The sequence below is a fragment of the Methylobacterium sp. J-059 genome (genome assembly GCF_022829485.1).
Classification (GTDB): Bacteria; Pseudomonadota; Alphaproteobacteria; order Rhizobiales; family Beijerinckiaceae; genus Methylobacterium.
This window is the reverse complement of record NZ_JAKSYA010000034.1, coordinates 1-55,506: the sequence shown is the minus strand read 5'-3', so window position 1 is coordinate 55,506 and position 55,506 is coordinate 1. Positions and strand designations below refer to the sequence as shown.

At 71.2% G+C, this 55,506-nt stretch carries 54 protein-coding genes (1 of these 54 only partly in view); 31 read left to right on the top strand and 23 right to left on the bottom strand.

Translation table 11 applies throughout. The features are described 5' to 3' along the window. From tkt to MKK55_RS02725, 3 genes are all read right to left on the bottom strand, one after another. Positions 1 to 1,053: the 5' portion of a transketolase gene (gene tkt / locus MKK55_RS02735; protein ID WP_147841741.1), read on the bottom strand. Its footprint begins 1,035 nt before the window's first position; only the first 1,053 of its 2,088 coding nucleotides appear in the window; its start codon is at positions 1,051 to 1,053; the stop codon falls past the left edge of the window. 22 nt (positions 1,054 to 1,075) lie between these two features. Continuing rightward, positions 1,076 to 2,968, bottom strand: coding sequence for a glycoside hydrolase family 15 protein (locus tag MKK55_RS02730; protein ID WP_147841742.1), 1,893 nt, complete (start codon positions 2,966 to 2,968; stop codon positions 1,076 to 1,078). A gap of 174 nt (positions 2,969 to 3,142) precedes the next feature. Beyond that, a complete protein-coding gene (locus MKK55_RS02725) occupies positions 3,143 to 3,712 on the bottom strand; it encodes a hypothetical protein (protein WP_243933163.1) in 570 nt (189 codons plus the stop codon). 241 nt (positions 3,713 to 3,953) lie between these two features. Here MKK55_RS02725 and MKK55_RS02720 point away from each other — a divergent pair, with 241 nt between their 5' ends. The 8 genes from MKK55_RS02720 to MKK55_RS02685 all read left to right on the top strand — a co-directional run bounded on the left by MKK55_RS02720 (position 3,954) and on the right by MKK55_RS02685 (position 16,049). Then, positions 3,954 to 4,541 (top strand): ANTAR domain-containing response regulator, encoded by a 588-nt coding sequence (locus tag MKK55_RS02720; RefSeq protein WP_147729847.1) that lies wholly within the window; start codon positions 3,954 to 3,956, stop codon positions 4,539 to 4,541. Positions 4,542 to 4,562: 21 nt separating this feature from the next. Continuing rightward, the gene (locus MKK55_RS02715; RefSeq protein WP_243933161.1) at positions 4,563 to 5,579 is read left to right on the top strand and encodes a CmpA/NrtA family ABC transporter substrate-binding protein; all 1,017 of its coding nucleotides are present in this window, start codon (positions 4,563 to 4,565) and stop codon (positions 5,577 to 5,579) included. A 700-nt stretch (positions 5,580 to 6,279) separates the two neighbouring features. Then, positions 6,280 to 7,557: an NAD(P)/FAD-dependent oxidoreductase gene (locus tag MKK55_RS02710; protein WP_243933159.1), complete on the top strand. Its 1,278-nt coding sequence runs from the start codon at positions 6,280 to 6,282 to the stop codon at positions 7,555 to 7,557. Between the two features lie 12 nt (positions 7,558 to 7,569). Further along, positions 7,570 to 9,354, top strand: a complete 1,785-nt coding sequence (locus MKK55_RS02705) for a NirA family protein (RefSeq protein WP_243933157.1) — start codon at positions 7,570 to 7,572, stop codon at positions 9,352 to 9,354. Continuing rightward, positions 9,351 to 10,943: a sulfite reductase subunit alpha gene (locus tag MKK55_RS02700; RefSeq protein ID WP_243933155.1), complete on the top strand. Its 1,593-nt coding sequence runs from the start codon at positions 9,351 to 9,353 to the stop codon at positions 10,941 to 10,943. The genes MKK55_RS02705 and MKK55_RS02700 overlap by 4 nt, the downstream gene beginning before the upstream one ends. Before the next feature lie 113 nt (positions 10,944 to 11,056). Beyond that, the gene (locus MKK55_RS02695) at positions 11,057 to 13,759 is read left to right on the top strand and encodes a nitrate reductase (protein ID WP_243933153.1); all 2,703 of its coding nucleotides are present in this window, start codon (positions 11,057 to 11,059) and stop codon (positions 13,757 to 13,759) included. Between the two features lie 44 nt (positions 13,760 to 13,803). Then, positions 13,804 to 15,252: a siroheme synthase CysG gene (cysG, locus tag MKK55_RS02690; RefSeq protein ID WP_243933151.1), complete on the top strand. Its 1,449-nt coding sequence runs from the start codon at positions 13,804 to 13,806 to the stop codon at positions 15,250 to 15,252. 215 nt (positions 15,253 to 15,467) lie between these two features. Then, positions 15,468 to 16,049: an SCO family protein gene (locus MKK55_RS02685; RefSeq protein WP_147843809.1), complete on the top strand. Its 582-nt coding sequence runs from the start codon at positions 15,468 to 15,470 to the stop codon at positions 16,047 to 16,049. A gap of 16 nt (positions 16,050 to 16,065) precedes the next feature. Here MKK55_RS02685 and MKK55_RS02680 read toward each other — a convergent pair whose 3' ends face one another. Further along, a complete protein-coding gene (locus MKK55_RS02680) occupies positions 16,066 to 16,716 on the bottom strand; it encodes a glycosyltransferase family 2 protein (RefSeq protein WP_243933149.1) in 651 nt (216 codons plus the stop codon). Positions 16,717 to 16,789: 73 nt separating this feature from the next. Between MKK55_RS02680 and MKK55_RS02675 the strand changes: the two genes are divergently transcribed. Continuing rightward, positions 16,790 to 17,218 (top strand): hypothetical protein, encoded by a 429-nt coding sequence (locus tag MKK55_RS02675; protein WP_243933147.1) that lies wholly within the window; start codon positions 16,790 to 16,792, stop codon positions 17,216 to 17,218. A 108-nt stretch (positions 17,219 to 17,326) separates the two neighbouring features. Here the strand turns inward: MKK55_RS02675 and MKK55_RS02670 are convergent, their stop codons facing one another. Together MKK55_RS02670 and MKK55_RS02665 are read right to left on the bottom strand one after the other, a co-directional pair. Continuing rightward, the gene (locus tag MKK55_RS02670; protein ID WP_243933145.1) at positions 17,327 to 18,097 is read right to left on the bottom strand and encodes a phosphoribosyltransferase; all 771 of its coding nucleotides are present in this window, start codon (positions 18,095 to 18,097) and stop codon (positions 17,327 to 17,329) included. A gap of 95 nt (positions 18,098 to 18,192) precedes the next feature. Further along, complete coding sequence (locus MKK55_RS02665; RefSeq protein WP_243933143.1) at positions 18,193 to 19,161, bottom strand: IS1595 family transposase; 969 nt, start codon at positions 19,159 to 19,161, stop codon at positions 18,193 to 18,195. Between the two features lie 125 nt (positions 19,162 to 19,286). Between MKK55_RS02665 and MKK55_RS02660 the strand changes: the two genes are divergently transcribed. Continuing rightward, a complete protein-coding gene (locus tag MKK55_RS02660; RefSeq protein ID WP_243933141.1) occupies positions 19,287 to 19,508 on the top strand; it encodes a DUF6471 domain-containing protein in 222 nt (73 codons plus the stop codon). A 2-nt stretch (positions 19,509 to 19,510) separates the two neighbouring features. Here the strand turns inward: MKK55_RS02660 and MKK55_RS02655 are convergent, their stop codons facing one another. Together MKK55_RS02655 and MKK55_RS29195 are read right to left on the bottom strand one after the other, a co-directional pair. Beyond that, positions 19,511 to 20,353, bottom strand: coding sequence for a hypothetical protein (locus MKK55_RS02655; protein ID WP_243933139.1), 843 nt, complete (start codon positions 20,351 to 20,353; stop codon positions 19,511 to 19,513). A 93-nt stretch (positions 20,354 to 20,446) separates the two neighbouring features. Beyond that, positions 20,447 to 21,748: a glycosyltransferase gene (locus MKK55_RS29195; protein ID WP_243933137.1), complete on the bottom strand. Its 1,302-nt coding sequence runs from the start codon at positions 21,746 to 21,748 to the stop codon at positions 20,447 to 20,449. A gap of 169 nt (positions 21,749 to 21,917) precedes the next feature. Here MKK55_RS29195 and MKK55_RS02645 point away from each other — a divergent pair, with 169 nt between their 5' ends. From MKK55_RS02645 to MKK55_RS02625, 5 genes are all read left to right on the top strand, one after another. Continuing rightward, positions 21,918 to 22,763, top strand: a complete 846-nt coding sequence (locus tag MKK55_RS02645; RefSeq protein ID WP_409566007.1) for a transporter substrate-binding domain-containing protein — start codon at positions 21,918 to 21,920, stop codon at positions 22,761 to 22,763. Positions 22,764 to 23,036: 273 nt separating this feature from the next. Then, a complete protein-coding gene (locus MKK55_RS02640) occupies positions 23,037 to 23,249 on the top strand; it encodes a nucleotidyltransferase domain-containing protein (protein ID WP_313898951.1) in 213 nt (70 codons plus the stop codon). Further along, positions 23,246 to 23,758: a hypothetical protein gene (locus MKK55_RS02635; protein ID WP_243933134.1), complete on the top strand. Its 513-nt coding sequence runs from the start codon at positions 23,246 to 23,248 to the stop codon at positions 23,756 to 23,758. Before MKK55_RS02640 ends, MKK55_RS02635 begins: the two co-directional genes overlap by 4 nt. A gap of 81 nt (positions 23,759 to 23,839) precedes the next feature. After that, positions 23,840 to 25,558: a lysine--tRNA ligase gene (locus tag MKK55_RS02630; RefSeq protein ID WP_243933131.1), complete on the top strand. Its 1,719-nt coding sequence runs from the start codon at positions 23,840 to 23,842 to the stop codon at positions 25,556 to 25,558. A gap of 72 nt (positions 25,559 to 25,630) precedes the next feature. Continuing rightward, positions 25,631 to 26,242, top strand: a complete 612-nt coding sequence (locus MKK55_RS02625; RefSeq protein ID WP_147726591.1) for a pyridoxamine 5'-phosphate oxidase family protein — start codon at positions 25,631 to 25,633, stop codon at positions 26,240 to 26,242. A 15-nt stretch (positions 26,243 to 26,257) separates the two neighbouring features. Here the strand turns inward: MKK55_RS02625 and MKK55_RS02620 are convergent, their stop codons facing one another. After that, positions 26,258 to 27,445 (bottom strand): putative zinc-binding metallopeptidase, encoded by a 1,188-nt coding sequence (locus MKK55_RS02620; RefSeq protein ID WP_147726589.1) that lies wholly within the window; start codon positions 27,443 to 27,445, stop codon positions 26,258 to 26,260. Positions 27,446 to 27,724: 279 nt separating this feature from the next. On the opposite strand from MKK55_RS02620, the gene MKK55_RS02615 reads away from it, so the two are divergent. From MKK55_RS02615 to MKK55_RS02605, 3 genes are read left to right on the top strand one after another with little or no spacing between them, the layout of a single operon-like run. After that, a complete protein-coding gene (locus MKK55_RS02615; protein ID WP_243933129.1) occupies positions 27,725 to 31,030 on the top strand; it encodes a DUF2126 domain-containing protein in 3,306 nt (1,101 codons plus the stop codon). Further along, positions 31,027 to 33,585 (top strand): circularly permuted type 2 ATP-grasp protein, encoded by a 2,559-nt coding sequence (locus tag MKK55_RS02610; protein WP_243933127.1) that lies wholly within the window; start codon positions 31,027 to 31,029, stop codon positions 33,583 to 33,585. Before MKK55_RS02615 ends, MKK55_RS02610 begins: the two co-directional genes overlap by 4 nt. Further along, on the top strand, positions 33,582 to 34,490 hold the full coding sequence (locus MKK55_RS02605; protein WP_243933126.1) for a transglutaminase family protein: 909 nt from the start codon (positions 33,582 to 33,584) through the stop codon (positions 34,488 to 34,490). Before MKK55_RS02610 ends, MKK55_RS02605 begins: the two co-directional genes overlap by 4 nt. A gap of 12 nt (positions 34,491 to 34,502) precedes the next feature. Here the strand turns inward: MKK55_RS02605 and MKK55_RS02600 are convergent, their stop codons facing one another. The 5 genes from MKK55_RS02600 to MKK55_RS02580 form a co-directional block, all read right to left on the bottom strand. Then, on the bottom strand, positions 34,503 to 34,997 hold the full coding sequence (locus MKK55_RS02600; RefSeq protein WP_243933125.1) for a DUF6894 family protein: 495 nt from the start codon (positions 34,995 to 34,997) through the stop codon (positions 34,503 to 34,505). A 52-nt stretch (positions 34,998 to 35,049) separates the two neighbouring features. After that, on the bottom strand, positions 35,050 to 35,262 hold the full coding sequence (locus MKK55_RS02595; protein WP_147728746.1) for a hypothetical protein: 213 nt from the start codon (positions 35,260 to 35,262) through the stop codon (positions 35,050 to 35,052). Positions 35,263 to 35,461: 199 nt separating this feature from the next. Continuing rightward, the gene (locus MKK55_RS02590) at positions 35,462 to 35,656 is read right to left on the bottom strand and encodes a hypothetical protein (protein WP_147728747.1); all 195 of its coding nucleotides are present in this window, start codon (positions 35,654 to 35,656) and stop codon (positions 35,462 to 35,464) included. A gap of 61 nt (positions 35,657 to 35,717) precedes the next feature. Further along, positions 35,718 to 36,350: an acyl-homoserine-lactone synthase gene (locus tag MKK55_RS02585; protein WP_147841676.1), complete on the bottom strand. Its 633-nt coding sequence runs from the start codon at positions 36,348 to 36,350 to the stop codon at positions 35,718 to 35,720. A 199-nt stretch (positions 36,351 to 36,549) separates the two neighbouring features. Further along, a complete protein-coding gene (locus tag MKK55_RS02580) occupies positions 36,550 to 37,281 on the bottom strand; it encodes a LuxR family transcriptional regulator (RefSeq protein WP_147728749.1) in 732 nt (243 codons plus the stop codon). Positions 37,282 to 37,456: 175 nt separating this feature from the next. On the opposite strand from MKK55_RS02580, the gene MKK55_RS02575 reads away from it, so the two are divergent. The 5 genes from MKK55_RS02575 (at position 37,457) to MKK55_RS02555 (ending at position 40,305) form a co-directional block, all read left to right on the top strand. Beyond that, positions 37,457 to 37,708, top strand: a complete 252-nt coding sequence (locus MKK55_RS02575; RefSeq protein ID WP_147728750.1) for a hypothetical protein — start codon at positions 37,457 to 37,459, stop codon at positions 37,706 to 37,708. A 79-nt stretch (positions 37,709 to 37,787) separates the two neighbouring features. Then, on the top strand, positions 37,788 to 38,606 hold the full coding sequence (locus MKK55_RS02570; RefSeq protein ID WP_243933124.1) for a trypsin-like serine protease: 819 nt from the start codon (positions 37,788 to 37,790) through the stop codon (positions 38,604 to 38,606). Between the two features lie 127 nt (positions 38,607 to 38,733). After that, positions 38,734 to 38,985, top strand: coding sequence for a hypothetical protein (locus tag MKK55_RS02565; RefSeq protein WP_147728751.1), 252 nt, complete (start codon positions 38,734 to 38,736; stop codon positions 38,983 to 38,985). 105 nt (positions 38,986 to 39,090) lie between these two features. Continuing rightward, complete coding sequence (locus MKK55_RS02560) at positions 39,091 to 39,468, top strand: phage holin family protein (RefSeq protein WP_243933123.1); 378 nt, start codon at positions 39,091 to 39,093, stop codon at positions 39,466 to 39,468. A 108-nt stretch (positions 39,469 to 39,576) separates the two neighbouring features. Continuing rightward, positions 39,577 to 40,305: a spermidine synthase gene (locus MKK55_RS02555; RefSeq protein ID WP_243933121.1), complete on the top strand. Its 729-nt coding sequence runs from the start codon at positions 39,577 to 39,579 to the stop codon at positions 40,303 to 40,305. Between the two features lie 29 nt (positions 40,306 to 40,334). Here MKK55_RS02555 and MKK55_RS02550 read toward each other — a convergent pair whose 3' ends face one another. From MKK55_RS02550 to MKK55_RS02525, 6 genes are all read right to left on the bottom strand, one after another. Further along, positions 40,335 to 41,399: a sensor histidine kinase gene (locus MKK55_RS02550; RefSeq protein ID WP_147728928.1), complete on the bottom strand. Its 1,065-nt coding sequence runs from the start codon at positions 41,397 to 41,399 to the stop codon at positions 40,335 to 40,337. After that, positions 41,396 to 41,830: a response regulator gene (locus MKK55_RS02545; protein ID WP_147728927.1), complete on the bottom strand. Its 435-nt coding sequence runs from the start codon at positions 41,828 to 41,830 to the stop codon at positions 41,396 to 41,398. Before MKK55_RS02545 ends, MKK55_RS02550 begins: the two co-directional genes overlap by 4 nt. 14 nt (positions 41,831 to 41,844) lie before the next feature. Next, on the bottom strand, positions 41,845 to 43,728 hold the full coding sequence (locus MKK55_RS02540; RefSeq protein ID WP_243933119.1) for an MHYT domain-containing protein: 1,884 nt from the start codon (positions 43,726 to 43,728) through the stop codon (positions 41,845 to 41,847). Between the two features lie 220 nt (positions 43,729 to 43,948). Next, on the bottom strand, positions 43,949 to 44,101 hold the full coding sequence (locus MKK55_RS02535; protein ID WP_187274723.1) for a hypothetical protein: 153 nt from the start codon (positions 44,099 to 44,101) through the stop codon (positions 43,949 to 43,951). Beyond that, positions 44,095 to 44,337 (bottom strand): hypothetical protein, encoded by a 243-nt coding sequence (locus MKK55_RS02530; protein WP_243933118.1) that lies wholly within the window; start codon positions 44,335 to 44,337, stop codon positions 44,095 to 44,097. Before MKK55_RS02530 ends, MKK55_RS02535 begins: the two co-directional genes overlap by 7 nt. 171 nt (positions 44,338 to 44,508) lie before the next feature. Further along, entirely contained in the window at positions 44,509 to 44,754 is a 246-nt protein-coding gene (locus MKK55_RS02525; RefSeq protein ID WP_147729921.1) for a 3',5'-cyclic-nucleotide phosphodiesterase, read from the bottom strand. 184 nt (positions 44,755 to 44,938) lie between these two features. Here MKK55_RS02525 and MKK55_RS02520 point away from each other — a divergent pair, with 184 nt between their 5' ends. After that, positions 44,939 to 46,009, top strand: a complete 1,071-nt coding sequence (locus tag MKK55_RS02520) for a UV damage endonuclease UvsE (protein ID WP_243933116.1) — start codon at positions 44,939 to 44,941, stop codon at positions 46,007 to 46,009. A 171-nt stretch (positions 46,010 to 46,180) separates the two neighbouring features. Then, a complete protein-coding gene (locus MKK55_RS02515) occupies positions 46,181 to 46,492 on the top strand; it encodes a hypothetical protein (protein WP_243933115.1) in 312 nt (103 codons plus the stop codon). Between the two features lie 484 nt (positions 46,493 to 46,976). On the opposite strand, the gene MKK55_RS02510 is transcribed toward MKK55_RS02515, so the two are convergent. Continuing rightward, positions 46,977 to 47,681 carry a hypothetical protein gene (locus MKK55_RS02510; protein ID WP_187274722.1) on the bottom strand — a complete coding sequence of 235 codons (705 nt, stop codon included), beginning with the start codon at positions 47,679 to 47,681 and terminating at the stop codon, positions 46,977 to 46,979. Between the two features lie 356 nt (positions 47,682 to 48,037). Between MKK55_RS02510 and MKK55_RS02505 the strand changes: the two genes are divergently transcribed. After that, a complete protein-coding gene (locus MKK55_RS02505; protein ID WP_147727297.1) occupies positions 48,038 to 48,316 on the top strand; it encodes a hypothetical protein in 279 nt (92 codons plus the stop codon). Between the two features lie 84 nt (positions 48,317 to 48,400). Here the strand turns inward: MKK55_RS02505 and MKK55_RS02500 are convergent, their stop codons facing one another. Further along, complete coding sequence (locus tag MKK55_RS02500) at positions 48,401 to 48,631, bottom strand: hypothetical protein (RefSeq protein WP_147727289.1); 231 nt, start codon at positions 48,629 to 48,631, stop codon at positions 48,401 to 48,403. A 217-nt stretch (positions 48,632 to 48,848) separates the two neighbouring features. On the opposite strand from MKK55_RS02500, the gene MKK55_RS02495 reads away from it, so the two are divergent. Both MKK55_RS02495 and MKK55_RS02490 read left to right on the top strand, forming a co-directional pair. Beyond that, complete coding sequence (locus MKK55_RS02495) at positions 48,849 to 49,088, top strand: hypothetical protein (protein WP_147727290.1); 240 nt, start codon at positions 48,849 to 48,851, stop codon at positions 49,086 to 49,088. A gap of 1,368 nt (positions 49,089 to 50,456) precedes the next feature. Beyond that, entirely contained in the window at positions 50,457 to 50,645 is a 189-nt protein-coding gene (locus tag MKK55_RS02490) for a hypothetical protein (protein ID WP_243933114.1), read from the top strand. On the opposite strand, the gene MKK55_RS02485 is transcribed toward MKK55_RS02490, so the two are convergent. Then, positions 50,642 to 51,634, bottom strand: coding sequence for an AraC family transcriptional regulator (locus MKK55_RS02485; RefSeq protein WP_243933113.1), 993 nt, complete (start codon positions 51,632 to 51,634; stop codon positions 50,642 to 50,644). The two genes, MKK55_RS02490 and MKK55_RS02485, sit on opposite strands and share 4 nt — an antisense overlap. A gap of 318 nt (positions 51,635 to 51,952) precedes the next feature. On the opposite strand from MKK55_RS02485, the gene MKK55_RS02480 reads away from it, so the two are divergent. The 3 genes from MKK55_RS02480 to MKK55_RS02470 all read left to right on the top strand — a co-directional run bounded on the left by MKK55_RS02480 (position 51,953) and on the right by MKK55_RS02470 (position 55,397). After that, positions 51,953 to 52,150, top strand: coding sequence for a hypothetical protein (locus MKK55_RS02480; protein ID WP_147727292.1), 198 nt, complete (start codon positions 51,953 to 51,955; stop codon positions 52,148 to 52,150). A 584-nt stretch (positions 52,151 to 52,734) separates the two neighbouring features. Then, positions 52,735 to 54,699, top strand: a complete 1,965-nt coding sequence (locus MKK55_RS02475) for an alpha/beta hydrolase domain-containing protein (protein WP_243933112.1) — start codon at positions 52,735 to 52,737, stop codon at positions 54,697 to 54,699. 446 nt (positions 54,700 to 55,145) lie between these two features. Then, a complete protein-coding gene (locus tag MKK55_RS02470) occupies positions 55,146 to 55,397 on the top strand; it encodes a hypothetical protein (RefSeq protein ID WP_147727295.1) in 252 nt (83 codons plus the stop codon). Positions 55,398 to 55,506 lie beyond the last annotated feature (109 nt).

Genomic DNA, 55,506 nt, shown 5'->3' with positions numbered 1-55,506 from the left:
GGCGTCGAGCGATTCCGCGTGCTCGGCGTCGGCGTCCTTGGCCGCCGTCAGGAAGCCCTGCCACTGGTCGTAGAGCTCGGCCCCGCGCTTGCCGATGTTGTCGGCGAAGTTCTGCTGCACCCCGTCGGGCACCAGGAACTGCGCGTCCTCCGGCCAGCCGTAGGCGCGCTTGGCGCCCTTGACCTCGTCCTCGCCGAGCGCGTCCGAGTGGGCCTTCGCGGTGTTCTGCTTCTTGGGCGCTCCGAAGCCGATGATCGAGTTGACGACGATGATGGTCGGCCGGTCGCTCGACTGCAGGAAGGTCTCGATCGCGGCCGAGATCGCGTACACGTCGTTGGCGTCGGCGACCCGCAGCACCTGCCAGCCGTAGGCAAGGAACCGGGTGGCGACCTCCTCGCCGAAGGCCAGCTCGGTGTGGCCCTCGATGGTGATGGTGTTGTTGTCGTAGATCCAGCACAGGTTCGACAGGCGCAGGTGCCCGGCGATCGAGGCGGCCTCGGAGGCGACGCCCTCCATCAGGTCCCCGTCCGAGCAGATCGCGTAGACGTTGTAGTCGAACAGCGGCAGGTCGGGCTTGTTCAGGTGCTCGCCGAGGTAGCGGCCGCCCATCGCCATGCCGACGGAGTTCGCCACGCCCTGGCCGAGCGGCCCGGTGGTGGTCTCGACGCCGGTGGTGAAGTGGTATTCCGGGTGGCCGGGGGTGCGGCTGTCGAGCTGGCGGAAGGACTTGATGTCGTCGAGCGTCACGGCCGGCGCGTTGCCGCCGTCGGTCTCGGCCACGTTGGCGAGGTGCAGCAGCGAATAGAGCAGCATCGAGGCGTGTCCGCAGGACAGCACGAAGCGGTCGCGGTTCGGCCAGTGCGGATGCGCCGGATCGTAGCGCAGGTAGCGGTTCCACAGGGTGTAGGCGACCGGCGCCAGCGCCATCGGCGCGCCGGCGTGTCCCGAATTCGCCTTCTGCACCGCATCGATCGCCAGCGTGCGGATCGTGTCGATCGAGAGCTTGTCGATCTCGGAAAGCGCCGTCTTGGGCGCGGTGTCTGCTCCGCTCATGGTGTCGTCTTTCCCGTTGTCGTCACTGCGGCGCGAGACTGCTCGCGACCGCGCGCGGATCGTGCTCACGCGAAACTTGCGCGCCCGGCCCGCGGCCGGCGGGCGCATCCGAATCGTCGGCGCCGCCCCGCTCCTTCGCAGGCCCTTCGGCCCGGCTGTAATTGAGGATGGTGTTCACGAGCGCAACATGCGTGAACGCCTGGGGGAAGTTGCCCACCAGCCGCTGGGCCTTCCCGTCGTACTCCTCGGACACGAGCCCGAGGTCGTTGCAGATGCCGATCAGACGCTCGATCAGCGCGCGGGCTTCCGCGCGGCGGCCGAGGCCGATCAGGTTGTCGGCGTACCAGAATGTGCAGGGCAGGAACGCGCCCTCGTTGCCGGGCAGCCCGTCCGTGGTCTGCCCTTGCGTGTCGTAGCGCAGGATGAAGCCGTCGCGCATCAGGTCCCGGCCGATCGCCTCGACGGTGCCGACCACGCGCGGGTCGTCCTGGGGCAGGAAGCCCATATGGGCGATCAGCAGCAGGCTCGCATCGAGCTGCTTCGAGCCGTAATATTGCACGAAGCTGTTGAGCTCCGGGTCGAACCCCTTCTCGCACACCTCCGCGTGGATCCGGTCGCGGATCGCCTTCCAGCGCGCGACCGGTGCGTCGGGGGCGCCGGGCTGGCCGGCGTGGCTGCGGATCGCGCGGTCGAAGGCGACCCAGGCCATGACCTTCGAATGGACGAAGTGCTTGCGGCCGCCGCGCACCTCCCAGATGCCCTCGTCCGGCTCGCTCCAGACCTTCTCCAGATGCGCGATGATCGCCAGGCCCACGCGCCAGCCGTCCTTGTCGGTCGGCATGCCGCGCATCCGCGCCTGATAGAGCGCGTCGAACAGCTCGCCGTAGACGTCGAGCTGGAACTGCGACACCGCGGCGTTGCCGACCCGGACAGGCTTCGAGCCCTCGTAGCCGGGCAGCCAATCGAGCTCGATCTCGGGCAGCAGCCGCTCGCCGGCGATGCCGTAGAGGATGTGCGCCTGCTCCGGATTCCCGGCCACCGCGCGCTGCAGCCAGTCGCGCCACGCCCGCGCCTCCTCGAGGAAGCCGCCATCCATCAGCGCCATCAGGGTGAAGGTCGAGTCGCGCAGCCAGCAGAACCGGTAGTCCCAGTTGCGGACGCCGCCGAGCGACTCCGGCAGAGAGGTCGTGGGCGCGGCCACGATGCCGCCGGTCGGCATGTAGATCAGCGCCTTCAGCGTCAGGAGCGAGCGCTTCAGCATCGCGTCCCAGGGCGTGCCCTTCGCGCAGCGGTCGGACCAGTCCCGCCAGAACTGGTCGGTGGCGGCCAGCACCTTGCGCGGCTCGATCGGGGGCGGGTCGTCCTCGTGGCTGGCGCCGTAGCTCAGGGTGAAGGCGACCGACTCGCCGGCATGGACCGTGAACTCCGAGACCGTGGTCTGCCCATGGCCCCTGAGATGCGCCTTGGTGCGCAGGACCGCCTTGTGCGGGCCCGAGATCGCTCGGAGGTCGCCGAGCTCGTTGTGCGACACCCACGGCACGGCCGAGCCGTAATCGAAGCGCATCGCGAGATCCATGCGCATCGCGACGCGTCCGTGCAGCCCCTCGACGAGGCGGATCAGGTGCGATCCGTCGCCGGCGGGCATGTAGTCGATGACCCGGACCTCGCCCTCGCGGGTCTTGTGGTGGGTCTCCAGCACGAGGCTGCCTTCGCGGTAGGCCCAGGTGGTCTCGACATGCCCGGCCTGCGGCGCGAGGCGCCAGAATCCGTGCTCCTCTGTGCCGAGGAGGGAGGCGAACAGGGCGGAGGCATCGAAGCGCGGCCAGCACAGCCAGTCGACGCTGCCCTGCCGGCTGATCAGCGCGGCGGTGCGGCCGTCGCCGATGAGCGCGTAATCCTCGATGCGTGCGGCCATGAAGCGGATCCGTCGCGGCCGGCGACAGCAGCCGTCCGATGCACTGCACCTAGGTCGGCGACGCGATGCGGTCCAGGCCGCGCCCGGGAAATCCGATGGCGGCGGCAGTGCGGGTCGGATCGCGGCCCCGGTCGGGCGGCCGCACTGCAGCATCGCGCGGGATTCCGGGCCGCCTCAGTTCAGGCGGTCGACCAGGAGCGCGACCGAGCTGCCGAGCGACGAGGCCCCGCTGCGCAGGTAGGCGGCGGCATCCCCGACGACGCGCGCGGCCGGGGCGAAGGGGAGGGCGAGGTCCGGCAGCAGGCCGTCGCGGGCCTGCGCCTGCGCCTCGACGGGCGCGGGCCGGACGATCTCGGAGAACGGGTCGGGCCGGCGCGGCGGCCCCTCCGCGCAGCGCGGGGCGGTGCAGGCGCGCCGGAGCGGCGCGGCGGTCGCCACCCGGGCGACCGGATGCGGCGCGGCCGCGGTGCGGATCTCCGGCAGGACGAAGCTCGGCGGCACCTGCGCGAAGGCGATGGCGGCCGGCAACCGGGGCAGGGCGGCCTCGACCGGAGCCGCCGCATGGAAGGCGTAGGGCGCGACCGAGGCCGCCGGAACCGGAGCGGGCGGCGTCGGAGCCGGCTCGCGGCAGATCAGCGAGCCCGCGCCGAGGACGAGCGCCGTCACCAGGGTCGGGAGGAAGGGGAGGGAGAGGCGGCCGGAACCGCCACCGTCGAGGGCCGCGAAGGGGTCTGGCTTCGACATCCGATCCTTCGAACCTCCGCACCGTCGCGACGGCCACAGAGGTGCCCTGCATTTGCGGCGGAAGCTGGACCGTTTCCTTTCCGCTCGGTTGCGCGGCGCGATCAGGGCCGCGGGGCGAGCGCCTCGGCGCGGCGCTTCCGCCGGAACGGGGCACGCCGCTTGCCTTGCGACACGGCCGGCGGCATGCGTCGCGGCCACGCTCCGACTTGCTGCCCCGTTTGCCGCCCAACGCCGGGCCCCGATGACCGAAACCAGCCTCACCGTCGCCGTGATCGATCCGAGCCGGGCGCGTGCCGCGATCCTGGAGGAGGGCCTGCGCGCCGCCGGGATCGGCCGCGTCGTGGTGATGGCCGACACCGCCGACCTGATGGAGCGCGTCGCCGCGCTCGCCCCCGACGTGGTGGTGATCCACCTGGAGAGCCCGAGCCGCGACATCCTGGAGCAGATGTCGGGGGTCGCGCGCCACGTCGAGCGGCCGGTGGCGATGTTCGTCGACCGCTCGGACGCCACGATGATGCAGGCGGCGGTCGATGCCGGGATCTCGGCCTACGTCGTCGACGGCCTGCGGCCCGAGCGGATCAAGCCGATCCTCGACATCGCGATCCTGCGCTTCAACGCGTTCTCGCGGCTGCAGCGGGAGCTGTCGGAGGCGCGGGGCGAGCTCGCCGACCGCAAGCTGATCGAGCGCGCCAAGGGCATCCTCATGAGCATGAAGGGCCTGTCCGAGGACGAGGCCTACAAGCAGCTGCGCAAGAAGGCGATGAACGAGAAGCGGAAGATCGCCGACATCGCGCGGGCGATCGTCACCGCGGCCGACCTGCTCGGATGAGGGCGCGATGAGACTTCGCAGATGAGACTTCACCTGGGCTACGTGCCCCTCTGCGACGCGGCCCCCGTGATCGCCGCCCACGAGATGGGCTTCGCCCGCGCCGAAGGGCTCGATCTCGACCTCACCGCCGAGCCGTCCTGGGCGACGCTGCGCGACCGGCTGGCGCTCGGCTACCTCGACGCCGCGCACATCCTGGCGCCGCTGGCGCTGGCGAGCGCGCTCGGGCTGTCGGGGCCGCCCTCCGACCTGATCGTGCCGCTGTCGCTCAGCCTGAACGGCAACGCGATCACCCTGTCCGGCAGCCTCTGGGCGGCGATGGCGCCCGAGAGCGAGCGCCTCGCCGATGTCGCCCGCGCCTTCGCCCGGGTCGCGCGCGCGCGGAGGCAGGCCGGCAAGCCGCTGACGCTCGGCACCGTCCACCCGTTCTCCTCGCACACCTATCAGCTCCGGCTGTTCGCCGAGGCCGGCGGCCTCGACCCGGCCGCCGTCCGGCTGGTGGCGGTGCCGCCCCAGCACAGCGTCGAGGCGCTGGCGCGCGGGATCGTCGACGGCTTCTGCGCCGGCGCGCCCTGGAACGCGGTCGCGGTCGCGGCCGGCCTCGGGCGCATCGCCGCGCTCGGCTGCGAGGTGGCGCCGGACGCGCCCGAGAAGGTCCTCGCGGTCGCGCCGCGGCTCGACGGCGCGATCCCCGCCCTGGTGCGGGCCGTCGCCAGGGCAGGGCGCTGGTGCGCGGACCCGGCGAACCGCTCCGAGCTCGCCCACCGGCTCGCGCGGCGAGCCTATCTCAACCTCGATCCCGCCCTGATCGCCCGCACCCTCGAGGGCACGATCGTCCTCGACGGGACGGGTCTGCAGCGCGAGGCCCCCGACTACCTGCGCCTCGACGCGGCGGCGCAGGAGCCGCGCGCCGCGCATGCCGGCTGGGTGCTGGCGCAGATGAAGGCGGCCGGGCAGGGGCCGCTCGACGACCTCCTGCCCGCCGCGGAGGCGGTCTACCGCCCGGATCTCTACGCGGCGGCCGGACTATCCCCCGCCTGAGACCTGCGGGACGCCCGCATCCGACGGAATCGCCTGCGAGGAAACGGAACGCGGAGGCCGCGACGTCGTTATCATCATGCCATGCCAGGTTGCCGCAAGCTCGACACCGCCTCGTCCATTCCCGCCTCGCGCGGACGCGTGGACCTCTCGGCATATGTCCGGCACCGGGGCCGCGCGCCCCGGGCGATGAACGACAACCGGCGGGCGCGGGCAGCGCACCCCTGGCGGTGGGCCCTCCTCATCGGCGCCGTCCCCGTCGTCGGCCTGATGGCAGCCCTCTCGACCCTCATCTAGCCGACCCGCCGGGCACAAGCCTCCTGGACGCTCGCGCACCCCCGCCGAGCGTCCTTTCCGCGTTCGACGGGCCCGCGACGCTGCGCGGTCGAGTCGAGGGTGCATCGTGGGCCCCTGCCCGATCGGGCTTCATTCGCCTCATCTTTGTGCAGCGCACACCCTCCGCGCGAAACCGGGCACCGACCGCTCGGCCGTGCCCGGCAGAGCGCGCGAGCCTCGTCCCGCCGAACTGGCACGGAACCTGCTGAGGTCATCCGACCCGTCAACGACGACGGGCAGCACCGTCAGCGAGGCCGCTGAACCGATGTCTCCTCGCGGGCGGCGACGCTTGCCGGGAGGTCGATCGGCGGCGGCTTTTTTCGTGGCGGACGTGCCCGGCGCAATCGAGGACGAGACCCTTCCACCGATGCTCACAGCCCAGACGGATCAGGTTCCAGCCGCGGAGATCCCGCGCGAGAGGCTCGTCGTGGTCGGCAACGGCATGGCCTCGCTGCGGTTTCTCGAGCGGCTGACCGAAGGGTCGCCCGGCCGCTACGACGTCACCGTGGTCGGCGCCGAGCCGGTGGCCGCCTACAACCGGGTGCTGCTGTCCTCGCTCCTCGGCGGCGAGGTCGACGAGGCGGCCTGCGCCTTCCGCGGGCTCGACTGGTACGAGAGCCACGGCATCCGCCTGATCACCGGCGCCCCCGCCACGCAGGTCGACCGAGAGAACGCGCTGGTCGTGGTCGGCGAGACCCACGTCCTGCCGTTCGACAAGCTGGTGCTCGCGGTCGGCTCCGTGCCGATCCGCCTGCCCAAGCCCGGGATGGACCTGCCCGGCATCATCACGTTCCGCGACCTGGCGGACGTGTCGGCGATCCGGAAGGCGGCGGTCCAGCACGCCAAGGCCATCGTCATCGGCGGCGGCCTGCTCGGGCTCGAGGCGGCGGTCGGGCTGGCGCGGCTCGGCGTCGACACCACCCTGCTCCACGTCATGGACCGGCTGATGGAGCGGCAGCTCGATCATTCCGCGGCCGCCCTGGTCCGCCGGGCGATGGAGGCGCGCGGCGTCAAGGTCCTGCTCAACGCCGACACCGACCGCGTCGAGGGCGACGGCCGCGTCGAGCGCCTGATCCTGGCCGACGGCACGGTGCTGCCGGCCGATCTCGTCGTCATGTCGGTGGGCGTGCGCCCGAACCTCGCCCTGGCGCAGGGCGCGGGGATCGAGACCGGGCGCGGCATCAAGGTCGACGACCGGATGACCACCTCGGACCCGCGGATCTTCGCGCTCGGCGAATGTGCCGAGCATCGCGGCATGGTCTACGGCCTCGTCGAGCCGGCCTACGAGCATGCCGAGACCCTGAGCCGCCACCTCTCCGGGCTCGAGGCCCAGTATTCCGGCACGGCGCTCTCGACGAGCCTCAAGGTCTCGGGGCTGCCGGTGTTCTCCGCGGGCGTGGTCGACACGCCCGACACCGCGGAGGCGATCGTGATGAGCGATCCGGGCGCCGGCCTCTACCGCAAGCTCCTGGTCGAGCGCGACCGCCTGATCGGCGCAGTCTTCGTCGGCGACATCGGCGAGCAGGGCCTGTGCAAGACCCTGATCCGCACCGGCGCGTCGGTCGGGGACCAGATCGACGACCTGATGTTCGGGCGCCCCGCGGCGCCCCCGGCCGAACCCCTCGCCAAGAATCTGGCAGCGTGAAGGAGGCAGACCATGGCTGAAGACTTCAACGCCGAACAGCAACGCTACCTCGAAGGCTTCGCCTCGGGCGTCGCCGCCGCCCGTCTCACCGGCGGCCTCGCCCTCGGCCAGGGCGGTCCGCCGCCCGAGCCGTCCGGGCCGGACGCGATCCACATCAAGGCGCAGGACCGCACGGTGAAGGCCGGCGGCAAGCTCTGCGAGCAGGAGAAGTGGAAGCGCGCGGAGAACCCGTTCGAGGGCCACAACCGGCTGAAGGTGGAGGCCGCCACCGGCAAGGCTCCGAAGCCGGAGGACAACTTCCGCTGGCGCTACCACGGCCTGTTCTGGGTCGCCCCGAACCAGACCTCGTTCATGGCGCGCCTGCGCATCCCCAACGGCATCCTGCACCATTGGCAGTTTTCCGGCGTCGCCGACCTCGCCGACGCGCATGGCGGCGGCTACGTCCACGTCACCACGCGGGCGAACCTCCAGGTGCGCCACATCGCGCCCGAGCACGCCCAGCCCTTCCTCGACGGGCTCGTCGACATCGGGCTGACGGCGCGCGGCGCGGGCGCCGACAACATCCGCAACGTCACCGGCTCGCCCACCGCCGGGATCGACGCCCAGGAGCTCCTCGACACGCGTCCGCTCGCCAAGTCCTGGAACAACTGGATCATCAACGACCAGTCGCTCTACGGCCTGCCGCGCAAGTTCAACGTCGCCTTCGACGGCGGCGGCATCGTCGCGGTGCTGGAGGAGACCAACGACATCGGCTTCCAGGCGATCGAGGTGCTGGAGGGCGCGAGCGTCGCGCCGGGCGTGTGGATGCGCCTGGTGCTCGGCGGCATCTCCGGCCATCGGGACCTCGCCCGCGACACCGGCATCGTGCTGAGGCCGGAGGATTGCAACGCGGTCTCGGATGCGATCATCCGGGTGTTCATCGAGAACGGCGACCGGACCAACCGCAACAAGGCGCGGATGAAGTACGTCCTCGACGCCTGGGGCTTCGACAAGTACCTCGCCGCCGTCGAGGAGAAGCTCGGGCGCAAGCTCGACCGGGTCGACCCCGCCCACGTCGCGCCGCGCCGCACCACCGACCGGTTCGCCCATGTCGGCGTGCATGCGCAGGTCCAGCCCGGGCTGAACTGGGTCGGCGTGATCCTGCCGGTCGGCAAGATCATGAGCGACCAGGTCCGCGCGCTCGCGCGGATCGCGCAGGAATGCGGCGACGGGCAGATCCGCATGACGGTCTGGCAGAACTTCCTGTTCTCCGGCGTGCCCGACGCCAAGGTCGCCGAGGTGGAGGCGCGGGTGCAGGCGCTCGGGCTCACCACGAAGGCCGCCGGCATCCGTGCGGGGCTCGTCGCCTGCACCGGCTCGAACGGCTGCAAGTTCGCCGCCGCCGACACCAAGGGCGACGCGATGATCATCGCCGACCACGTCGAGGCCGCGCTGCCGGAGCTCGACGTGCCGGTGAACGTGCACGTCACCGGCTGCCATCACAGCTGCGCCCAGCACTACATCGGCGACATCGGCCTGATCGGCGCCAAGGTGGTGGTCTCGGAGGAGGGCGACACCGTTCCGGGCTACGACGTCGTGGTCGGCGGCGGCTTCGCCGAGAACCCGAAGATCGGCACCGAGATCTGGACCGCGATCAAGGCGGAGGACGCGCCGTCCCGCGTCGAGGCGCTGCTGCGCACCTACCTCGCCCGCCGCACCGGGCCGGACGAGAGCTTCCAGACCTTCACGGCGCGCACCGGGCCGGAAGCCCTGCGCGACCTTGCCGAAGACCAGCCAGCCCTCAAGGCAGCCGCATGAGCGAGCACGTCTCTCCCCCCCTCGTCCTCGTCCCCGAGAACGCCCCGTTCTCCGCCGACCAGCGCTCGTGGCTGTCGGGCTACTTCGCCGCCCTCCTCGGCCCGGCGGTCGAGGGCGCCACCGCCCTGGCCCCCGGCGACATGGCCGGCGGCCCCAAGCTCGCCGACAACGACGACGCGCCCTGGCACGACCCGTCGCTGCCGATCACCGAGCGCATGGAGATGGCCAAGGCCCGGCCCGAGCCGCAGAAGCTCATGGCGGCGATGGCGCAGCAGGATTGCGGCCAGTGCGGCTACAATTGCGCCGACTACGCCAACGCCATCTTCCTCAAGAGCGAGGCGCGTCTGAACCTCTGCCAGCCCGGCGGCAAGGAGACGCTCCGGATGCTGAAGAAGCTCGACGAGGAGTTCGGCACGGGCGACGCCGCCGCGCCGGCCGCGGCCGCGGCCGCGGACAAGGCCGCCGACCTCGGCCCCCTCGGCTTCTGCCGCGAGAACCCGGTGGAGGCGATCTTCCTCGGCCGTCGCCGGCTCAACGAGCCGGGCGGCGAGAAGGAGACGTGGCACGTCGAGTTCGACCTCAGGGACACGCCGATCAGCTACGAGGCCGGCGATTCGCTCGGCCTGTTCCCGGCCAACGCGCCGGCGCTCGCCGACGCGGTGATCGCCGAGCTCGGCGCCCGCCCCGAGCGGGTGATCGGCGGCAAGACCCTGCGCGACCGGCTGATCGCCGACTACTCGCTCGGCGCCGCCCCCGACGGGCTCTACCAGCTGCTCTCGCTGCTGACCTCCGGCGAGGCCCGGCGGAAGGCCAAGGCGCTCTCGGCCGGCGAGGACCCGGACGGCGACGCCGCCTATCTCGACGTGCTCGGCGCCCTGCACAAGTTTCCCGGCGCGCGCCCGGACGCCGAGGTCTTCCTCGAATCCCTCGACGAGCTGCAGCCGCGGCTCTACTCGATCTCGTCCTCGCCGAAGATGGATGCGGGCAAGGTCTCGCTGACGGTGGACGCGGTGCGCTACAACCACCGCTCGCGCCTCCGGCTCGGCGTCGCCTCGACGCATCTCGGCGAGCGCATGCCCGAGCAGACCCGGGCGAAGATCTACCTGCAGAAGGCGCACGGCTTCGGGCTGCCGAAGGACCTCGCCACCGACGTGATCATGTGCGGCCCCGGCACCGGCATCGCGCCGTTCCGGGCCTTTCTGCGCGAGCGCGCCGCGACGCAGGCGCCTGGGCGCAACTGGCTGTTCTACGGCCACCAGCGCCAGGCGAGCGACTTCTTCTACAAGGACGAGCTCACCCGGATGCGCGACGACAAGGTGCTGACGCGCCTGTCGCTGGCCTGGTCGCGCGACGGCACCGAGAAGACCTACGTCCAGGACCGCATGCGCGAGAACGGCGCCGACCTGTGGAAGTGGCTGGAGGGCGGCGCCCACTTCTACGTCTGCGGCGACGCCAAGCGCATGGCCAAGGACGTGGAGCGCGCGATCATCGACGTCGCCGCCCAGCACGGCGGCAAATCCCCCGACGAGGCGGTGGCCTATCTCGGCGCGCTGAAGAAGGCCGGGCGCTACCAGGCCGACGTGTACTGAGCCGACAGGGCCGCCCTCCCGCTCGCGCGGGAAGGGCGGCCCTGGGGAAGCCCGGCCCGACTCTTGCTGCCTCCGCCGGCGCCGGCCGACGTCGTGAATACGAGGACCCTGCCATGACCGTGCACGTGCCGGAGCCCCAGGTCTCGAACCAGCAGGGCGCGAACCAGGCTGCGGCGGTTCGGACCACCTGCCCCTATTGCGGCGTCGGGTGCGGGGTGATCGCGACGCCGGACGGCAAGGGCGGCGCCGGGATCGCCGGGGACACCGCGCACCCGGCCAATTTCGGCCGCCTGTGCTCGAAGGGCTCGGCGCTCGGCGAGACGCTGGGCCTGGAGAACCGCCTGCTGCACCCGCACGTCGACGGCGCGCGGGTGTCGTGGGAATCGGCGCTCGGCACCGTCGCCGGCGCCTTCCGCCGCACGGCCGAGACCCACGGGCCGGACGCGATCGCGTTCTACCTGTCCGGGCAGCTGCTCACCGAGGATTACTACGTCGCCAACAAGCTCGCGAAGGGCTTCCTCGGCACGCCGCACGTCGACACCAACTCGCGCCTGTGCATGTCGAGCGCGGTCGCCGCCCACCGCCGGGCCTTCGGCTCCGACACCGTGCCAGGCTGCTACGAGGACCTCGACGAGGCCGACGTCATCGTGCTCGTCGGCTCGAACACCGCCTGGTGCCACCCGATCCTGTTCCGCCGGATGGTGGACGCGCGCACGACGCGCGGCACCAAGCTCGTGGTGGTCGACCCGCGCCGGACCGAGACCGCGGAGGAGGCCGACCTGTTCCTCGGCCTCAGGCCCGGGACCGACAGCGCGCTGTTCTCGGGCCTGCTGGTGCATCTCGACCGCATCGGCGCGTGCGACGCCCGCTTCGTGACCGACCACACCTCCGGCTACGAGGGCGCGCTCGAGCGGGCGCAGTCGATCGCGCCGACGCTGGCCGCCACCGCGGCGGCGACCGGCCTGTCGGAGGCGGACGTCTCCGCCTTCTTCGACCTGTTCGCCGCCACGCAGCGCGTCGTCACCGCCTTCTCGCAGGGCGCGAACCAGTCGGCGCAGGGGACCGACAAGGGCAACGCGATCATCAACTGCCACCTCGCCACCGGGCGCATCGGGCAGCCGGGCGCGGGGCCGTTCTCGCTGACCGGCCAGCCCAACGCCATGGGCGGGCGCGAGGTCGGGGGGCTGGCCAACATGCTGGCCGCCCACATGCACTTCGCGCCGGAGGAGGTCGACAAGGTCCGCCGCTTCTGGAACGCGCCGAACCTCATCACCGGCGAGGGGATGAAGGCGGTGGCGCTGTTCGACGCGGTCGCCCGCGGCAAGATCAAGGCGCTCTGGGTGATGGGGACCAACCCGCTGGTTTCGATGCCGCAGGCCGACATGATCAAGGAGGCCCTGAAGGGCCTCGACCTGCTCGTCGTCTCCGAGGTGATGGCCGATTCCGACACCGCCCGCGCCACGGCCCGGAAGACCGTGCTGCTGCCGGCCCTGGCCTGGGGCGAGAAGGACGGCACGGTCACCAATTCCGAGCGCCGGATCACGCGCCAGCGCCGCTTCCTCAAGGCGCCGGGCGAGGCGCGGCCGGACTGGGCGGTGCTCGCCGACGTCGGGCGCCGCCTCGGCCACGGCGCCGCCTTCGGCTTCACCTCGGCGGCGGCGGTGTTCCGCCAGCACGCCGCGCTGTCGGCGTTCGAGAACAACGGCACCCGCGACTTCGACATCGGCGCGCTCGCCGACATCGGGGACGCCGCCTACGAGACGAACCTGCCGGTGCAGTGGCCGCTGACGAAGCGCGGCGGCACGAAGGCGCGGCTTTTCGCCGACGGCCGCTTCTTCACCTTCGACAAGCGCGCCCGCTTCGTCGCGGTGCAGGCGCCGGCCCTGGCGCAGGCGACGAGCGCGGCGATGCCCTTCGTGCTCAACACCGGCCGGGTGCGCGACCACTGGCACACGATGACGCGGACGGGGAAGAGCCAGCGGCTCTCGGCCCATCGCCCGGTGCCCTTCGTCCAGGTGCATCCGCGCGACGCCGCCGCCGCGGGCCTGACCGAGGGCGGCCTCGCCCGGGTCTCGACCGCGCACGGGGCCGCCGAGCTGGAGGTGATCGTCACCGAGGCGGTGGCGCCCGGCAACCTGTTCATGCCGATGCACTGGAACGATTCGAACGCCTCGATGGCCCGCGTCGGGGCGCTGGTCCGCGGCGTGCCCGACCCGCTTTCGGGCCAGCCCGAGCTGAAGGCGACGCCGGCGGCGATCCAGGCTGCCGCCTACCGCTCGCGGGGCTTCCTGCTCAGCCGCGACCCGGTCGCGGCGCCCGCCGGATGGTGGTGGGCGCGCGCCACGATCGCCGGCGGCGCGGGCCTGCAATTCGCCACGCAGGACGGGTCGCGCGAGGCCATGCTGCTGATGCGCGGCTTGTTCCAGGGGCTGGAGCTCGCCGAGTACGCCGACCACGCCCGCGGCCGCTACCGCTGCGCGGTCTACGACGACGAGCGCCTCCTCGCCTGCCTCGCGTTCGGTCCCGACGCGGGCCGGCCCGACTGGGAGGCGGCCAAGGCCCTGTTCGCGGAGGCGGTGCCCGGCGCGGCCGAGCGCCGCGCCCTGCTCTCGGGCCGCGCCGCCACCGCCGGGGCGGGGCCGGTGGTCTGCGCCTGCCACGGGGTCGGGCTCGACGTCATCACGGCGACCATCGCGGGCGGTGCGGGCTCCGTCGAGGCGGTGGGCGCGGCCTGCAAGGCCGGCACGAATTGCGGCTCGTGCATCCCTGAGATCCGCAAGCTGCTGCCGGAGGCGCTTGCGCGCGACGCCGCGTAGCATCAGGTTCGTCCGTGACCCTGCCGAGATCCAAGCCGACCCTCATGAGCACGCCCCGCCAGCCGCGCGAGACCCGCGCCGGCCTCGAGCCCCTCGCCGTCCTACCCGTCTTCGTGCCGCTGCAGGGGAAGCGCGCGGTGCTGGCCGGCTCGAACGGCGGCGCGCCGTGGAAGGTGAAGCTGCTCGCCGCCGCCGGCGCCCACGTCGACGTCTACGCCGCCGAGCCGAGCGAGGAGATGCGCAACGTTCCGGGCGAGATCGTCGCCGGCAGCGTGACCCTGCACGAGCGGGCCTGGACGCCGGACGACCTGTGGGGCTCGGCCTTCTGCATCGGCGCAATGGAGGACGAGGCCGAGTGCGTCGCCTTCGTCGCGGCCGCGCGCGGCACCGGCGCCATCGTCAACGCCGTCGACCGGCCGCATCTCTGCGACGTGAAGTTCGGCGCCATCGTCAACCGCTCGCCGCTGGTGGTGGGCATCTCGACGGAAGGCGCGGTGCCGGTCTTCGGGCAGACCGTGCGGGCGCGCATCGAGGCGATGCTGCCGCGCGGGTTTTCGCGTTGGGTCGCGGCGGCGCGGGACTGGCGCGAGGGCGTCACCGCCCGCTTCCACGGGTTCAGCGAGCGCCGCGGGTTCTGGGAGCGCTTCTCGGACCTGGCCTTCGCCGAGCCCGACCGGGCCCCGACGCAGGCCGACCTCGACAGGCTGCTCGCGCAGACCGAGGCCGCGCCGAAGGGCGGGGCGGTGACGCTGGTCGGCGCCGGGCCGGGCGATGCCGAGCTGCTGACGCTGAAGGCGCTGCGGGCCCTGCGCAACGCCGACGTCATCCTCTACGACGACCTCGTCGCCCCCGAGATCCTGGACTACGCCCGCCGCGAGGCGCGCACGATGCTGGTCGGCAAGACCGGCCACGGCCCTTCCTGCCGCCAGGACGACATCAACGCGCTGATGGTCTCGCTCGCCAAGTCCGGCAAGCAGGTGGTGCGCCTCAAGTCCGGCGACCCGCTGATCTTCGGCCGCGCCGGCGAGGAGATCGAGGCCTGCCGGCAGGCCGGCATCCCCGTCGCCGTGGTGCCCGGGATCAGCGCGGCGCAGGGCGCGGCCGCCTCCCTCGGCGTCTCGCTCACCCACCGCGACGCGGCGCGCCGCCTGCAATACGTCACCGGCCACGACCGCCGCGGCGCGCTGCCGGACGACCTGAACTGGGGCGCGCTCGCCGACCCTTCGGTCACCACCGTGGTCTACATGCCCAAGCGCACCCTGCGGGTGCTGCTGGAACGCGCGGTGGCCGAAGGCTTGGCACCGGCGACGCCCGCTCTGGTGGTGTTCAACGCGACGCGGCCCAACCAGGCGGCGCTGCGGGGCACGGCGGCCGATCTCGCGGAGCGGGTCGAGGCTTCGCTGCTCGAAGGACCGGCGATCCTGATGGTGGGCGACGCGCTCAAGGAACAGAGTGTCGCGGACTGCGTCGAGCAGGCGCAGATCGCGATCTAGACCCGGCCGCTTCCCGTCTGCGGCCAGCCCGATCGTGACGCCGGACGCATCGTGAGGGCGTCGCGCGGGCACCTGCCGAACCGGGTTCCAGGCCAGGGAGGCGCACGACGGAACGCGGGCCTGAGGCAAAGCGCCGGGGGCCTCCGAGGTGCCCCGACCTTGCCTCCCGCGGCCGCCCATGCTGTTCCAGCGGCCGTCGCGAGAAGGTCACCTCCATGCGCCGCGCCCTCCTGCCCATCATCGCCTTCGTGCTCGGCTTCGTCGGGCTCACGGCGGCGGCCGTGTTCACGCTGATGCCGGAGCGGACGGAGGTGGCGGCCTCGAGCGTCGGCGGGCCGTTCGCGCTGGTCGACCAGGACGGCAAGGCCGTCACCGAGGCCGACTTCGCGGGCGCCACGCACCTCGTGTTCTTCGGCTTCACCCACTGCCCCGACATCTGCCCGACCACGCTGCAGCAGATCTCGGACGTGCTGGCGGCGTTGGGGCCGAAAGCCAAGGCGATGAAGGTCGCCTTCATCACCGTCGATCCCGAGCGGGACACGCCGGCGAGCCTCAAGGCCTACCTGTCGAGCTTCGATCCGCGGATCGCCGGGCTCACCGGCAGCCCGGCGCAGGTGGCGGCGGCCGTGAAGGCCTATCGTGCCTACAGCCGCAAGGTGCCGGGCAAGGACGGCGACTACACGATGGAGCACACCGCGCTGGTCTACGTGATGGACGGCAGGAACCGCTTCCTCGGCGCGCTCAACCTGATGCGCCCGGCCGACGAGACCGCGGCGGAGCTCGCGCGGCGGATCTGAGCATCCGGCGCGGGCCTCACGCCGCCGGGCGCCGCGGACGCAGCAGGCCGCTGCGCGAGGTGCGCGACAGCCCGTGCTCGGTCTTGTTCCAGCGCGAGGGCGCGCGGACGAACTCGATCACCGCGAGCCACGCGGCGACGCTGACCAGGGCGAAGTAGAGCAGCATCCCGGGCACGAACCACAGCAGGTCCCACCAGCCCCGGCGGATGCAGCCGAGCGCCGCCGGCAGGACCAGGGCCGCGGATCCCGCCAGGAACAGGGTGATCGCGACGGCGAGCGGCAGGTTCGGCCAGGGCTCGGGCGCGGCCGGGATCTCCTGGAGCAAGAAGTCGGCGCCCGCCCAGACGAGGAAGATCGGATAGACCAGGGCCGAGGCGACGGCGCCGGGCAGCAGCGTCACGGCGCAGAGCGCGTCGAGGCGCCCGAGCTGCCGGCAGGTCTCGGCGGGGCGGCGGCCGTAGGTGACGGTGGTCTGCAGGAACCCCTTCATCCAGCGGACGCGCTGGTGCAGCCAGGCCGGCAGGTTGTTCGGCGCCTCCTCGATCGTCGCGCTCGGCAGGTCGCCGACCTCGTAGCCGGCGCAGGCCAGCCGCATCCCGAGATCGGCATCCTCCGTGACGTTGCGCGCGTCCCAGCCGTGCAGCTTGCGCAGCACCTCGGTGCGCACGTGCGGCCTTATGGAGCAAATGCACCAAATAGCGGCCTAGGTCAATGCGTATGCCATCGCCTATGATGGCAAAATGCAGGATCAGACGCTCATCAATGGGTTGCTTGCCAAACGCGAGGAACTGGCCCGAGAGAACGCCGAACTACGCGAGCGAATGGCGATCCTCGCCAACGACATCGAAGCCGTAGACAGGGTGCTAGAGTCGTGCGGCTTCAAGGGCGAGCTAGAGGGCTCCACGCCCCGTGCGGCCCGCATCGTCCTGTTTTACCGCAACGAGCTTCGGGACTACCTCTTGGCCGAGCTACGCAAGGCAGGGGAGCCTTTGACGGCCCGCCAGCTTGCGCTTCTTGTCTGCCAGACAGAGGGGAAGGACGGGCGGGACCGGCGCCTGCTGGCCGATGTCACGCGTCGCGTTGGCTGCGCACTCAGGAAGATGCGCGCGAGCCGGATTGTGGAGGGAGAACGGACGCAGGCGGGGCAGGTGTGGAAGACACAGGGCTAAAATGAAAATGGCCCGCGTAGCGGGCCATTCTTTCAAGAAGCTGCACGGATTTTAGGCTCGTAAACTCGCGGCCTATTTTTGAGGGCAGCGCGCAGTTCTGCCTGAATTTCAAGCGTCACGCGCTCCATGGACTCTCGCTCTGAGCTCGTCAGCAGACGAGCATTCTGAGAGGAGGAACCGTCCCTCGTGCTCCGTAAGGCAGGAAAGCTCATAGCCCATCTCCGTGCCAAAAATTGCGGGTAGCGATCCATTATCAACGTTAGTAAGCCCATCCAAGGTCCCGGCCGCAAGAGAAATCTGCGCATGGCTCCCATCGCGAGCGGCGAGCGTGGTCATGCAGATAACGGTTCCCCCTTGCGACTCTATGAACCCTCTGAGGCTTGTGATCGTCCCGCCGAGAGAACACACATCGTCCGCGATGACGTACCTCCGCCCAGCAATGACCTGCCCGTAAAATTCCGGCTCGTTCGCTAGTCTGAACCAGTTGTCCTTGATAAAATCCCGACTGGTCGTCTTTCTCTGGTAGATCCCAGATCCAGGTTCCCATCGCATCTGGTCCGCCAGCCATTCGGCATAGCCTAGGGCAAGCGCATTCTGGGTCTCACCGATTGTGGGAGCTGGAGAGATCACGATCGGAGGGGTGGTGCCTCCAGGCTGATGGCAAGCATCATGGATTTTATCGAGTGTGGCTTCTACGCACAGGTCGTCGCAAATTTTGAGAGCGGCGATCGCATTCCTGCGCCTCTTTGCCGCCATGTAGAGCGGGTGGTCTCCAAGCGTGACTATGTCGGGGTCATCTGACTTCCATGGGCGATGGCATAAGAGAGGAGGAAACGCGTTTGGCCACGGCGCGCGCAACGACTTCTCCTCAGGGCTCATGATTTAGGGATTGGGTCGCCGGCATACAGTCTTGCCCCAGCCGGGGCAACGACGTTCCAATTAGTGCGACGGGGTGCATACGTTTTCTCTGAAGTTCAAGCTGCCTCGTGCCGCTGCCAGTACCCCTTCCACGTCCGACTGACGCCTGATGCCATCGCCAAGCCGATGACGTTGGCATAGGCGATCCCATTCGGGAGGCGGCGATTGTCCTCCTTCCAAGCGGCCTCAGCGGCGTACTGGTAGAGGTAGCGGGCCGTGACGAAGTGGTGCTGACCCGAGACCATGCGGCGAAGGCGGGCGAAGTAGCTCTCGGCTTGGTTCGTGTTGGCGCCATCGGCCGAGTAGGCTTCGGTATGATTGATCCGGCCGGCATCGGGGAACGACGCCTCAAGCGCATCCCAGTGGTTCGCCTCATCAGCAAACACCTTCGTGCCCTTGGCAACGTAAGCCTCAGCGAGAGCCACGCCCTCGGCCTCGCGCTTGGCGACGAACGTCAGGGTGCGGCCCTTGCGCTGGCGCATGACGATGACGACCCGGCGACCGTCCGACAGGTGCGCCTTGAGGCGGCGGTCCTTGCGGTCGTCCTTCCGGTTCTCAGGGCGAACCGAGCCGCCGAAGTAGGCGCCGTCGATCTCGACTTCGCCCGCCAGGGTGGCGCCACGGGTCTCAAGCGACAGGGCCTCGCGCAGCTTGTGCGCCAGGACGAAGGCGGTCTTGTAGGACACGTCGAGATCGCGCCCGAGCTGCAAGGCCGAGAGGCCCTTCACCGCGTTCACGAAGATGGCGATGCCGGCGCACAGGTCGGTGAAGGCCAGCTTGCGCGAGGCAAAGATCGTCCCGCTAGTCACGCTGAACTGCGTGCCACAGCCGGCGCACTTGAAGCGGCGACGGGTCGAGATGTTGTAGTGGTCGAGGCATCCGCACTTCGGGCAAACGGGCTCGCCATCCGTCTCGGGCCAGCGAAGGCGCCGGAAGGTGTCGTAAGCCGCGTCCTCGCCAGCCTTGTAGATCGCCTTGATCGACAGGGTGCGGGCGGCTGCGGAGAGGAGGAAGTGGGAAGACATTGCCATCGCTTCCAGTGCTTATGCATCGCATATGATGGCATAATCGCACCGTAGTCAAGGGCAAAAGCATCGCCTATGATGGCATGAGCCATTGTGAGGGATGCATGATAACGGACAGAACAAACGTGGCGCCCGACGAGGAGTGGGACGCCAAGGTGAAGGCGATCCTCAAGGCCGAGTTGAAGCGGAAGGGCGTTACCTACGGGCAGCTAGTCGACAAGCTGGCGGCTGTCGGCGTTAAGGAAACGGAGCCGAACATCCGCAACAAGCTTGCGCGTGGGAAGTTCACGGCCGTATTTATGGTTCAAGTTCTAACGGCCATCGATGCAAAAGAAATACGCATTTAGGATTAGTCGGCCGTCTGTATACGGTCCAATTCTTTGGCGTTCAGAACTACAGAAGGCTTTATTCCGGTTCTATCGTCTGTGACTATTACCAAAAAATCGCAGTACTGCTCGCTTCCGTCAGGAAGTACGAATACTATTCTGGCTTTGTTGGGCCCCGCAAGCATCGACATATTCTCATTGGGACGGCCAATTGAGTATTTTACGGAGCCAAATATATCCCGATGCGTAGCTTCGGACTTTATGGCAATGTCTTCTGATATGTATTGACCTTTATAAATGCTATGCAAATCTAATAACGGAACTCTCATTACTTTTGACCAGCTCTCCGCTCCTAGAAGTTCTCGCCATGAAAAATCCAGAAGAACCCTTACCTTTTCCAGGTGCAATCTGGAGATGGCAGAAAAGCTAATCTTATCACCAGTGCTATAGACTGAAATTTTATCGAAAGCTGAATTGCTGCTATTTTGTTGTGATGCAACCAAAACATGTTTATCATCCGCCGCCGTAGCAGGAGCCGCCGCCCAATCACGGGCGATCATTACCGCGGCGACCAAACAGCCAAATATGCAGATGGAAAGCAGTATGTAAGCCAAGCGGCATCTGCCTGTCTTAGCTCTCCCTGTGAGCGCCGCGCCCACAAGTAAGAGGCTCAAGGTGACCGCCAATGAGGCGCACCCGATGCCCGCAATGCCGAACTTATCAGCAAAGCTCAACAGGTCTGTCGCGAGCCCGGCAGTTACGGCAGCTCCCGTGACGCCAGTCATCGCGAGGGCACCCAGAATGTATGGCCCTGCTGCCGAGCAAAATTCGAGGAATTTGGTAACTGGCTCCAAACGCTTGAGCAAGTGAAAGCCCCTCGTAGGCAGATTGGCTGTCGCGCCAGATAGGGCCTAGCTCGACATTGTGCCCCGAGATTGACGCCGTATGAGGCCCACTGTCTATGGCTCAGATGATTGCATGCTGCATCGCTCATAATGATACCCGCCATCGCCTTGGTGCATTTGCTCCATAAGGCCGCGCACGTGCATCGAGGTCCCGCCGAGCGGCATCGGCAGGCGCCACTGCGCCAGCGCCGGATTGAGCACGTCGAACAGGCCCGCATACTCGATGGCGAAGCACCGGGCGATCCAGGAATCCTCCGCGTTGTCGATCACCAGCCGGCCCTGGAGGCAGGCGGTGCGGGCGGGCGCCCGCGCGAAGATCTCGGCGGCGAGCCGGAGCTGGCCGGGATCGGGCACGTCCTCGGCGTCGTAGACCACGAGCAGCTCGCCGCGGGCGAGCGGCAGGGCGACGTTGAGCGCCCGCGGCTTCGTCCGCGGCCGGCCGTCGGGCACCGCGATCACCTCGAAGCGGGCGGGCAGGGGGACCTCCGCCAGCGCGGCGATGGTGCCGGCATCGTCGGCCTCGACGACGAACTTCAGGTCGAGCTTGGCCGCCGGATAGTCGAGCCGGGCCAGCGCCGAGACGAGCCGCGGCACCACGCGGGCCTCGCGATAGAGCGCCACGAGGACGGTGTAGGTCGGCAGGTCGCGGTCGCTCAGGGGCGAGGCGATCGGCGGCGGGACGGTCGGGACGCCGACGAACACGGCGCCGACGCGGAAGATCGCCATCACCAGGAACAGCGTCTGCGCCGCCACGACCAGGATCATCGCGAGGAACGGGGGCAGGGCCTCGAACACCACGATGCCGGCGCACGCCACGAGCGCGACCAGCGCCAGGGCCGGCCCCAGGGGACGGCTGCCGAAGGCCCAGTCCGGCGCCTTCGCCTCGAGGTCGTCGACCGCGTAGCCGGCGATGGCCTCGGGGATCGCCGCGAACAGGGCCGCGCGCAGGCGGGTCGGGCTCGTCACCGCCGGCATCCGCCCGCGCGGGCTGCGCCCGGCGAGCAGCTCGGCGATCTGCCGCCCGCGCGGCGCCAGTACCGCCGGGGCGGGGGCCCCGAGGACCAGGGGCGCCATGCCGAGCGAGAGGCTGTCGGGAAAGCGCGCGCCCATGCCGAGCGGGATCGGCCCGTCGAGATACGCCGCGTCGAGCGCGCGGGCGAGCGCCCGGTAATACGGCTCCTCGTCCATCAGCCCGGCCCGCAGCAGCGCGGTTGCCGCATCGGTGCCGCTCGCCTCGGCCAGCGCCGCGGCCCGGCGGAGCAAGGCCGCGTCGACGCCTTCGGCCGCCAGGAACGCGATCTCCGGCGGCAGGCCCGGTGCGCCGAGGGGCGGGCCCAGGAAACGGAGGAACGACACGGGGCCGGCTGCCGTCGGCTCCGGGACGTGCTAAGGCGGGGGCGTGAGCCGGACCCCCTCCCCATCGCGCCGTCGGCGCCCCGCGATCATAGGTGCGCCCGGCCCCGGCGCAAGCACGATGTCCTCGATCAAGACTATTCTCTTAGCCATCGGCCTCTGCGTCGCGACGATGCCGCAGGCGGGCGCCCAGGATCGTGCCGGTCAGGTGCGTGCCGGCCAGCCCGCCGCCGGCAGCCCCGCGCCCGCCGCCGTGACGGTGCCCAACTTCTGGAACCCGCGCAGCCGCGGCGAGCGGGTCGAGGCGCCGCAGACCGGCCGGGCCGTGCGCTTCCTGACCGACGACGAGTTCCCGCCGATGCACTTCGCAGGCCCCGACGGAAACCCGACGGGCTTCGTGGTGGAGCTGGCCCGCGCCGTCTGCGAGAAGCTGTCGATCACCTGCACCGTGCAGGCCCGGCGCTTCGACACCCTCCTCGACGGCCTGACGGACAAGCAGGGCGACGTCGTCGCCGCCGCGATCCCGCTGACGCCGACGCTGCGGGCGACGTTCTCCGCGACGCGCCCGTATTTCCGGTGGCCGGCGCGCTTCGCCGCCCGCGTCGACCGCGGCCTGCCGGCTCCCTCGGCGAGCGCGCTGGCGGGCAAGTCGGTGGCGGTGGTCGGCGGCAGCGCCCACGCCGCCTACCTCCAGGCGTTCTTTCCCAAGGCCGAGGCGAAGCCGTTTTCCGACCTCGCCGCGGCGGAAGGCGCGGTGAAGCGCGGCGAGGCCGACTACGTCTTCGCCGACGGGCTCGGCCTCGCCCTCTGGGTCGGCGGCCTGGAGGCGGGCAATTGCTGCGCGCTCGTCGGCGGCGACTACCTCGAGAACCGCTACTTCGGCGAGGGCATCGGCCTGATCACCCGGCCCGAGGACGCGGCCCTGTCGCGCGCGCTGGACGACGCGCTGCAGCGGGTGTGGGACGACGGGAAGTACACCGAGCTGTACCTGCGGTTCTTCCCCGTCAGCCCGTTCTGATCCGCATTGCGTCCGGGACCGACGCGTCTCCTTTTCCGCAGGCGTTCCTGCGGGTATCCTCGGCGCGGTCCTGCAAAGGGGTGGTCCTGCGAAGGGGTGGTCCTGCGAAGGGGCGGTCCTGCGAAGGGGCGAGCCCGCAAACGGCGTGAGGCGGCCATGACGGCTCCGAGCCCGTTCGAGCGCATCCTCGCCGCCCGCGTCGCGGACCGTCACCGGACGGCGCGAGGCCTCGCGGCACGGATCGTGTCCGACGTCGAGGCGTAGCGTCGCGCGATCAGCCTCATCGGCTCGCTGGCGACCGGGCGTTTCCGGCTGCATTCCGACATCGACCTCCTGGTGCGCGGGCCGATCGATCCGGCCGAACGCGCCGCCGTCGAGCGGGCGGTGGCTGCGGTGATGCGCGGCACCGGCATCCCCTACGACCTGATCTATGCCTGCGATCTCACGCCGTCGCAGCGGGAGGCATTCGAGAAGGCGGTCCCGTGATCGCGTCGCGACTGCCCGCCTTCGCCAAGCCTGGTCCGAAGCTCGACCGCGCGGGCCGCGAGCTGGCGAACCTCGACGCGTTCCTCGCCGGATACGACGCCCTCCCGCCGGAGCAGCGGACGACGTGGGGGCGGCTCACGGCGATCGCGGCCGCCCTTCACAACGCTGACAACGGCATCGAGGACGTGCTGCTCGGCATCGCCAAGGACGTCGACGGGGCCGCGCCGACCGGCGACACCTCGCACCAGGACCTGCTCGATCAGATGCGGGCGCAGATACCCGGCCTGCGTCCGGCCGTGCTCGACGACGAGCTCTACGTTTCGCTGATGGAGCTGAAGGGCTTTCGGCACCGCGTGCGGCACAATCACGGGTTCGACCACGACGCCGGCCGGACGGAGCAGAACCGGGCGCTGATGCAAGCGACCTTCCCGAAACTCGTCGAGGCCGTCAGGACGTTGGAGAACCGGCCGACGGGATCGGGGGCCGACGACCCGGCCGAGCGGCCGTAAAAGTCGATTTCGCATCGCGGCAAACCTTATTAGGGTGCCGCACCCGCGAAGATCCCGTGTCACAGTCCAGCGTCCCAGCCCATGTCCGCGCCCCTCCACCTCGACCCCGACCTGATCGAGGCCGCCGCCACCGCCGCCGCCTGGCCGTTCGAGGAGGCGCGCAAGCTCGTGGCCCGGCTGGAGCGCCGGCCGAAGCCGGAGGTGCTGTTCGAGACCGGCTACGGGCCGTCGGGGCTGCCGCATATCGGCACCTTCGGCGAGGTGGCGCGGACCTCGATGGTGCGCCACGCCTTCCGGGTGCTGACGAAGGACGCCGTGCCGACGCGGCTGATCGCGTTCTCCGACGACATGGACGGCCTGCGCAAGGTGCCCGACAACGTGCCCGAGCGCGCGATGCTGGCCCAGCACCTCAACCAGCCGCTGACCCGGGTGCCCGATCCGTTCGGCACGCATGACAGCTTCGGCGCGCACAACAACGCGGAGCTGCGCCGCTTCCTCGACGCCTTCGGCTTCGACTACGAGTTCCGCTCGGCCACCGACTGCTACCGCTCCGGCGTGTTCGACGCGGCCCTGATGCGGGTCGCGGAGCGCTACGACGCGGTGATGGCGATCATGCTGCCGTCGCTGCGCGCCGAGCGCTCGGCCTCGTATTCCCCGTTCCTGCCGCTGCACCCGGTGACCGGGGAGGTGATGCAGGTGGTGGTCGACGCGGTGCACGCGGACCGGGGAACGCTCGCCTGGCGCGACCCGAAGACCGGCGAGCCCTACGAGACCCCGATCACCGGCGGCCACGCCAAGCTGCAGTGGAAGCCCGACTGGGCGATGCGCTGGGTGGCGCTGGGCATCGACTACGAGATGGCCGGCAAGGACCTGATCGATTCGGTGAAGCTCTCCGGGCAGATCGCCCGCGCGCTCGGGGGCGAGCCGCCGGAAGGCTTCAACTACGAGCTGTTCCTCGACGAGAAGGGCCAGAAGATCTCCAAGTCGAAGGGCAACGGGCTGACCATCGACGACTGGCTCGCCTACGGCACACCGGAGAGCCTGAGCCTGTTCATGTACAACAAGCCGCGCGAGGCCAAGCGGCTGTTCTTCGACGTGATCCCGCGGCACGTCGACGAGGTGCTGAGCTTCTCCGAGCGCTACGCCGCGCAGGACGCCAAGCTGCGCCTGGGCAACCCCGTCTGGCACATCCATGCCGGCAACCCGCCCGCGCCGGAGCGGATCGGGGAGGGCGCGCAAGGGGGGTCCAAGGGCAGCGTGAGCTTCGCGATGCTGCTCAACCTCGTGGCGGTGGCCAACGCCGAGGAGCCGGGCGTGCTCTGGGGCTTCATCCGGCGCTACGCCGCCGACGTCGGCCCCGAGACCCATCCCGGCCTCGACCGGCTCGTCGGCCACGCGCTGGCCTACTTCCGCGACTTCGTGCGCCCGGCCAAGAGCTACCGGGCGCCGAGCCCGGAGGAGCGCGCGGCCCTCGACGACCTCTCCGCGTCGCTCTCCGAGCACGACGGCTCGACCGACCCAGAGGGCTTGCAGGCGGTGGTCTACGAGGTCGGGCGGCGGCACTTCCCGGACCTGTCGGGCAAGGGCAAGAGCCCGGACGGACGGCCCGGCGTGTCGCAGGCGTGGTTCACGACGATCTACAACGTGCTGTTCGGCGAGGCCCGCGGCCCGCGCTTCGGCTCGTTCGTGGCGCTCTACGGCGTGGCGGAGACCCGCGCGCTGATCGCCAAGGCGCTGTCGGGCGAGCTGCTGGCCGAGCACGCGGCGTTCACGGCGAGCCGCGCAGCGAAATCCGCCTGACGGGCGTTCGCGGGATCGTCACGCACCGCGCGTGACGCACCACCATCGGATTGGGCGCTCGGGGGCAGGGGCATGATCGTACGGGACCTCGCCGGGCTTGAGGCCATCTACGGCGACCACCTCGCCCCGGCTTCCGTGGTGAAGGAGAGCGAGCGGATCACCGCGCACTACGCCGCGCTGATCGCGGCCTCGCCCTTCGCGATCCTCGCCACCGCCGGCCCGGAGGGGCTCGATTGCAGCCCGCGGGGCGACGGTCCGGGCTTCGTCCGGGTCGTCGACCCGCACACCCTGGTGCTGCCCGACCGCCGCGGCAACAACCGGATCGACAGCCTGCGCAACGTGGTGCGCGATCCGCGCGTCGCCCTGCTGTTCCTGATCCCCGGCTCGGGGACGACCTTCCGCGTGAACGGGCGGGCCGTCGTCTCGGCCGATCCGGCCCTTCTGGAAAGCTTCGCCGTCGACGGGCAGGCGCCGCGCACCGCCCTCGTGGTCACGGTCGAGCAGGCCTACTTCCAGTGCGCCCGCGCCGTCGTCCGCGCGCAGCTGTGGGATCCCGCCCGCCACGTCGAGGCGGGGACGCTGCCGAGCCCGGGGACGATCCTGGCCGCCCTGAGCGCGGGCGAGGTCGGCGGCCGCCCCTACGACGAGGCCTGGCCGGCACGCGCGGCCGCCACCCTCTGGTAGGGCGGCCGGGCGCGCTCACGCGTTCGGCACCGCCACCTTCTGGCGCAACCCCGCGATCACCGCGCGCAGGATGTCGGCGCCCGCCTCCGCGCCGGCCTTGGCGCTCATGTCGCCGCGCACCGCGTAGATGCGCTCGTGCACGAAGGCGAGCTTGGCGATCACCGCGGGCGTCAGGCGGAACGGGTAGAGGTCGGGCTGCCCCATGCTGCGGGACAGCGAGTTCACCGCATAGGTGAGCGGCAGCCACGCCGCGATCAGCTTGTCGAGGTCGGGCGTGCGATACGGATCGAAGTCGATCACCACCGGCTCGCTGCCGCCCCGGCGCAGCTGCGGCCGCAATTGGAGCGCGAAGGTCGAGGCGGTCTCCACCGTGTCGACGATGTGCAGGTAATGCGCCCAGGTCTCGGCGAAATCCTCCCACGGGTGGCTGGTGGCGTAGGCCGAGACGAAGGATTCCTCCCAATCGCCCGGCGCGCCGTGGGCGTAGTGGTTCTGCAGGGCGCCGACGTAGTTCAGGCTCTCGTCGCCGAACAGATCGCGGAACGTCCACAGGTGCGGGCTGTTCTGGACCAGCAGGTACCAGAAGTAATGCCCGATCTCGTGGCGGAAATGCCCGAGCAGGGTGCGGTAATGCTCGCCGAAGCGGATCCGGCGCCGCTCGCGCTCGACGTCGTCGGCCTCGGCGATGTTCATGCTGATCAGGCCGTTGAGGTGGCCCGTGAGCACCGGCGGCCCGATCAGGAAGCTCTCGGACGGGTCGACCAGGAAGTCGAAGGCGAGCCCGTCGGTGTATTGCGCACGGGTGGCCAGCGGCAGGTCGAGGCGCAGCAGCGAGTAGAACAGCCGGTGCTTGGCCGCCTCGACCTGGCGCCAGCGGGTCAGGTTCCAGGCGAGCGTCAGGTCGGGGACGACGCGGTTGTGGCGGCAGGTGACGCAGAACGTCTCGGGCGCGTCGTCCGGCACGAGCCAGTTGCAGGCCGCGTGCCGGGCGTTGGCGCAGAAGCGGTAGCGCTGGCCGGGCCGCGCGTAGGCGTGGAAGGTCTGCGCCTCGGCCGAGCCCGGATGGGCCGAGCGGACCGACGGCTCGAGCGCGGAGATCTCGTGCACCTCGCAGACGTAGCCGAGGCGCCGCTGGCAGCTGTCGCAGGCCGTGCTCTCGAAGGTGAGCGGCTGGTCGCAGGCTTGGCACTGGAAGATCTTCATGGCGGGTCCCGGCGCCCGAGGCGGGCAAGCACCCTGTCGTCGAAGGCGTCGTCGGCAGTCGTCGGCGGCCGCCGCCGGGCGGACCGTCCTCGCCGCATCAAACGGGCTTGCCCGCCAAAGTTCCCGGGGGGCGCGGCACGGGGAGGACGCGGCGCGCCGCCCGGAGTCGGACGCCGCATGGAAATTGCTTGCGCCCTCCCCTTTGCCGCATAAGGCGCAGACGAGGGCACCGCCGGATTCGATCCGGACGCCACCTGCTTCGCCCAGACGAGAGTGCCCGTGTCGATCAAAGCCGCCCTGCACCACGTCACGCACTACACCTACGACCGGCCGATCGCGCTCGGGCCGCAGGTGATTCGCCTGCGGCCGGCGCCGCATGCGCGCACGAAGATCCCCTCCTACACCCTCAAGGTGACCCCGGAGAACCACTTCGTGAACTGGCAGCAGGACCCGAACGGGAACTGGCTCGCCCGGCTGGTCTTCCCGGAGAAGACCAGCGAGCTGAAGATCGAGGTCGACCTCACCGCCGACATGTCGGTGATCAACCCGTTCGACTTCTTCGTCGAGGACTACGCGCAGGCCCGCCCGTTCGCCTACGCCCCCGACCTCGTCGCCGAGCTGGCGCCCTACCGCGTCCTCGACGACGCCCAGGGGCCTGAGATCGACGGCTTCCTGGCGCGCCTGCCGTCCGAGCCGAACACCGTGCTGTTCCTGGTGGCGCTGAACGCGCAGATCAGCCGCGAGGTCGCCTACGGCGTCCGGATGGAGCCGGGCGTCCAGACGCCGGCCGAGACCCTGACCCTGAAGAGCGGCTCCTGCCGCGATTCGGCCTGGCTCCTTGTCCAGGTGCTGCGCCGCATCGGCTTCGCCGCCCGCTTCGTCTCGGGCTACCTGATCCAGCTCGTGCCCGACACCACCGCGGTCGACGGCCCCGAGGGCACCAAGACCGACTTCACCGACCTGCACGCCTGGGCCGAGGTCTACCTGCCCGGCGCCGGCTGGATCGGGCTCGACGCCACCTCCGGCCTGCTCTGCGGGGAGGGGCACATCCCGCTGGCCGCCACCCCGCACTACCATTCGGCCGCGCCGATCTCGGGGCTCGCCGAGCCGGCCAAGGTCGAGTTCGGCTTCGAGATGACCGTGGCGCGCGTGGAGGAGAGCCCGCGCATCACCAAACCGTTCTCGGACGCGGTCTGGGCGGCCATGGACGCCCTCGGCGACCGGGTCGACGCCGACCTCGTCGCCCAGGACGTGCGCCTGACCATGGGCGGCGAGCCGACCTTCGTCTCGATCGACGACTTCGAGGCGCCGGAATGGAACATCGCCGCCGTCGGCCCGTCGAAGCGGGGGCTGGCCGACAAGCTGATCCGCCGCCTGCGCGACCGCTTCGCGCCAGGCGGCATGCTGCATTACGGCCAGGGCAAGTGGTATCCGGGCGAGAGCCTGCCGCGCTGGGCCTTCGCCCTGTACTGGCGCCGCGACGGCCGCCCGATCTGGCGCGACGCCGACCTGATCGCGCGGGAGGACGGCCCGAAGACGGCCGACGCCGACGCCGCGCGTCGCCTGATCGATGCGGTCGCCGGGCATTTCGGGCTGCAGGACTACGTGATGCCGGCCTACGAGGACCCGGCGCAGTGGGAGGAGAAGCGCGCGGAGCTGCCCGTCAACGTGACGACGCAGGAGGCCAAGAGCGGCTCGGTGGAGTTCGATTCGCGCATCCACCGCGTCTACGAGCGGGGCCTCGGCAACCCGGCCGGCTTCGTGCTGCCGCTCGCGAGCCTGCCCACCGGCAAGGACGGCGATTCCGACCGGGTCTGGATCTCCGAGGCCTGGGATTTCCGCCGCGGCCACGCGTTCCTGGTGCCCGGCGACTCGCCGCTGGGCTTCCGCCTGCCGCTCGGCTCGCTCCCGTACGTGCCGCCGGAGCATTACCCCTACTACCAGCCGCAGGACCCGCTGGAGCCGCGCGAGCCCCTGCCCGAGGGGCATGCCCGCGAAGGAACCGGCGAAGGGACCGGCGAAGGGACCGGCAAGCGAACGGTCAACGGCGGCGGCATCACCGGCGTCGCGGTGCGCACCGCGCTCGCCGTCGAGCCGCGCGACGGGACGCTGCGGGTGTTCATGCCGCCGACCCAGCGCGCCGACGAGTACCTCGAGCTGATCGGCGTCCTGGAGGAAGCCGCGTCGGGGCTCGGGCTCGCGATCCACGTCGAGGGCTACGAGCCGCCCTTCGACCCACGCCTCAACGTGATCAAGGTCACCCCCGACCCGGGCGTGATCGAGATCAACGTCCACCCGGCGACCTCTTGGCGCGACGCGGTGGCGATCACCACCGACCTCTACGCCGACGCCCGCCAGACCCGGCTGGGCGCCGAGAAGTTCATGGTGGACGGGCGCCACACCGGGACGGGCGGCGGCAACCACGTGGTGATGGGCGGCGCCACGCCCGACGACTCGCCGTTCCTGCGCCGGCCCGACCTCCTGAAGAGCCTGGTGCTGTACTGGCAGCGCCACCCGGCGCTCTCGTACCTGTTCTCCGGCCTCTACATCGGCCCGACGAGCCAGGCCCCGCGCATGGACGAGGCCCGCCACGACGGCCTCTACGAGCTGGAGATCGCCCTGGCGCAGGTGCCGGGCCCGGACGAGCCCAACATCCCGCGCTGGCTCGTCGACCGGGTGTTCCGCAACATCCTCGTGGACGTCACCGGCAACACCCACCGGTCCGAGATCTGCATCGACAAGCTGTACTCGCCCGACGGGCCGACCGGGCGGCTCGGGCTGCTCGAGTTCCGCGCCTTCGAGATGCCGCCGGACCCGCGCATGAGCCTCGCGCAGCAATTGCTGCTGCGGGCGCTGGTGGCGTGGCTGTGGCGCGAGCCGCAGGTCGGCGGCTGTGTCCGCTGGGGCACGGGCCTGCACGATCGCTTCATGCTCCCGCATTTCCTCTGGGCCGACTTCCTCGACGTGCTGGAGGATCTGCGGGCCGCGGGCTACGACTTCGACCCCACGGCCTTCGAGGCGCAGGCCGCGTTCCGCTTCCCGGTCTTCGGCCGGGTCGAGCACGGCGGCGTGAAGCTCGAGCTGCGTCAGGCGCTGGAACCGTGGCACGTGATGGGCGAGGAGGGGACCAGTGCCGGCACCGTCCGCTTCGTCGACAGCTCGGTCGAGCGCCTGCAGGTCAAGGTCGAGGGCTTCGTGCCCGGCCGCCACGTCATCGCCTGCAACGGCCGGCGCCTGCCGATGACCGGCACCGGCACCGGCGGCGAAGCGGTCGCGGGCCTGCGGTTCAAGGCCTGGCAGCCGGCCTCGTCGCTGCACCCGACGATCCCCGCGCACTCGCCGCTGACCTTCGACATCCTCGACAGCTGGAGCGGGCGCGCGCTCGGCGGCTGCCGCTATCACGTCGCCCACCCCGGCGGCCGCAACTACGAGACGCATCCCGTCAACACCTACGAGGCGGAGGGGCGGCGCCTCGCCCGCTTCCAGGCCCACGGCCATACGCCGGGCAAGATCGCGATGCCGGCGCCCGAGACCAACCCCGAATTCCCGCTCACGCTCGACCTGCGCACGCCGAAGCCGACATGAGCCCGACGCTGGCGGCGGCACAGGTCACGGCAGGACGGCACGCACCGGCCGACGCGGACGCCGCGGACGAGCCGGACCGGCTCGCGCGCTGGGCCGACGGCTATCGGCCCGAACCCGGCCGGCCGGACGAATATCTCGACGCGGACGGCCGCGCGCGCGGCGCGTGGCCCCGGCTGCTCGAGCGGCTCGCGCGGCTGAGCGAGCCCGAGATCATGGCGCGCTTCGTCTCGGCGGAGCGTCACATCCGCGACACCGGCATCTCGTTCCGCATCTACGGCGACCAGCGCGAGCATGCCTGGCCGTTGGGCTCGCTGCCGCTGGTGATCGAGGCGGCCGAGTGGCGCGCCTTGAGCGCCGGGCTGATCCAGCGGGCCGAGCTGATGGAGGCGGTCCTCGCCGACGTCTACGGGCCGGGCCGCCTCGTCGCCGACGGCCTCCTGCCGGCCGCCGTGGTCGCCGGCAGTCCCGAGTTCCTGCGCCCGCTGCACGGGGTCGCGCCCCCCGGCGGGCGCTGGCTCAAGCTCTACGCCGCCGATATCGGCCGCGGGCCGGACGGGGCCTGGCGTGTGCTGGCCGACCGGACGCAGGCGCCCTCCGGCCTCGGCTACGCCCTGGAGAACCGGATGGTGCTCGGCCGCACCTTCCCGGACGTGCTCGAGAGCCTGCAGGTCGAGCGCTTCCCGGCCTTCTTCCAGGCGTTCCGCGAAGGCCTGGCGGCCGGGTCCGCGCGCTCGGACCCGCGCATCTGCCTGCTGACCTCGGGGCCCTACAGCAGCACCTACGTCGAGCAGGCGGCGCTCGCGCGCTATCTCGGGCTGATGCTGGTCGAGGGCGACGACCTCGTCATGCAGGACGGGTGCCTGCACGTGCGCACCGTCTCCGGCCTGAAGCGGGCCGACGCGGTCTGGCGCCGGATCGACGGCGACTTCCTCGATCCGCTGGAGCTCAACCCGGCCTCGCGGCTCGGCATCCCCGGCGTGATCGAGGCCTTGCGCAACGGCAGCCTGGTGATGGCCAACATGCCGGGCTCCGGCGTGGTCGAGTCGGCGGCCCTCAGCCCGTATCTCGAAGGGATCGCGCAGCGCATCCTCGGCGAGGGCCTCAGGCTGAAGAGCCCGCCGGCGTGGTGGTGCGGCGATCCGGCCGGTCTCGCCCACGTTCGGGACAACCTCGACGCGATGACGCTGCGCCCGGCCGCCACCCCGCAGCGCGGGGCGGGGCGCGACGCGATCCTCGGGCCGCAGGCGCTGGCCGCCGAGCGCGAGCGGGTGATCGCGGCCTTCCACGACCGGCCGTTCGACTTCGTCGGCCAAGACCTCGGGCCGCTCTCGACCATGCCGGCCTGGGAGCGGACCGACCGGGGCCTGCACCTCGTCCCCCGCCCCTTCGCGCTGCGCGTGTTCGCCGCCCGCACCCCCGACGGCTGGCGGGTGATGCCCGGCGGCTTCTGCCGGGTCTCGGAGCGCGAGAACGTCGACCCGATCGAGATGCGCCTCGGCATCCGCTCGGCCGACGTCTGGATCCTCTCGGAGAACCCGGTCGACACGCGCCATCTCGGGCAGCAGGCCACGCCGCGGGTCCGGCGCATCTCCGGGCACCTGCCCTCGCGGGCGGCCGACGGCCTGTTCTGGTTCGGCCGCTACGTCGAGCGGGCCGAGGCGGTGATCCGCCTCGTGCTGGCGCACCTGCGCAGCGTCGGCGACGCCGTCGTCACCGACATCTCCGGCGACACCGCGGCGCCGACCGCGCTCCGCATCCGCGCGCTCTTGGAGGAATGGGGGGCGGCCAGCTCCGCCGACATGCCGACGGCGGCACTGGCGCAGGAGGCCCTGGTCGGGCGCGAGGTCCACGGCTCCGCCCGCGCCCACGTGATCTCGGCCCGCACCAACGCGGCGACCCTGCGCGCCCGGCTCTCGGGCGAGGCGTGGCGGGTGCTCGCCGACCTGATCGACCTGCTCTCGCTGGACACCGCCCGGGCGTTCACCGAGTCGCAGCTGCTCGGCCGGGCCGAGCGGGCGCTGAGCCACATCGCGGCGCTCTCGGGCCTGACGCACGAGAACATGAACCGCGCCGCCGGCTGGCACTTCGTCGATCTCGGACGGCGGATCGAGCGGGCGATCAACACCTGCGCCTTCACGCTGGCCTTCGGCCACGACGAGGCCGGGGCCGACTGCCTCGGCGTCCTGCTCTCGCTCGCCGATTCGCAGGTCACCTACGGCGCGCGCTACATGCAGGGCGTGGCCCTCGACCCCGTGCGCGACATGGTGCTCCTCGACCCCTACAACCCGCGCTCCGTCGCGTTCCAGGCGGAGGCGATCGGCCGGCACCTGGCCGAGCTGCCGGCGCTCTCGGCCGACGGCATCCCCGAGCCGCATTGCCGGCTGGCCGCGCGGATCGTGGCGACCCTGCGCAGCGGCGAGGCCGCCGACTTCGACGGCGTCGGCCTGGCGCGGATCGAGGACGACCTGGAGCGGCTCGCCGACACCATCGCCGGCCGCTACTTCCCGAACGGGCCGCACGCCCTGCGGCCCGAGAAGCTGGCGGGCCTAGCGTGATCTACACGCTGCGCCACGTCACCACCTACACCTATGCGAAGCCGGTCGGCTTCGCGCGCTGCTCCCTGCGCCTGAAGCCCGCCGACGGCGAGGGCCAGAGCGTGCTCGAGAGCGCGGTGACGATCGACCCGAGCCCGGCGACCGCGGTGATCCGGCGCGACTATTTCGGCATCGAGACCGTCGGCATTACCCTGGACGCGCCGCACACCCGGTTCCGGGTCGAGGCGCTGTCGAAGGTGCGGGTCGAGCGCGGGCCGCTGCCGGCGCCCGAATCCGGCCGCAGCTGGGAGGCGGCGCGGATGGCGGCGATCGCGTCCCGCGATCTCGGGGCCGACGCGCCGGTCCACTTCCTGTTCCCGAGCGCCCGGGTGCCGCTGCTGCCGGCGGTGACCGACTACGCGCGGGCGAGCTTCTCGCCCGGGCGCAGCGCCTACGGCGCCGCCTTCGACCTGATGGCACGCATCCGCGCCGACTTCCGCTTCGACGCGAAGGCCACCGACGTGCACACGCCGTTGGCCGAGGCCTTCGCCCTGCGCGCCGGCGTCTGCCAGGATTTCGCCCACGTGATGATCGCCGGGCTTCGCGGCATCGGGCTGCCCGCGGCCTATGTCAGCGGGTATCTCCGCACGATCCCGCCGGCCGGGCGGCCGCGGCTTCGCGGCGCGGATGCGAGCCACGCCTGGGTCGCGGTCTGGTGCGGCGACGGCTGGCTCGGCCTCGACCCGACCAACGGCATCGGGGTTCGCGACGACCACATCGTCGTCGCCCGCGGACGCGACTACGGCGACGTCTCGCCCGTCGACGGCATCGTCAGCGGCTCGGGCAAGCAGAAGCTCAAGGTCGAGGTCGACGTCATCCCGCAGGATGAGCAGGACGAGATCGGGGCGCTGGCCCTCGTCGGCTGAGCGCGGTCGCGATCAGCGGCCCGGATCGAGCTGCAGGGTGAAGCGCTGCCGCGGGTCGCGCCGGAACGACAGCAGGTCGGCCATCGCCGCGAGATGCGCGCGCAGCCGCAGGGCCGCGGCGCCGATCCGCGGATGCGTCGACAGGGCCCGCATCCGAGCGGCGATGCCCGCGACTGCCGCGGCCGCCTTGCCGGAGACGGCGTCGGGCATCCGGCCCGCCGCGCGGCGCAGGTCGGCGCGTGGGCGCGCGGGCCCCGCCCGCTCGGGCGCCGCCACGGGCACGTAGAGCGCCTCGAAGAACGACAGGTCGAGGATGGACGCGCCGTCCGCGTCGGTGACCGCCATCACCGCGTTCAGCAGGCGCGGCTCGCCGCCGTGCTGGACGACGAGGCGGCGGATGATGGTGCGCGCCACCGCGCGCGCCTCGCCGGCGTCCCGGACGAGCTGCCCGGTGCGCTCCGGCAGGTAGGCGTCGTCGAGGCGGATGTTGAAGAACGCGTGGATCATGATCGAACGCCCCGTTCCTGGTTGGGTGGGCCGGCGGGCCCGTGCGACGGCGTCAAGCGGCCTGGGCGCCGGGGTCGACGGCGTCCACGGGCGCGGCGAGCCGCGGGTGGAAGGCGTCGGCCAGGCGCTCGAGGCGATGGGCCATGTCCCGCACCTCGTTGAGGGCGATGGACTTCTGGCCCTCCTTCACCGCGCGCGTGATGTCGCTGATCTGCGTCGTCGCGATGCGCTTCAGCTCGGTCGCGAGCTGGTCCTTGGTCATCATCGGCTTTCGGATCCCGAATGCTAGTCGCGGGACACCGTGGCGCGGCGTCCCTTACCGATCGGTTTCCCATCCCGGCGGGTCGTTGGATGAGCGGTGGACAAGTCGGCCGGCGACAGCGCGCACGACCGGCCGCGCCGCGCCGCCGACCCGTTCGGGTCGGCAGCGGGCGCGGCCGGCGTGGATTCCGTTCGCCGGCCGGTCAGGCCGTGCGGTGCTGCGGGTCGAGGCGCTCGGCGAGGCCGAAGCCGACCCGGACGAGGAGAGCCTCGAGGGTCGCCTTCATCTCCGGCGTGCCGGCCTCCTCGATCAGGCCGTGCGCCTCGATGCAGATCTCGGCGAGGCGCTCCATCGGGTTGTCGGGTTCGGTGGAAGCGGGAAGGGTCTGTCGTGTCATCGGTTCGTTCGCGGGTTGGCGTCGATCGGGGTCCGGCGGCATCGCGCCGGAACGGATGGGGTCAGCTCGCCAGGCGCTGCGGCAGGGCGGGGCGCGCGGTCAGCACGGAGGCGGCGTCGTTGCGGGTCTCGCGCAGGCGCCGGAGCGTGCGCACGTCGAAAGCCGCGACCACGGCGAGGGTGTCCTCGCCGGCGATCCGGCAGGGCAGGCCGAGGGGGGTCACCCGGAAATGCAGCTGCACGAGGCGCAGCAGCCAGAGCGGGTTCATCTCGATGACGATCGACTCGATCCCGCTCTCGAGACCCCACTCGACGATGCCGGCCAGGAGCGCGCTTCCGACCGGGCTCAGGATGCGGCCGCGGTCGCGCACGTCGCGCTGCACGGCGTAGCGGGTCCACTCCCAAACCCGCGCGCTCCGGGGCGCGGGGACCTCGCAGAGCTCCGGCAGGACTTCGGTGAGCAGGTAGGGGCGGGTGGTCGGCAGCATGCGCTGGTAGCCGACGACGCGGTCGCCCTGCATCGCGAGCATGTGGACGGCGTGGCCGTCGTCGAACTGGTCGATCTCGCGTCCGTCGGGCTTGGCGAGGTCGTGCCAGCCCTTCTCCTCGACGAAGACTTGATGACGCAGGCGATAGGCCTGCTCCATGGCATCGCGGTAACGATCGATGTTCTCGGGCGTGACGATATGGATCAAAGCGGCCTCCATTGGATGGCCGGCAGTATCGTCTCTAAGTATTCGTCCGAAAGTACGCGTTCGCGTACCATTCTCGACTGCGAACCTGCGGAACTTGACTGGATCCGGTCAATCCGCGCGAGCATCCCCGCGCGCGCGCGCACGCCGGACGAAGCATGCTTTCGACGAAGCGGTCTTCGAGGTCGGAGGCGCGCGGCGCCTACTTGAGGAACCCGCGCCGGAATCCTTCCGCGACGGCGTGCGTCCGGCTCGCGGTCCCGAGCTTGGTCCGGATCGAGCGCAGGTGCTTCTCGGCGCCGTGCTCGGAGATCGACATCAGCTCGCCGATCTCCCACTCGGTCTTGCCGTCGGCGGCCCATTGCAGGGCCTCGCGCTCGCGCGGCGTCAGCCGGACCTCCGGCCGCGGCGGCCCTTCGCTCAGCACGATCGAGCGGCCGAAGGCGTAGCTCGCCACGAGCTGCAGCATGCCGCGCAGCTCCGGCGAGGGATCGAACCGCTCGGCCCCGAAGCTGAACCCCGCGACGCGCCCGTCGAGGGTGATCAGCGGCACGGTGAAGCCCTGGCGCAGGCGGAAGTCGCCGGCCTCCTCCATCACCCGCCGGGCGGCCGCGTCGGCGCGGTATTCCGGCTCGATGTCGGACCACCGGAACGCGGTCAGGTCCGTGGTCAGGCGCTGGATGGTCGGGTCGCGGAACAGGTGGCCGGCCTTGAAGTAGCGGTCGGTCCAGCCGGCCGGCGTGCTGTCGAGCAGGACGTGGGCCGCCTGGTCGCGCCGGCTGGTGCCGGGCATCGGGATGATGCCGGCGAACGTGCTCTCCACGCCGAGCTTGGACACGGCGGACAGCAGCGTGCGATTCAGATCGCCGACGGAGCCGGCCCGGTCGAACGCCTGGAACAGGCCGTAGGTGACGTCGATCGCCTTCGTGATCATGTGTTGCGCAGCCGTTTCGCAGGAGCCGTCCGACGGAGCCGGCCGTCGTCTTCCGTACGCGAACTGGGTCGCCATCCCACCATGCGGCTGGACAGACACCATCCTGCCCTGTTTATAGGGGATTGAAAGTTTATTCTAGGTTGTATAACGAGACGCATGACGTGAGGAGTCCGACGTGGACGACGGCCGGAACAACGGATCGGACCGATCCGAACGGGCGCGGATCCTGCTGGGGAAGATCGCGGAGCTCCTTCGTGTCGACACGGCGTTCTTCCTCTCGCCGCGTTCCGGCGCGCCGGGCTCCGACGCGGACCCCGCCGAGTTGCTGCGCCTGTTCCAATCGATCGGCGATCCGGACCTTCGGCGCTCGGTGATCGCCATGCTCAAGGACCTCGAGGCGAAGGACGATACGCGCCGCGACTCCTGAGAGCTGCAGGACGGCGCGGCGGCCCCCGCGTCCTCGCGCCCGATTGCCCTCCGGCGCGCCCGGATGATCTCTGGACGGCGTGTTCCACACCCCCGAGGCCCGCGTGTCCCGAATTTCGACCCCGTCCCGAGCGGGCATTCGCCCCGCCCTGCGTCACCTTGCCTCACGTCTCGTCGTTCCGCTTCTCGCGCTCGCTTCGGGGAGCGCGCCGGCCGCGGCGCTCGAGGGCGGTGCCGCGGGCCGGTCGGGCGATGCGCTCGCGCAGGCCACCGTCGGGCTCGGGACCGTGACCGCGCCCGAGGACGGCCTGCACCTCTCGCGCTGCACCGGCGTCCTGATCGCACCCGACCTGATCCTCACGGCGGCCCATTGCGTCAACGGCGATCCGCTCGGCTCGCTCGTGGTGTTCTTCCGCGGCAGCGAGCCGGTGAAGCCGGTCCGCACCGCCCGGGTGATCGCGCGCTACAGCCCGGATCCCGGTCAGATGACCTCGAACGTCGTCGACGTCGACCTGAACAGCCTCTCGCTCGACCTCGCCGTGCTGCGCCTCGCCGAGCCGGTGCGCGACCGCGTGCCGGTGCCGCTCGCCACCGACCCGAGCCGGGTGCCGAGGAGCCTGCGGGTCGCCGGGACCGGCGTGTCGGGCCGGGTGGTCGGCCGGCTGCGCACCGCGATCCTGACGCCCGTCGCCGCGTCGAGCACCGGGCTGACGATCGCCCGCGTGAACGGCGGCCGCGTCTGCTTCGGCGATTCCGGCGGCCCCGTGGTGGGGCAGGACCGGCGCGGCGTGTTCGTCTGGGGCGTGGCGAGCGCGGTGCTGTCGCGGCAGGCCCCGTGCGGGAGCCTCGTCGTGATCGCGCCGGCGGCGCAGGTCTTCACCAGCAGCGGGATGCGCTGACGCCGCGCCCCGGGGTTTTTCGCATCGTCCGATGCAACGCCGGGCCCGTGCCGATGTTGAACCGGCACAGCGTGCCTGCGTCGCCGTCGTGCCGAGTTCCGCCCATTCTCGATCGTGCGGGCTTCCCATGCTCTACGAACGCCTGCTCGACCTCGCCCCGGGGGCGCGGCTCGAACGCCGCCTCGCCGAGCGCGTCGCGGCCCGCCTGGTGATCGGGCTCCTCCTGAGCCTTCCCCTCTGCGCGGTCGCCGCGTTCCTCCTGGCCGCCGGTGCGATCCACGCCGTCCTGATGGGCGTCTGGGATGCGGGACGGATCGCGGGGCTGCTGATCCGGGACGCGTGCGAGCGCGCGCTCGCGCCGCCGATCACGCCGCGCTGACCGGCGGCCGTCGCCATCCGGGAACGCCCGGTCGCATCCGGGGTTGGTAGCCGCGCCGAACTGGTGCACCGCTCCCGGCCCCCTTCTGGACGACGGCACCGCTCGATGCAGGATCGCACCCCCGAGAGCACCTTCGCGCTGACCCTCGGGATCCTGCGCGAGAGCGGGCGCCTGGTCGGGCGGACCCTCGACCTTGCGCGGACCGAGATCGACGGCAACCTCCGGGCGCTGATCGGCCTGTTCGCGCTCCTGGGAACGATCCTCGTGCTGCTCGTCGCGGCGTTCTTCGTCTTCCTCGACGCGATGGTGAAGGCGCTCGCGGCGCTGATCGGCTCCGAGGTCGTGGCCGCGCTGATCGTCGCGAGCCCGTTCCTGGTCGCCGCCGGCCTGCTGGCGTCGTTCGGCCTGCGCCGCATCGCGCGCGCCACCCGGATCGAGCGCCCGAAGGCCCGCGGACGGGCCGCGCTCGCGGCCGGCGCCTGACGCGGCGCGCGCGGCGCGAGGCCCTGGATCACGCCCCTCGCGGCGCCCTCCAACCGCTGGTACAGGGGCGTTCCTGCAGCCACGCCGCCGGACGGCGGGAGGACATCCGTGACTTCTTGGGTCCATGTCGACACCGGTCTCGTGCCCGGCGAGGAGACCACCCTGCGCCTGATGCGGCAGGGCGACGCCTTCGCGATCACGGTCGGCAACCAGGACCTGATGCGCGACCGGCACTGCGAATCCGAGCGGGCGCTGGCGACCCTCGTCGCGGCGCGGCTTCGGGACCGGCCGAAGGCGCGCGTGCTGATCGGCGGCCTCGGCATGGGCTTCACCCTGCGCGCGGCGCTCGGCGCCTTCGGGCCGGAGGCGGAGATCGTCGTCGCCGAGCTCGTGCCCGCGGTGGTGGCGTGGGCGCGCGGGCCCCTGGCGCACCTGTTCGACGGCAGCCTCGACGATCCCCGGCTGGCCCTGCACGAGGCGGACGTGAACCGCCTGATCCAGTCCGGCCCGGCGGCGTTCGACGCGATCCTGCTCGACGTCGACAACGGCCCCGAGGGCATGGTCCGGGGCGAGAACAACCGCCTGTACGACGGCTGGGGCCTGAAGCGCGCCCATTACGCCCTGCGCCCGGGCGGCATCCTCGGCGTCTGGTCCGGCCGGCCGGACCGCAAGTTCAAGGCGCGGCTCGCCCGCTCGGGCTTCTCCGTCGAGGAGGTCCGGGTGCGCTCGCGTGCCAGCGGGGAGGGGCCGCGGAACGTCCTGTGGCTCGCCACCCGGACGGGGCCGGCGGCGGTGCCCCCCGTCCGCGCCGATGCCGTCCCGACCCCGGCCGCCTAGAGGATCCGATCCGCGCGAAAACGGGGCCGTCAGGCCCGGAACGACAGCACGGCCCGGGTGCCGATGCGGTCGGGCACGTAGCACAGGCCCGAGCGCAGGTTCGTCGCCATCGCCCGGATGATGCGCGAGCCGAGGCCCGTGCCGCGCGGCCGTCCCTCGCCCGTCCAGCCGATCCCGTCATCCTCGACGGCGAGCTCGAGGGTGTCCTCGGCCCGGCGCCGGAGCTCGACCCGGATCTCGCCGGCCGCATTCACCGGGTAGGCGTACTTGTAGGCGTTGGTCACCAGCTCGGTCACGACCACCCCGACGGAGACCGCCTTGTCGGTGGCCAGCCGCACCGGGTCGGCGCTCAGCCGGATGGCGTGATCGCGCCCCGAGGCCCGCATCGCCGCCTGCAGCTCCTCGACGAGGCTGGCGAGATAGGCGTCGAGCTCGACCGCCTCGACGTCGTCGGAGGTGTAGAGGCGGCGGTGGATGCCGGCGATGGCCGAGATCCGCGCCTGCATCTCCTCGAGCGCCGCCTTCGCGGCCGGGTCCGAGACGGCGCTGGTCTGCATGTGCGTCAGCGCCGCCACCAGGGCGAGGGAGTTGGCGACCCGGTGGTTGACCTCGCGCAGCAGCATCACGGCGTGGTCGCGCGCCGCGCGGACCTCCGCCTCGGCGCGCTCCTTGTCGCGGCGCAGGGCCTCCTGGCGCAGCGCGGTGTCGACGGCGCCGCCGAGCAGCTCGCGGAACTGGCCCTGCACGTCCTTCCAGACGTAGTCGACCGCGCCGGCCTTCAGCGCGGCGACGGCGACCCGGCTGTCCTCGGAGCCGGTGACGTAGACCACCGGCGGCGCGTCGGGCAGGGCGCGGATCGCCGGAAGCACGTCGAGCCCGGTCTGCCCCGGCATGTGGTGGTCGAGGGCGACGACGTCGATCCCGCCCCGCGCCAGCCGCTCCAGCCCGGCATCGCCGCTGGCGGCGAGCTCGACCACGTAGCCGCGCGCGCCGAGCGCGCGCTGGACCAGGCGCGCGAGCCCGGGGTCGTCGTCGATGTAGAGGATGCGGGCCGTGCCGGCCGGGTCGGCCGCGGCGGGGGGAGGGCCGGTCATGGATTCTCGGGCACCTGGATCACCGAGAAGAACAGGCCGAGCTGGCGGATGGCGTTCGCGAAGCCTTCGTAGTTCACCGGCTTGGTGATGTAGACGTTGGCGCCGAGATCGTAGCAGCGCTGCACCTCGCGGCTGTCGTCGGTGGTGGTCAGGACCACGACCGGCGAGCGCTTGGTGTGCGGGTTGGCCTTCACCTTCTCCAGGATGTCGATCCCGGTCATGTCCGGCAGGTTGAGGTCGAGCAGGATCAGCAGGTGGCGCCGGGCGCTGGCCTCGCCCGAGCCGTCCGGCCCGAGCAGGAAGGCCAGGGCCGAGGTGCCGTCGCGGAAGGGGATGATCTCGTTGTTCACGCCGGCGCGGCGGATGTTCCGCTCGATCAGCCGGGCGTGGCCGTCGTCGTCCTCGATCATCACGATGCTGACGGCGTTCATGGCGGCCTCCAGGGTCATTCCGCGGCCAGCGTCGTCGGGGCGCCGTGTGCCTCACGACCTGTAGCGGCCTCGCGCGGCAGCGTCACCTCGAAGGTGGTGCCCGCGCCCAGCGCCGAGGCGAGGTCGATGCGTCCGCCGAGCGACCGCACCAGCGCCTTGACGTGCGCGAGCCCGATCCCCTCGCCCGGCCGGTCCTGGACCCCGGAGCGGCGGAACAGCTCGAACACGCGGGCGTGGTCGCGCGGGGCGATGCCGCGGCCGTTGTCGGCGACGGCGATGCGCACGCGGTTGCCGCCCACCGACCGTGCGGCGATCGTGATCCGCCCGGGCCGGGCCGGGTCGAGGTACTTTACCGCGTTGTCGATCAGGTTGCCGAGGACCTGCTCGACCGCCAGCCGGTCCGCGACGATGGTCGGCAGGTCGGGGGCGACCTCCACCGTCGCGCCGGCGGTCTCGATCTGGTGGCGCTGCGCGTCGACGAGCGACCGCAGGAGGCGCGTCAGGTCGAGGGGTTCGGGCGCGAAGCTGCGCCGCCCCTCGCGCGAGAGCTTCAGGATGGCGGCGATCAGCCCCTCCATCCGGGTCACGGCGGCCCGGATGAAGCCCAGCGCCTCGCCGAGATCGGCGTCGAGCCGCTCGGCCTCCGGGTGGTCCCCCAGCGCCCGGCGGATCTCGGGGCGGGCCTCCTCCAGCTCGGAGGTGAAGCCCATGACGTTGACCAGCGGCGAGCGCAGGTCGTGGCTGACGATGTAGGCGTAGCGCTGGAGCTCCTCGTTCGATTCCCGCAGCTCGCCTTCGGCCTCGCGCTGCTCGGTGATGTCGGTGTGCACGCCGACCCACTCGGTGATCGCGCCGCGGTCGTCGAGGACCGGCACGGCGCGGATCGCGAAGTGACGCCAGTTGCCGTCGCGGGCGCGGACCCGGTGCTCGTGCACGAAGGGCCGGCGCGCGGCCACCGTCGCGTTCCAGGCCGCGATGCTCGGCTGCACGTCGTCGGGGTGCACGGCGCTCGCCCAGCCGAAGCCGGCATAGGCCTCGGGCGCCTGGCCCGTCAGCGCCGCCCAGCCGGGCTGCTCGCCGACCATCCGGCCGGCGGCGTCGTTGGTCCAGAGCACGCCGCGCACCGCCTGGACGGCGGCGCGGAACCGCGCTTCGCTGGCCTGCAGATCACGCTGGACCCGCTGCTGGTCGACGGACGAGGCCAGCATGGCGAGGAAGAGGATCAGGAAGGTCGCGCCGCCGACCGAGAGGGCGAGGTTCTGCTGGCCCGCGCCCACGCCGCCGGCATGGGCGGCGTGGGCGCCGGCGGCCTCCGCCGTGAACGTCGCCGCCGCCATCCCGGTGTAGTGCATCCCGGCGACCGCGAGGCCCATCACGAACGCGGCGGACAGCTTCTGCCAGACGCCGTGCCGGCGCAAGGTCAGCCACAAGGCGGCCGTCGCGGCGGTGACGGCGATCGCCACCGAGAGCGCGACCACGGGCCAGCTGTAGGCGAGATTGCCGGGCACCCGCATCGCCGCCATGCCGGTATAGTGCATGCCCGCGACGCCGACCCCCATCAGCGGACCGCCGACGAGGACCTCGCGCGGGCCCGCACCCGGACGGCTGATCAGGACGAAGGCCGCGCCGGTGGCGCCGACCGCGATCAGCAGGGAGGCGAGGGTGAGCGTGAGGTCGTAGGCGGCCGGCATGCCCATCTCGAAGGCGAGCATGCCGACGAAGTGCATCGACCAGATGCCGCCGCCCATCGCCAGGGCGGCCCCGGCGACCCAGGCCCAGCGCGGACCGCGGGCGGCGCCGCGCATCCGCCCGGCGAGGTCGAGGGCGGTGTAGGAGGCGAACACCGCGATCGCCAGGGACAGGGCGACGAGGGCGGGATTGTAGCCGGTATGGACCATGGCGCGACCGGTGACGGGGACATTCGCGCGAGGCGGGTCGCGGCCGTCGCCGCACGGCTCGGGTCGGCCAGCGCGCTCGCGGCTCGCGCGACCTTAGTGGGCTTTGGCCCGAAGGGAATCCCGGTTTGGCGAAAGAGCACCTCGCGTGCGGACGGCTTTCGCTGCGGGGGTGCCGGGGACCGCCCGCCGCGACGGCCGCCGGCGGGCTTCCGCGCGTCGGTCAGGCCAGGAGCAACTGGATCAGCAGGTCCGAGACGAGGACGAGAAGGACGCTCGCGGCGATGTAGGCCGGCATCCGGCTCGTGCGCCCGCGCAACCCGAGCGGCGACGCCGCGAGCTCGTCCGCATCGTCGAGGCGGCCGAGCCTCAGCACGACGCCGACGGCCGGGTGTCGGGCGGGGGGACGCGGTCGGCGGCGCGCGGGTCCGCCTGGGAGATCTCGCGGAGCAGGTCGTCGCGCTGCGCGTCGATCAGGTCGGGCAGGATGTCGTCGTCGCTGTCGTCGATCGCCGCGATCAGGCGGAAGCCCGATCCGACGCGCTCGAACGCGACCCGGACCTCGCGCTGCGCATACGGGTCGTGCGGGTCGAGGCAGAGATGCTCGGGCATGGTTTCGGGACACGATGCCGTCGGCGCGGCGAGGGCGCCCGCTTAGGCGGGCACCGTGACGGCCGGATGACGCAGGACTCGCACCCCGGCCGCCGGACGCCCGCGACGGGGCGCCCTCACGGGTCCCGGGGCAGCCCGGCTCGGCGTGCCCGAACTCGACCGGACCTGCCCTTACTTGCCGCCGGAGCCCGCGTAGGCGTCGATCGCCCGGCGGCAGTTCTCCGTCAGCGCGCCGCGGTTCTTCTTGAAGCACGCATCCATCGCCGGATCGTCCGGATCGATGTCGCCGCAGAGCTTCAGCGCGTCCCCGGTGCAGTACTTCTTCAGGTCCGCGTTGCCGCGCGTGGACGTGGGCGCGGCGAGAGCCGGGACGGCCGCGAGGGCGAGGACGAAGGCGAGCGGGGCGACGCGCATCATGGCTTCCAGCTGAGAGGATGTGGCGGGTCGCGGACCTGTTCGGGTCGACGAACCGTGCAGGGAACGCCGGACCGCGCGAAACGGCTCCGTCTTCCCCGGCCGGGCGCCTGCGGCATCGACCCTCCCTGCGGCGGCCGCGCGTCGACGGCGTGGGACGAAACCGGGCGCACGGCGTTCTCGACCCATGATCGATGATGCGCCCCGCCTCGGATTCTGCTGCAAGTTCGTGCTCACGCCGCCGCCGGAGGGCTTCAAGACCCTGAAGGCCGCCCGGGAGGCGGCGCTTCAGATGAACCTCACCAACGCGACCATGGCCTCGCTGACGGCGCTGGCTCCGGCGGCGCGGCGCGCGAAGATCGAGAATCTGGTCCGCCACAACCTCGGGGCGCTGGAGCGCCAGATCGCCTGGGTCGCCGGGCGGCCGCCGATCGCGCGCCTACTGCGCATGGCGAGCAACGTCCTGCCGGGCTACACCCATCCCGTGGCGCGCGACATCTACGCCGAGCCCGAGATGCGCCGCCTCGTGGAGGCGGGCCTCGCCCGCTGCGGCGCGGCGGCGCGGGCGGCCGGCATACGCCTCAGCTTCCATCCCGGCCCGTTCTGCGTGATCGCCTCGCGCAACCCGGCGGCGTCCGAGAACGGCATCGCCGAGTTCGAGTATCACGCCGAGCTGATGGCGCTGCTGGGCTACGGCGGCGGCTGGCACCCGCACGGGGCCCACATCAACATCCATGTCGGCGCCCGCGACCCCGGCACCGACGGCTTCCGCGCCGCCCTGCCGCGCCTGTCACAGACGGCGCGCGACCTCATCACCGTCGAGAACGACGAGAACGCCTTCGGGCTCGACGCGGTGCTGGCGCTCGCCGACAGCGTGCCGGTGGTGCTCGACCTGCATCATCACTGGGTCGAGAGCCGCGGCGAGTACATCGCGCCGGAGGATCCGCGGATCGAGCGCGTGCGCGCGTCCTGGCGCGGGGTGCGGCCGCTCGCCCATGTCAGCGTCTCGCGCGAGACGGTGCTGCCGGAGCACGACCGCGACGCGCTGCCCGACTTCGCCGCGCTGACCGAGGCCGGGCATTCCTGGCGCGACCTCGCCGCCCACTCGGACATGATGTGGAACAGGGCCCTGAACGCCCTGGTCGGGCGCCACATGAAATGGGCGGATTTCGAGATCGAGGCGAAGTCCAAGAACCTGGCCTCCGACGCCCTCGCGGCGGAATTCCGCGACGGAGGAGCCGGCGCATTCCCTTCCTAGCCGCACAGGCGTACCGGTTGCAGGGCGGCATCGGGCGGCCGATCGAAGGTCAACCGTTCGAGACCGTGGCCGCGTTCGAGGCGATGCCCTGTTCGAAGCGATGGGCTGTTCGCAGCGAAGCCCTGCGTTTGAAGCGATGCCTGCGCCGCCGGCAGGCCGACGGGATACCCCATGAAGGATCTGAGCCCGGAGGACGCGCAGGCCGTCGACAGGATGGCGTTCCACCTGCTGCGCGAGGCCTATTGCGACCTCGCCGGCGTGATGATGACCGCGAACGCCGCGGCCGCGCGGACGGTGCTGAGCACCATCGAGCAGCGCCTCACCGACACCCTCGGCCGCTTCCATTCCGAGACCGCCGAGGGCGCCGCCTCGACGGCGATCGTGATCGCGGTCGGCGACAAGATCGGCGACGTGATGGACGAGGCGCAGAACCGGAACGCCGCCCCGTCGGCCCGGAAGCGGACCGCCGACCTGAGAGGCTGACGCGGCGTGCCGGGACCGGGCCCGGCGCCGCGTCCGTTCCCGCCTCGCCGCGAGGCACCTTGTCGCGAGGACCTTGCCGCGAGGGCCTTGCCGCGAGGGCCTTGCCGCGGGGAAGGACGGTGCGTCCGCGAGGCGCGACGGCCCGGTCCCCCGCGGAATCCGCTGACGCTCCGGCCGTCGCCCGTGCTCCGACCGGGGGCCGGGAGAGCACGGCGGGGGCGCAAAAAGGCCCGGCGCGGAAGTCTCCGGCCGGGCCAAGGTGATCTCGGGCCTCCTGCGTGAACGAGTCAGGACCGGCCGTCATCCTCCAGATGGGGGATCGAGTTTCCGGCACCTGGCGCCCGGACGCTCGCGGAGGTTCCGCACCCCGGCGTGCCGGCGGCTTCACGCATGGCGCCCCTCGCAGCGGCCGACCCGAGCGATCGTCATCAACGGAGAGGGCGCGGGTCCCGGCCATCGACCCGATCCCAGCCGGGGGCCTGCGTCACCGCGGATGATCGTCCGCCGCTTTCGGCTCCGCCCGCTCCAGGGCGACGCGCGCGGCATGGAACCACCACAGCGGCATGTCGCGGTTCATCCCGGCCAGATCCGAGACCCAGCCCTCCTTCGGCATCGTGTCGGCGCGATCCGCGAACAGCCGCAGGGCGGTCTCGACCCGTTCACGCTGGGCGCGCTCGAGAATGGCCATGCGCTCGGCTGCGTTCCGCTCCGCGGTGAGCTTCACCAGGCGCTGCGTGGCCAGATCGTCGGCGTCGAAGGCGAATTGCTGCCAGAAGGTCTCCGCTTCCCGCGCGACGTCGCGCTCGCGCTGCATCAGGGGCAGGGCCGCCTCCGCAGCGGCCTGGGCGGCCGCGGAGGCCCGGGCGCGCTCAAGCATCCGGTTGTTGGCTTCCAGCAGTTCGCGCTCGCGCTCCGGACCCATGCGCTGGCGGCGCAGGACGTTCACCTCCTCCTCGACCATCCGGCGTTCCTCGCCCTGGCGCGCCAACAGGGCGAGCAACCCGGCGATGGGGCCGCCCAAGAGGGCATCGGCGCGCCCGAGATAGCGCGCGCGCAGCCCAGGATGCTCGCGGTCCAGGCGATCGCCGATCCAGGGCGGCGCACCGGCGATCTCCGCACTGTCGTGCTCGTAGAGGGTGCAGGCCATCGCGTCGCGCAGGCTGGCCGGCGTCGGATCGGTCATGGTCATGCGGATCTTTCGGCATGGAATGGGGACGCGCGGGAAACGCGGTCGTCGCGCACGCGGATCGCGGCCTGCATGACGGCGATCCCGACATGGTGGCCGATCTCGACGGGGAGCAGGCCGCCCGTCGTGCCGATCGGCCGGCATCGGGCGATCGGGAAGGCGGATCGGCGCCGATGTGCGAGACGAGGCCGGGCGAAGCGTCGCGCGGGGCCGACCGGATGGTTGGTGCTCCGGCAGCCGCACCGTGCTCTGGCAGCCACACTCGGCATCGACGTTCGCCGACACGGACAAGCTGCCACACTCTGTCCCAAGCGATCACCCAGGTCTCTGCGCATCCAGCGAGGCAAGGCGAGGTCGCGATGAGCACGAACGAACAGGCAAACGCAGGCGCCGTCGTGCCCTTTCCCGCCCGGATCTCTGCCGCGGTCGCGGACGCGGACACCGCCTCGATCATCGCCGTGCTGCAGGACCAGCTCGTCCTGGCTCGCGAAGGCAAGCTGCGATCGGTCGCCGTCGTGTCCGTGTCCGCAGATGGCGAGGCGGTCGGCACGCAGTGGTCGTGCAAGGGGGCCGACATCACCGGCCTGATCGGGAAGTTGACCGTCCTGACGCACGACCTGATGGCAGCGAGGACATAGCTGCGCCCGTCCGCCGAGCCGCGATCCGTGAAAACCCGAACCGACCTGTGAGAACCGCGTCCTTCGGCGCTTTTCCGGCCAAGCTCAGGCCTCGGCAGCCTCTCCCGACGCGCCGGTCTCCGGCGGCTTCGGAGCCGGCGCTTCGGCGATGTCCCGATACCAGCGCCAACGGGCTTTGCTGACGCGGCGCCGCTGGCCGGTCGCGTCGACGAAGTCGCCCGCGACGACCGCGTCGGGATCGGCTTTCACAAGACGGCAATACGTGCGCGCCATCTGAATGGCGTCGACCTGATCGAGCAGCGGTTTCCGGGTCACGACAGCATCCCCATCGCAAAAGACACGTCCCTGCCATACTGGGCTAAGTTTTCGTCAACGAACCGCCTCTATCTGCAACGATACGGAGGCCGTCGGGCGACGAGGCGAATCCAAAGCCGCGCCGGCCCTGTCCAGCGATCCTCTTCCTCTTCATCACGATGACTCGGATCACGGCCATGCGGCCGCCGGCCGAGTTCGACAGTCAGGATTGGCGTCCGTGAACTTCACCGTCACCGCTCGCATATCGGCACAACGGTTTTCGCATCACTACAACTCGATGCTGGACGCTCTGGAGCAAGGCCTATCGCTGCAGGCCTCGGGCCTGGCCGACGTCCGGATCGTCGACGGCAATGGTCACGCCCGCACCCCTGCCGCGATCTATCAACTCCTGTTCGGAGCCAAGGACACCGTCGCCCCGACCGGCGGGGAAACCGCCGTCCTCGCCCTGGCGGCCTGACACTCCCTCGGCCTGAACGGCGTCGCGGTGGCGGCCCTCGCCGCGGGAGGTCTCGCGCCCGCGTTCGCCCGGAGGCCGCCGGGCTCGGTCGATCCGTCCGTCGCCGTCGGCACAGGGGCGACGTCCCGCGTTTGCCTGGCGGTCGGCACCGGCCCACATTCGGCGGCACGCAGCCTCCTGAAGGGACTCCGGTGATGGACCCGCACAATTACCTCCTGATCGCGTGGGCCGTCGGCGCGTTGGCGCTCGGTCTTGGAACCGCTTGGCTCGCGCGCCGGGCGCCCTGAGCGTCACCCGGAGAGCAACAGGCTCGGGTCTGGCGCCCGAACCGAGCACGAACGCCGGATCGTCGGCGCGACGATGCGGCACCGGCCGGCGCCTCACGCGTCATAGGACCACCGATGCCCCGCCGGCTCGAAGTCGCCCTCGTCTGTCGGCCGCCGCGATGCCGGAACGGCGGGCATAGCCGCCGCGATCACCCCGGGCGTCGACCCAGCGCAGGATCGTCGCGAGCAGGAGGCGGTCGGCGACGCAGGGGTCATTCGGAGCGCCGCCCTCGTCCATGTCGTCGGGCGGCCTCCATGCTCGGGCGGCGAACTCGCCGATCCCGTCCGAAGGTTCGGTGGCTCGAGGCCGTTGCGACCTCACCCGCTCTGCCGCCTCGCCGCGGCCGACCCGCGATCGCCGTCGAAAGGTCACGTGCGGGACGGCAATCCCGTGCGCCCGTCGCCGCCCTCGACGCCGATCATGGCGCGACACGTCCGGCCGGACCGGGCCGGCTCCCGGGGGCCGACCGCCTGCCGGCGGCCGCACGTCCGGGTGAGACGCAGATACACGTCGTAGAGGTCGGCGTGGTCGCCGAACCGCTGCCGGAGGCGCGCCAGGTCGTAGGTGCCGCGCCGGTTGCACGGCGGGCACGCGACGACGAGCCGGCCACCCCGGAGATCGCACAGGCGCTCCCTCAGCCGGTTTTCGCGATCGGCAACGCACCCACCGGCATCGCCGCCATCGGCGGCCCGGAGCGGCCAGGGTCGCGCTGGCCGATCGGAGCGCGCGGGCTGGCTTTCGAGGACATGGAGCCGTTCCCGCCGATGTGCGCGATGGCGCGGCCGCCGGTCCGGTCGCGCGGACCTGTCCCCGCACCTTCGGGCTCGATGCGGAGCGCCGGGCGAAGCGATGAACGAGACCAAGGTTTTGGAAAGGTGATGGCTCCCCGAGCCGTTCTCAAACAACCCTTTATCATCGAGACTGTTTGCCCCGCACCTGGGGGGGAGGGGGGGTCATTGAGGCGGAAGGGTTATTTTCGGCGGCCCCCGCACCGACATCGCCTTGGTAGCGTCCGCTCCCGCCTGCCACGACGATCACCCCATGCGCGACCCGACCGTCAGCCTGTTCCGGTTCGCGAGCGGGCACACGGTGGACCCGGCCGCCGCGGTGAAGGACCATGAGCCATCGCGGAAGGCGGTCGCCGAGCCCGGCGCATCCGGGAATTTTCAGCGCGGCATGGTGCGAACCGCGATCCTGCTGGCGCGGCCGACGGCCCCGCGAGCGACTTAGCCGAGCGCTCGCATCCATGTTGCTGCAGCCGGTGAACTCGGCAATTCTAGCTCTCCAGATGTTTTGCGTGACGCGCGGTAGTCCCGAGGGCTCTGGCCGTAAGCCTCCCGGAAGGTTCGGCTGAAGTGGCTGAAATTACCGAACCCGTAGGCTTCACTGATCACGCCGATATTTCGGCCCTCATGCGGATCATCCAAAGCCGCCCTCACGGCAGCGAGACGTTGCTGCATCAGATAGCGGGCTACCCCGCCTTCAGGTTCGAACAGGTGGTACAATCGGGTCCGAGACAAACCGACAGCCGATGCGATCTGCTCGACCGTCAGCGCCTTGGCAAGGTTGCTGCGGATGTACCGTTTCGAGGCGGACAATCGGGCCATGCTTGCCGGGGCACTTGCCATCGCCTGCCGATCCCGGTCGGGCCGGGCTATGGCTGCAAGCAAGTGGAGCGTGGCCTGCGCAATGTCGAGCGCCTGGTCCGTCCCTATCGTGTGCCGATGCGCGACCAAGCCGCGGAGATGTTCAGCAAGCAGGCAGGCCGTTGGACCAGCGAGGATCGCCCCATGCAGCGTTTCTTCGTTAGGAAGCAGGCGAGCGACGCTGTCGCGCGCGAGGCTCACGATTAGTGAGTTTGTTTCGCGAACTCGGCTGCGTCGATAAGGCTGCGACAGGTCGTTGAGCGTGAAAGCGCCAGGCGGAACTTTTTGGGTGCCGCGATCCGACTCGATCGCGTAGGTGTGCTGGCTCAGCAGCAGGGTAAACCGCTCCTGGCCATCCTGCCTGATCTTAGATCGCGTGCGGCCTGTCCTTTGAGGCGAGGCGTTCATGACGTGCAGCAGGACCGGACCGATCTGTGTGGTGTCGATGCGAGCAGAGAAGCCGTGCGGGTCCGCATCCAGATCGTGAGCGCTGAACAAGGTCCGCCACGCGTCGAAGCGATCGCGCTCAGGCAAGTCATCAGTCGAGAACGAAGAATGCCGAACAACGCTCATGACGCTGCTTCTTTTCCTCGAGGAGATCGCCTCTCGCGAGGGAGGCGGGCCGCAGGTCTACTCGCCCTGAGATCCAATGAAGCGCTGTTCATGGAGTAGGGCGAGCATCGGCGTACTCGATTTGCGGGTCGCTTTCCATCTTCTGGTTGAGCGTCTGAATACTGCGTCGAGACCTCGCACGCCCTGCAGCGTGTGACGATCGTCATCGCCCGACGCGCCCTCAGATTGCAGCACCCGCCGCCACGGCTTTGTCCCGCTCTACTCGATCGGGTCGGGCTTCCTCGGGATGCTCGCGGCCGAGGGGTACGCGAGGCTGGCGTGAGTAGCCTCATCGGCTCCCGCACGCAGCCCGACAGCGACTGCGACCTCATCGCCCGCGATGCGGATCGCTACCGCGTCGGCCGGATCCGGCGCGAGCACGGCAACCTGCAGCGGGGGGCGTTCTTCCCGAAGGGGGTCCAAGGCTGCGCCTGGCACAGCTGGCTGCGGGTCGAGAGCAAGGGACGAGGCGACTGAGCGCCTGCATGTCGCGTGGCGCGCGTGAATGGCGATCGACGAGGCGGGTACGGCAGGGCCGAACGCCGCGTTGTGCCGCCCGGCCCGCGCCTCCACCCCGCCGGCCGTACCATCGTGCGGCATGATCCGGATTATCGACCAAGCCCTTGCGGAGCCCCCAGCCGATCGCTCGGAGCGCCTGGAGACAATTCAGCAGCCATCCTTGCAGCCATCCTGGCAGCGTTCCCGGACGCGACGATCGAGATCGTCCCGGGCCCGCTCGACGACGACCTCGCGGTGGAGGTTGGGCGTCCGCTCTCGCATCTCGACGCGTCGCAGGCCGTCCGGAAGCGCCGGGGCGACTTCAGTCCCGTCGGCAGCGCGGCCGAGCCGTAGCCGTCAGATGCACGGAACGCCCCCTCATCGTGGCTCGCGGGGTGCGATGGCGCGTTGCGGACCGTCGTCGCCCCAAGCCCGAGGACGATACCGCACCTGACAGGTCGGCGGGGGCGACATCTGTCGAGGAGCCATCCCTCTCGACGCTCACGCCTCCATGTGATTGCTGATGGTACCGGCCTTCGTAGAGCCGGACCTCGGGAGTGACCATGCGAACCAGTGGCGTCATCATCGCCGTGCTCGGCTGCGCCCTGGGCGTCGCGCCTGCGCAATCCCGCATCGTGGGCATCGATATCACGACGGTCGAGCCCTTCGCCGACGGGGTCGCGTTCGGTGCGGCCGGCGCCTACGAGCGCGTCATCGGCACGGCGCGCGGCGAGCTGGACCCGGCGGACCCGGCCAATGCCGGCATCGTCGACATCGCGCTCGCGCCCCGCAACGCGCGCGGCATAGTCGCGTACCAGACCGACCTGTTCATGCTGCGCCCGAAGGATCCGGCCCGCGGCAGCGGCACGCTGCTGTTCGAGGTGCTGAACCGCGGCCGCAAGTTCCTGTTCAACTGGGTGCTCGACGCGCCGGCCCAGGCGGCCCAGGCCGTCAACGATCCGCGCACCGCCACCGACGCCGGCACCGGCCTCGTCCTGCGCCGCGGCGACACGGTCGTCTGGTCGGGCTGGGAGGCGGACGCGCTGCGCCAGCAGGGCGGCATGGCCATCGACGTTCCGGTCGCCGGCCGCAACGGCACGCCGATCGTCGAGACGGTGCGCGACGAGCTCGTCAGCGCGACGCGCGGGCCGCCCGAGGCCCCGTTCTACCTCACCTTCAAGACCGCCGGCCCGGACAAGGCCGACGCGCAGCTCACCGTTCGCCGGCGCGAGGGCGATCCGCCTCGCCCGGTCCCGGCCGAAGCCTGGCACTACGCCACGCCGCGACAGCTGGAGTTGCTGCCCAAGGGTACCAAGCCCCTGCCGGGATCGCTCTACGAGTTCACCTACCCGGCCACCGAACCGAAGGTGCTCGGCATCGGCTTCGCCGCGACGCGGGACGTGGTGGCTTATCTGCGCGGTGGTGCCGCCGACGGCGCGAACCCGGCCGGCGGCACCATCCGCCATGCCGTCGCCCTCGGCATCTCGCAGAGCGGGCGCTACCTGCGCGACTTCGTCTACCAGGGCTTCAACCGCGACGAAGCCGGCCGCCGCGTCTTCGACGGCATGCTCTCGCACATCGCGGGCGTCGGCGGCATCTTCCTCAACGCCCGGTTCGGGCAGCCCTCCCGCACCAACACGCAGCACGAGGACCACCTCTATCCCGAGAACGCCTTTCCGTTCTCGACCGCACGGCAGCACGATCCGGTCACCGGCCGAACCGACGCGCTGCTGCGCGGCGACGGCTTCGATCCGCTCCTGATCGAGGTGAACACCGGGACCGAGTACTGGCAGAAGGGCGCCTCGATGCTCACGACGGATCCGCTCGGCCGGACCGACGTGGCGCTGCCCGGGACGTCGCGCGCCTTCCTGGTCTCCAGCGGCTTTCACTACGGGCGCGCCGGTCTGACCTCGACCAAGGGGGCGTGCGCGAACCTGCGCAGCACCCTGAACCCGGCGCCGGCCCTGCGGGCGCTGCTGGTCGCGCTCGAGGAATGGGTGACCGCGGGCAAGGCCCCGCCGGACAGCCGTGTCCCGCGGTTGTCGGACGGCACGCTGGTGGACGCCGCCGAGATCGGCTTTCCGTTCCTGGTCGGCATCCCGGTCCCGACGACGCCGAACGCGATCGCGCGGTTCGGCACCTACGTCGATCCCCGCCCCGAGACCGGGCCGCAGTACCGCCCGCTGGTGCCGCGGGTCGACGCGGACGGCAACGACGTGGCGGGCATCCGCCTACCCGCCGTCGCAGCCCCCCGCGCGACCTTCACCGGCTGGAACCTGTATGCCGACCCGTTCCCGGCCGGCGCCCTGTGCGATCGTGAGGGCAGCGAGATCCCCTTCGCACGCACACGGGCCGAACGGACGGCCGCCGGCGACCCCCGCCCGTCCCTGGAGGAGCGCTACGCCGAGCCGGACGCCTACGTCGCGGCCGTCGCGAAGTCGGTCGATGCTCTCGTCTCGGATCGCCTGCTGCTGCGCGAGGACGGAGACCGGCTGATCGCGGCGGCACGCCAAGGAGCGACCCCCTAGCCGAAACTGGCAGGTCGAAGAGAAAGCTGGGCCACCGCTCGCGCGGTCTCGCTCCATGGAGAGTTCATGCGCGCACGTCTCACCGGCGCTGCTCTGTTCGTCCTCGCGGCGGCCGGCGCCACGGCTCAACCCTACCGACGATCGGCGCCCTCCGCCTCCATCGGATGAGGATTACGATGGGCCGCCGCCACACCGCTACCGACCGCCCCCGCCGGACTTCGATGACGACAGGCCGCTGCCTCCGCCGCGTCGGCGGGGGCCGCCTCCGCCGGATGACGACGACGATGACGGCCCGCCCCCGCCGCCCCGGTCACGCGCCTACTGAAGCCCGCGAACACGCTCCCTCTCGCGTAGGGCCCGTTCGCTTTTTGTGCTGGCTGTGGCGTGGCTGTAGCAGCCACAGCGGAGCCCTTCGGTTACCGTGGGGCATCCTTCAGGTGCCTCACATGCTCACGTTGACCTCGATCATCACCCGCAGCGTCCTCGCTGTCGCGACCGTGGGCGGCCTTGCGATCCTGGCCGACGGCGCGGTGCGATCTCAGCTCGAGCGGGCTGTGCGGAGCAATCTGAACGTCGTCGGGCGTGCTCCGGCGCCGATGCGGGTTGCCCGGGTGGATGAGCGCTACGTCGCGAAGGGGCTCGATCGGGGTCGGCTTGGCGCCACCATGCGAATGGTTGGCACCGACGACGCGCAGTAAGCGCATCACGCACCGTCGATCCGGGGCCTAAGTCCCATCGCTCCGCTTGCCGCGGGCGACCTCGCGCATGGCCTCGTCCGGCAGCGGCCGCTGAAGCTGCAATGCCTCC

Excerpts from the sequence above, each read along its gene's own strand:
- MKK55_RS02580 (WP_147728749.1), bottom strand. The coding sequence starts at position 37,281 with ATGATCACGAAGGCGATCGACGTCACCTACGGCCTGTTCCAGGCGTTC.
- MKK55_RS02470 (WP_147727295.1), top strand. The coding sequence starts at position 55,146 with ATGCTCACGTTGACCTCGATCATCACCCGCAGCGTCCTCGCTGTCGCG.
- MKK55_RS02525 (WP_147729921.1), bottom strand. The coding sequence starts at position 44,754 with ATGATGCGCGTCGCCCCGCTCGCCTTCGTCCTCGCCCTCGCGGCCGTC.
- MKK55_RS02510 (WP_187274722.1), bottom strand. The coding sequence starts at position 47,681 with ATGACCATGACCGATCCGACGCCGGCCAGCCTGCGCGACGCGATGGCC.
- MKK55_RS02545 (WP_147728927.1), bottom strand. The coding sequence starts at position 41,830 with ATGAACGCCGTCAGCATCGTGATGATCGAGGACGACGACGGCCACGCC.
- MKK55_RS02700 (WP_243933155.1), top strand. The coding sequence starts at position 9,351 with ATGAGCGAGCACGTCTCTCCCCCCCTCGTCCTCGTCCCCGAGAACGCC.
- cysG (WP_243933151.1), top strand. The coding sequence starts at position 13,804 with ATGAGCACGCCCCGCCAGCCGCGCGAGACCCGCGCCGGCCTCGAGCCC.
- MKK55_RS02630 (WP_243933131.1), top strand. The coding sequence starts at position 23,840 with ATGTCCGCGCCCCTCCACCTCGACCCCGACCTGATCGAGGCCGCCGCC.
- MKK55_RS02530 (WP_243933118.1), bottom strand. The coding sequence starts at position 44,337 with ATGCCCGAGCATCTCTGCCTCGACCCGCACGACCCGTATGCGCAGCGC.
- MKK55_RS02645 (WP_409566007.1), top strand. The coding sequence starts at position 21,918 with ATGCCGCAGGCGGGCGCCCAGGATCGTGCCGGTCAGGTGCGTGCCGGC.
- MKK55_RS02705 (WP_243933157.1), top strand. The coding sequence starts at position 7,570 with ATGGCTGAAGACTTCAACGCCGAACAGCAACGCTACCTCGAAGGCTTC.
- MKK55_RS02565 (WP_147728751.1), top strand. The coding sequence starts at position 38,734 with ATGCTCTACGAACGCCTGCTCGACCTCGCCCCGGGGGCGCGGCTCGAA.
- MKK55_RS02595 (WP_147728746.1), bottom strand. The coding sequence starts at position 35,262 with ATGATGACCAAGGACCAGCTCGCGACCGAGCTGAAGCGCATCGCGACG.
- MKK55_RS02675 (WP_243933147.1), top strand. The coding sequence starts at position 16,790 with ATGCAGGATCAGACGCTCATCAATGGGTTGCTTGCCAAACGCGAGGAA.
- MKK55_RS02560 (WP_243933123.1), top strand. The coding sequence starts at position 39,091 with ATGCAGGATCGCACCCCCGAGAGCACCTTCGCGCTGACCCTCGGGATC.
- MKK55_RS02715 (WP_243933161.1), top strand. The coding sequence starts at position 4,563 with ATGAGACTTCACCTGGGCTACGTGCCCCTCTGCGACGCGGCCCCCGTG.
- MKK55_RS02475 (WP_243933112.1), top strand. The coding sequence starts at position 52,735 with ATGCGAACCAGTGGCGTCATCATCGCCGTGCTCGGCTGCGCCCTGGGC.
- MKK55_RS02550 (WP_147728928.1), bottom strand. The coding sequence starts at position 41,399 with ATGACCGGCCCTCCCCCCGCCGCGGCCGACCCGGCCGGCACGGCCCGC.
- MKK55_RS02610 (WP_243933127.1), top strand. The coding sequence starts at position 31,027 with ATGAGCCCGACGCTGGCGGCGGCACAGGTCACGGCAGGACGGCACGCA.
- MKK55_RS02515 (WP_243933115.1), top strand. The coding sequence starts at position 46,181 with ATGAAGGATCTGAGCCCGGAGGACGCGCAGGCCGTCGACAGGATGGCG.
- MKK55_RS02695 (WP_243933153.1), top strand. The coding sequence starts at position 11,057 with ATGACCGTGCACGTGCCGGAGCCCCAGGTCTCGAACCAGCAGGGCGCG.
- MKK55_RS02730 (WP_147841742.1), bottom strand. The coding sequence starts at position 2,968 with ATGGCCGCACGCATCGAGGATTACGCGCTCATCGGCGACGGCCGCACC.
- MKK55_RS02685 (WP_147843809.1), top strand. The coding sequence starts at position 15,468 with ATGCGCCGCGCCCTCCTGCCCATCATCGCCTTCGTGCTCGGCTTCGTC.
- MKK55_RS02590 (WP_147728747.1), bottom strand. The coding sequence starts at position 35,656 with ATGACACGACAGACCCTTCCCGCTTCCACCGAACCCGACAACCCGATG.
- MKK55_RS02625 (WP_147726591.1), top strand. The coding sequence starts at position 25,631 with ATGATCGTACGGGACCTCGCCGGGCTTGAGGCCATCTACGGCGACCAC.
- MKK55_RS02720 (WP_147729847.1), top strand. The coding sequence starts at position 3,954 with ATGACCGAAACCAGCCTCACCGTCGCCGTGATCGATCCGAGCCGGGCG.
- MKK55_RS02665 (WP_243933143.1), bottom strand. The coding sequence starts at position 19,161 with ATGTCTTCCCACTTCCTCCTCTCCGCAGCCGCCCGCACCCTGTCGATC.
- MKK55_RS02540 (WP_243933119.1), bottom strand. The coding sequence starts at position 43,728 with ATGGTCCATACCGGCTACAATCCCGCCCTCGTCGCCCTGTCCCTGGCG.
- MKK55_RS02520 (WP_243933116.1), top strand. The coding sequence starts at position 44,939 with ATGATCGATGATGCGCCCCGCCTCGGATTCTGCTGCAAGTTCGTGCTC.
- MKK55_RS02725 (WP_243933163.1), bottom strand. The coding sequence starts at position 3,712 with ATGTCGAAGCCAGACCCCTTCGCGGCCCTCGACGGTGGCGGTTCCGGC.
- MKK55_RS02490 (WP_243933114.1), top strand. The coding sequence starts at position 50,457 with ATGCGCGACCCGACCGTCAGCCTGTTCCGGTTCGCGAGCGGGCACACG.
- MKK55_RS02600 (WP_243933125.1), bottom strand. The coding sequence starts at position 34,997 with ATGATCCACGCGTTCTTCAACATCCGCCTCGACGACGCCTACCTGCCG.
- MKK55_RS02485 (WP_243933113.1), bottom strand. The coding sequence starts at position 51,634 with ATGAGCGTTGTTCGGCATTCTTCGTTCTCGACTGATGACTTGCCTGAG.
- MKK55_RS02710 (WP_243933159.1), top strand. The coding sequence starts at position 6,280 with ATGCTCACAGCCCAGACGGATCAGGTTCCAGCCGCGGAGATCCCGCGC.
- MKK55_RS02505 (WP_147727297.1), top strand. The coding sequence starts at position 48,038 with ATGAGCACGAACGAACAGGCAAACGCAGGCGCCGTCGTGCCCTTTCCC.
- MKK55_RS02620 (WP_147726589.1), bottom strand. The coding sequence starts at position 27,445 with ATGAAGATCTTCCAGTGCCAAGCCTGCGACCAGCCGCTCACCTTCGAG.
- MKK55_RS02670 (WP_243933145.1), bottom strand. The coding sequence starts at position 18,097 with ATGAGCCCTGAGGAGAAGTCGTTGCGCGCGCCGTGGCCAAACGCGTTT.